This is a genomic window from Nonomuraea sp. NPDC048882 (assembly GCF_040649755.1).
GTDB classification, from domain to species: Bacteria; Actinomycetota; Actinomycetes; order Streptosporangiales; family Streptosporangiaceae; genus Nonomuraea; species Nonomuraea maheshkhaliensis.
This window is the reverse complement of the sequence record NZ_JBEZGB010000013.1, coordinates 347,717-401,339: the sequence shown is the minus strand read 5'-3', so window position 1 is coordinate 401,339 and position 53,623 is coordinate 347,717. Positions and strand designations below refer to the sequence as shown.

Sequence of the window (53,623 nt, the reverse complement as noted above, 5' to 3'; positions counted from 1 at the left end):
TCGGGAGGGAATGTGTCCAGAGTCCTGTGGAGCAAAATGGCGGAGGCTGATCTCATAGAAATCGGAGAAGCTCCCGTCATCAGCAGGATCCTGAAGGCAGCGGAAGGCGCCCTCGTTTTCCCTCCACGTAGAGATTCTCCTGACGAAGGGTACGTCAGGGGCCGCGAGGGAAGCCTTGCCTGGCGCCGCGCCATTCCTCTCACCGGAGCAGCAGATGATTGTGACGAGGCGGCGGCTAACCGCTATTTTGTCTATCGGGCACCCAGTGACCGTGAGTATCGCGAAGCGGATAGGCATGTCATCGCCTTGGTGGAGCGCGTGCTGCCTCTTTCCGAATTGGCTTCAGTCAGGGATTAGTCACGGCCAGTCTATGCCCAGTCGGCGTGCCAGATCTTCGGTCAGTCGCGCTTTGGTCTCCACTTTGCCTTCAGGGGAATGGCCGCCACGCGGAGTCTCGATACCCTCTCGCTCCAAAAGGCGCGCGATAAGTTCACCTTCAAGGCCTCGATTGAGCAGTGGAGATATAAGGGCAACAAAACGTCCATGACGGGTAATGATCGCAGGCTTGCCTGAGTCATTGATCTCTTGGATCACTTCAGCAGTCCTCTGGTTGAGATCTCGCATCTTGTAAATACGGACATCCCCTGGACCTGCTGGTGGCTTCTCAACGCTCATGGGCCATCCTTGCAAATCTGCGTACTACCTTTGTACTACATCTACCCCTTGGTATGCGACCCGACCCATCAATGCGGACAAGGAACTGGTCATGAGCAGCCTCGAGTCGGAACCCCTATCAGCGACAGCGAATGACGTGTCACACGCCTCTGACCTGCGGTCGGCTACGAAGTGGTTGGCGGGGGCAAGTGGCACGGTCGTAGCCGTCATACTCGGCAGCAGCATCCAATTACGCAACCTCACAGTCGTCACTGATGCCGGAGTCTGGGCTGTTGGGCTGACCGTGCTGGGGGTTTTGGTCGCCCTGGGTAGTGTTGGCTGGACTCTTTACAATGCAGCCGCCGTACTGGCAACTCCCCGCCGAAGCATCGATGAGCTTGCTGGGCTGGACCGCGCTGACAGCGGCAACTTCCCTTACCGCCGTCTTGAACCGCCAACGTCGCCGCTCATCACCTACATCGCGGTTGAACGCCGCATCGACTTGCTGGGGGTGTCAAGGGACGCCATCTGGCAACTGATCTCGGATCGCGCCTCGGCGCAGAAGGTTCTAGCCAAGCCGGGCACCCCTGACGATAAGGTGCGAATCGGGACGTACGAGTACAACATTAACGACTCTTCTGATCGGGACGCGTTAAGAAACCTCGTGCTCGACCTCGAAGTTCGCATCCAGCGCGTCATGGATGCTGCCGCTTCCTTCGAGACGCGACGGAGATATGAGCGTCTCGTTAGAGCTATGAGATGGTCTGGCGTCCCCTTCGTTTTCAGTGTATTGCTCCTCTTGGGGCTGCCGTCGCTGCAGCCCGCTCGTATAGCCGTAAAGAATCCAACAAGTGTTCGAGTGATCACTCCGCCCGCGAAGAACGATCCGTGCGCGGGGAGGCTATTGGATGGGGTCGCCGTTGGTGGGACATTGGATGCTCCGGTGGTAGTGCTGCCATCACAAGCCGGATGTCCAGCCAAGAAGCTCACCGACACTGAGGGACTTGTTGTCGTGCCGCAGGTCTCCAAATAGCAATACATGAGTACGGGTGGTGTGAGTTGTCGGCGATGCTCATACGGGTAGTCGGGCAGGGTTGGTCCACAGGTTGAATTCGTAGGGTCGGTCATGGGTTTGTCGGGCTATCGAGGGTGAGCCCGGTCTGGGTGAGACAGCCGGTGAGCAGGTGGGGCCGGTACTGGATCTTCTTCAGCTTGCGTTTGACGATGCGGACGAGCCCGGGCAGGTCGGTGACGGCGAAGTTGGCCAGGGCCCGGCGGAGCAGCGACCAGATGCCCTCGGCGGGATTGAGTTCAGGAGCGTAGGCGGGGAGCTGGACGATGCGTAACCAGTCGGCGTTCGCGGTGGCGAAGTCGGCGAGTTGGCCGGCCAGGTGCACATTCATTGTCCCAGCACCACACCAATGGCGCGCCCAGGTGCTGGTGGGTGGCCACGATCAGGTCCCGGTAGTCGATCCAGGAGAAGGTCTTGGGCTCGCTCTTGCGGGCGTGGTAGACGCGCAACTTGTAGAACAGGTGCGGCCGCTCGCCATCGCGGTAGCAGACGACGCCGGCCAGGTTGACCCGGCCCGAGCCTCTGCCGCGGATCGTCACTACCGGCCGGGCGCCGACCGGTGCCCAGGTGCGTCCTTTCGGCGGCCTCAGCCCTTGCCCGGCTTCGTCTTCGAAGCAGAGGTAGGTGCCCAGGTCCGCCGCGGTTGTTTTACCGCGGGCCACACCTCGGCCTTCCACAGCGCGATCGCCTCCTCGTCCCGCTCCAGGGCGCGCCGGGCCGGGACCTGCACCGACCAGCCGTGGCGATGGAGCAGCTTGCCCACGCCCTCGATGGTGTAGCCGATGTGGAACAGCCGCCCGATCAGCGTCTTTACCCGACCCAGCGTCCAGCACTGGTCTTCGGTGTAGCCCCAGGCCAGCGGCCCGCGCCGTAACTCGGCATCCAGTCGCGCCACTGCCGGGCCGACAGCTTCTCCCTCGACACCGGCCCTTTGGACCGCAGCGCTGATGTGCCACCCTCTCGCTATGCCTAACGCCAGCGGGTCACCGACCGCTCGTGTACCCGTAACCGCGCGGCGACCGTCCTGGTCGACTCGCCGGCCTCGAACCACTCGGCCGCCTGCAGCCGTACACGCTCCCGCCGTTCCTGTTCCGCGGGCGTGTACCCACCCCTTTGTCCGTACCGCATGTTCCGGTCGTACCGCGCGGATCGCGATCCGTTAGGAGGCTAGGACTCTACGCATTCAAACTGTGTAGAGGGTGTCTGAAAAGGGTCGGGCGAGTCATGCTGACAGGTGTCGGGGGGCGTGAGCCTGGAGGCGTGCGATGGTTCCTCGGCGTCCATACCCGACCGATTTGTCCGATGCTGAGTGGGAGCTGCTCGATCCGCTGATTCCCGATCCCAAGCCGGGCGGCCGGCCTGCCGTGCATGAGCGTCGGGAGATCGTGAATGCGCTGGCGTACTGGGTGCGGGCAGGGTGCGCCTGGCGGCTGTTGCCGCACGATCTGCCGCCGTGGCAGACGGTCTACCACTACTGGCGCATCTGGCGGATCGAGGGTCGATGGGAACAGATCCTGGCGCGATTACGCGAGCGGGACCGTGCCGGCGGCGGTCGTGACCCCACGCCCAGCGCGGGCATCATCGACAGTCAGAGTGTGCGGGCCACCGACCGCGGCGGCTTGCACGGCTATGACGGAGGTAAGAAGGTTCCGGGAGTGAAGCGGCACCTGCTGGTCGACACGCTCGGCACTGTGGTCACCGCCTGCGTCAGCCCGGCCAGCGTCAACGATCGCGACGGCGCCGTCGTGCTGCTGTCCCGTGCTCGCGGACTCTTGTGGCGGCTGAAGCATGTCTGGGTTGATCAGGGCTATCGCGGACACGATTTCATCGGTTGGCTCCTGGAGGAGTTCGGCGTCACCCTGCAGATCGTCGTGCGCCGTGATGGCGGATTCCGCTCCACCTGGGTCAAGGAAGGAACTCCGCCGCAGCAGATCCCGCGGTTCTCGCTCGTGCCCAGGCGTTGGGTGGTCGAGCGCACTTTCGCCTGGCTGGGTAAATATCGCCGCCTGGCCAAAGACTACGAGTACCTGACCACGACCCTCCGAGAACGTCATCTATCTCGCAATGAGCATGATCCTGCTACACCGCCACAGCGGGCGCTCGCTCTGACCCTTTTCAGACACCCTCTAGCGGGCCAGCCACCGTGTACGCCTACTACGCGGTCTGGCGCGACGAAGGGATACTCGCCCAACTCAACTACGACCTGACCGGACCGGCCCGCGTCAAGGCCGGCCGCGAGCCCGAGCCGACCGCCTCCGTGATCGACACCCAGAGCGTCAAGACCTCCACCAACGTACCCCTGACCAGCCAGGGAACGGATGCCGCCAAGAAGATCGTCGGCCGGAAGCGAGGCATCGTCACAGACGCGCTCGGCCTCCTGCTCGCCGTCACCGTCACCGCCGCGAGCCTCTCCGAAAACGCCATAGGAATACAACTGCTCAACACCGTCAAGGAAACCCACCCGACCATCACCAAGGCCTGGGTCGACACTGGATTCAAGAACGCTGCAGTCGAACACGGGGCCCGCCTCGGAATCGACGTGGAAGTCGTCAACAGAAACCCCGACGTCCGCGGCTTCCAAGTCGTTAAAAGACGCTGGGTAGTGGAACGCAGCCTCGGCTGGCTTATGTTAAGACGACGCCTGACACGCGATTACGAAACCCTTCCTGCCAGCTCCGAAGCCATGATCTACATCGCGTCGATTGACAACCTCACCAAGCGCATAACGGACGAGACCACTCCAACCTGGCGAGGCACCTACTAGGGCATAAGCCGCAATCTGCTCAAATCAAATGCCCTCTTAGACCATGCAGCGGGGGAGCGCCAGGTGCGCAGGGTAGTGGTCAAGACGTGCCCACTTCCTGGTTTACGGAACCGGCTTTCCTCAAGCGGTGGCGTTGCGTAGGTTGCTCGCATGCGGCGCAGAACGCTCGGTTACGAGGACGCAGTCCCACCAGCTCGGCCGTTGCGCCACGGGCCACACCCGCGGGGAAGACGGTCACGGCGGCGGGCCGAGGCTCCCCGCCCAGAGGATCGGGAATGAGGCCGATCAGTCCATACGGCTGCTGGAGCGGCTCGTCGGCAACAACCTCGCGTAACAGCTCCGCGACCTTCAGGCCGGGGACGCGCTCCAGCACTGAGCCGGGCCGGGTCTCGGCCAGCCAAGACCCGGCCAGGTCTGGTAGGTCCTCGCCCGGTGCGGAGCACACGATGACCACCGCCTCGTCGGACACTCCGCCCGCGGCCTGCACGATGCGCCGCCGTCCCGGCGGGGTTCCCAGTTCACGCCACGCCAGCATCAGCCCGGTGGCCGCCCGAGGTGTGCCCGTCTCGTCCCTGTGCACGTCGAACGTGGTGACCCCCGCCGCTCCGAGCTCGACGACGTTGAGATGGCGCGAACCCCGCAGAGCGCTCACGGCCGAGGCGAGGGCACTCCGCAACCGCGCCTCAGTTTCCCTCACACCGCTCCTCTCCACAGGCTCCCTATTTTCACCAGCAGAGCCTTCCGTCCACAGCTGATTCCCTCGATACCCACCGCTTTGATCTCTTCTTCCACATCGTCGAACTCGGGCAGACTCCGGCGGAAGCGCGGACGACGCCGACTTGATGGGCCTGATGAGTACCTCTCCACCATGCCCTGTCGACCTCACGCCTGGTGCCGCGGCCGGGGCGAGGCTGGCCACGCAGTCAACGACGGCAAGGGGGTCTTGGACGGGTTGCTCAGTCAGTTCGCTAGCGTATCCACGCTACTGGCCTACGTCCTTGCGAATCAGCGCCGGCTCGGGCGACCCTGTTATCGATCGCCGAGATCTATCAGGGGCCGGCCTGGCCGGGCTGTGTGTCGGTCCAGCCGGTGTCTCACGAATTCAGGATGGGCTTCGCCGACTTCGATGCTGTTTTCATCGAGAGCGTTGGCGATGTGGAACCGGCCGGTACCGAAGACGAACTCCACGGCGAGGGTGCCGCCCGCCAGATCATGACGTGATGATGCCCTCCACTCGAGCAGGGCGACCTCGCGGAGTTCCTGGCCAACGAACGGCTCGAGCCGCTCGTCGGTGCCAGACCACGTTGGTGTCTGCTGGACGTACTCCCAGCCGCTGATCGCGGCCGTCGTGTCGATGGTGTTCCTACCGATCGACAGCTCGTCGAACTTCCAGTGGCAGATCTCCGCCTGGACGCCGTTGAAGTCCAGGACGACGGGGCAGTCGGCGAACCAGTCCCCGTCCTCGGCGAAGCGTACGAGTGCGAACCCCGTCAGACGCCTGCCGGCAAGCGCGGCCAGAGCCGGTCCGTGTGCCTCGCGGACGGCTTCGAGTCCGACGAGGAAGGCCGGTTCGAAGCCACAGATCCCCATCACGATAGGTGATTGTCCAGGTTCATCGCGGAACCAGCTAGCCCATACTCTCCGCCAGACCGTAGGGCCCCTTGTTATCGGCATCCATAGGAGGATGATCCGGTTGACGTGCCCTCCAGCTGGCCCAGAGCTGAAGGGGCGAGTGAACCGGTCCGAGTTTCTTGGAGGCCCTGGTGTGCTCAGAGGAGAACCAGTGGGACCTGCTGGTCGAGCACGGAGACTGGCTCGCGTCCGCCTTCCACTGCCTCTGGGCCGAGAGCGACGACCAGGAGGAGCTGGCGCGGCTGCTCAAGGTGGATCCGGCCTCCCGCATGGAGTGCGACCTGCGCACGCTGATGGCCCGCTGGGACACGATCCCCCAGGGCGTCTGGATGGGCCCGCACGCGCCCGGCTGGACCCACCTGTTCGTCTTCGGCATGTACTCGTTCCACCCCGCCCTCCGGGATCTGGGCAAGCGGCGGGTCTTCGAGATGTACAACGCGGGAGAGGTGGGGGAAGGGCTTGAGCCGCTGTATCTGAACTACGACGGAGAGCGGCTCGGTGATGTCACCCCGCCTTACGAGGAAGGCGGGGACATGGAGCTTCCCGACTACCGGCCCTACACGGCGGGGCTGGAACTCGGAAGGAGGAGCGGCACCGCCCGCGAGGCGCACCTGATGTTCTGCGTGGCAGGGCGGATTACGGGGCGCTTCGCCGACCGGGAATGGTGGACGTCGCCCCGTACCTATTACCAGATCCCCATCCGGTCATAAGCGGGGGCGTGCTCAGGGGTGGAGCGTCAGGCCCTTCAGTGCCTTATCCACGCCGTTCCGTCCCCCGTGCACGGCGATCCCGACCAGTTCCATCTCGCCGCCGCCACGGCCCGCCCTGCCGTGGGCGCTGTCGGCCCTGGGCAAAGTCAGCTCCGGATGAGTCAGCTCGATTCGCCCCAGCTGGTCGCGGGTGATGTCGCTATCCTGCCGGTCAGCTGGGGTGACCATAACGGCCAGCAGCAGCCCACTGGGTTGCGTCCACGGGCGTGGTGTACGAGTTTGGCTTGCCGGCGGCATCGCCCGGTTGGCTGAGCCCTGGCCCTCCAGCGGGAAGGATCTGGCATGGTGGCTGCCCGATCGCGATAGTCCACGGCCAGGGTGTAGCCCAGGAGAGTAACGACGTCCTCGATGGCGATGACCGGTTGCCGTTCCGGGTTGTACGCACGTATTTGGCGCGATCGACGGGCTGCGTCGCCCGCGGGCAGAGGCAGTCGTAGCGGGTTGTTGCTGCGTGGATTACCCGAAATCAGGGGTTGACCTGGGGGAACGCCTGCAAGATCATCCCCCGTATGTCCCCTGATCATGGTCGTACGGCTGCGTACGGGCACTGTCCGCTGCCTATCGAGGGTGGCGAAACAAAAGACCTGCGGCTGTGAAACCGCAGGTCAGGGGCCTGAAATGCCGATCTAGGTGAGTGCCCCCGGCAGGATTCGAACCTGCGGCACCCGCTTTAGGAGAGCGGTGCTCTATCCCCTGAGCTACGGAGGCGGACTCTCGTAAGCCTAGCGAAAGTCTGGCACTGCACGCGACGTGCGGCCCCGATCAGTTTTGTGGGGTTGGTTATGGGTGCTCTGAGCTGCGGTAAAGCCATGGCAAGCGGTCGGTGGCGGGTTCGGGGGGCGTGGATACCGTCTGCTCGTGACCAGGAGGCGATGTACGCAGGCCCGTCGGCGGCCCGTTGTTCTGTTCGGGGCGTTGCTGGCGCCGGCGATTTTGGCGGGTGGGTTGCTGGCGGGGGAGATGCGGGGGCTTGGGTTGGCGGGGCCGCCGATGGTTGTGCCGAGTTGGGGGCGGGGGATGGCGTTGGAGCCGGTGTTGGTGCCTGCTCCGCCTCGGCCTGATCGGTGGTATGAGGGGGTTGTGCCTGCACCTGTGCGGGAGGAAGAGGTCTCGCCTCCTGTGGAGGAGGAGGCGCCGGAGGAGGAGGTTGTGGTGGCTTCCGAGCCGCAGGAGGAGGCTCTGCCTGAGGAGCCTGTGACGCCGGCTCCTGTGCGGACTCGGGACGGGTGCCCGGGGGAGTGGGTGGACACCTGGTTGTGGGAGTTGTGCCGGGATCGGGAGCAGGAGAGGGCGGGAGTAGGGGCAGGGGCAGGGGAGAGTTGGGTGCCGGGGATATGAGTGGCGGGGGAGGGCTGGGTGCTGGGGATGTGGGTTGCGCGGGAGGGTTGGGTGTGGGGGTTGTGAGGGTGCGGGAGGGGATGGTGCACGCCGTCATCGAGTGGGCTTCCCCGGTCGTGGTGACGTTGTGGGTTGCGAGGGAGGGGTGGGTGCACCTCCTTATCGAGGGTGCTCCCGCGCTCGTGCCGATGTTGTGGGCGCGGGTTGTGGGGCGTGCGGGGGAGTTGGGTGGAGGGGAGGTGAACCGCAGGGGGTTGGCTGGGCGTACTGATCGATAAGTGGTGCTGATCTTTGGAGGTGCGTGCGGGTTTGGGGTGGCGGTGTGTGGGCGGGACAGGGCGAGCTGAGCAAAGTGGGCTATTTGTCTCATAACAGCTCTTCCGAGTTCGGTCCGGACACTCCGGGGGCTGTAGTAACGTGCGTGCCTGACTTGGGTAACGAGAGTGCAAACGGAGGAGTCGAACGTGCCAGCCCCTCGATCAGCAGGTCTGATCGCGGTTGTCATGGCGGTGGCTTCTCTTCTCGTGCCCGGTGGGCAGGGGTCGGCTCAGGCTCAGGTGCACTCGAAGGCGTACGTGAAGGCGCGGGTTCAGCTGGATCGGCGGGATCCGTCCAATCTGACTGAGTTGCGGAGAGAGGCCGAGAAGTCGGCCAAGGAGCTGGAAGAGGCCACCAAGGCGCTGGAGAAGCGGCGGGCTGAGATCGCGGCATCCGAGCGGACGCTCAAGACCAAGCTCGCCTCCCTGCAGCAGCTGGAGCAGCGGGTGGCGGCGATGCGGCAGCCGGTGTCGCAGATGGCCGAGTTGCTCTATCAGCAGCCGCTCATGGGGGGCATCCTGCCGTTCCTGACGGGTGGCGCGGATGAGAAGACCTTGCGGGCGCTGTCGGACGCGAACCAGATGGTGGCCGTGCGGCAGCAGGCGGTTGAGCAGACCAGCACGTTGTACAAGGAGGCCGAGCGGCTGGCCGGTGAGGCGCAGGAACTGCGGGCCGGCAATCTGCTGGCCGAGGCGCAGCTGGCGGCCGAAGTGGACACGTTGCGGCAGCGGTCGGACAAGATCGTGAAGTCGCTGACCTCGGCGCTGGTGAAGCTCGGTATCAAGATCGACAAGGTGGGGCGGGCGGCGCTGGGGTGCAATCCGCTGCGGGCGGCCACGGCCGATCACTATCCCAACGGGTTGATCCCCCCGTCGATGCTCTGCCCCCTGCAGCAGAAGGGGCAGAGCCTCAGGGCCGACGCCACCATCGCGTTCGTCAGTCTGAACGAGGCCTACCGGCGCCGGTTCGGGAAGGCCATGTGTGTGACGGACGCCTACCGGAGCCTGGCCGAGCAGCAGTCGGTCTACTACCGGCGGCCCGGGTTCGCGGCGGTGCCGGGGCGGAGCAACCACGGGCTCGGGCTGGCGGTGGACCTGTGTGGCGGCGTGGAGCGGTCGGGGTCCGCGGAGTTCGTGTGGATGGAGAAGAACTCGAAGCGGTATGGGTGGTTCCATCCGTCGTGGGCCTACAGCAGCCCGTTCGAGCCGTGGCATTGGGAGTACGACCCCAAGATCGATTCGCTGGTCTGATCTTTCTACAGGCTTACTGGAGTGACTTCCTCGCTGCAGAAAGCGCAGCGGCCGGCCGCCTTGGGGATCTCCGAGAGGCACTCGGGGCAGTCGCGGGTCATCGCCTCGATCCTGGCCGCGGCGCGATCCTTGAAGTGGGTGTACGGCTTGACGACGAGGAAATAGAGCACCACGGCGACGATCAGGAACGAGACGACCGCGTTGATGAAGTTGCCGTACATGAAGTTGGACTGGCCGATGGTGACCTTGAGCGAGGAGAAGTCGGGCAGGCCGCCGAACGCCGAGATCAGCGGCGTGAGCAGGTCGGCCACGAACGACTGCACGATCGCGTTGAAGGCGGCACCGACGACCACCGCGACGGCCAAGTCGATGACATTGCCCTGGGTGAGGAACCTTCTGAATCCGTTCATGGGAAGTGATCGTAGTCGAGTCATTACCCAGGGTTAGGTTTGATGGTGATCGACAGGCGGGCGTGGGCCTGGGCGGTGGCCAGTTCGGCCGCCTGGGTGATGGTGGTGGCCAGGACGATCAGGCTGCCGTCGGACGAGGAGGAGGACGACGCCGCTTTGGGGATGGTGAGGACCTGGCTGTCAGGGGCGATCTGGCGTGCGGGTACGCCCTCCGCGTAGGAAGCCAGGAGGGTGATCGTGGAGCCGGGGGAGAGCAGGGCGGCCGCGGCGGGGTCGGAGATGCGTACCGGGGTGGCCACCAGGCCCGGTGGGAGGCGGTAAGAGGACAGCAGGCGGGCGTCGGTGAGGGGCTCGCCTCTGCGCATGGGGGCGGCCAGGGTCTGGGCCGACGATGGGGAGAGGGCGCGCACCGCCCCGGCGGGCGGCGGGACGAGTGCCGCCGGGTGGAAGTCGGCCGGATCGAGTGGGCCGGCGGCCAGGTCGCGCGAGGCCACCAGGACCGTAGGGGCAGAGGTGGCGGGGCGGGTGGCCAGGAAGGCGGCCAGCACGGACAGGGCGGCGAACGCCGCCGCGACGAGGCGGCGGCGACGGCCGTAGCGTGTCAGCCAGGATCGGATCACGGCAGCTCGAAGGGCAGCTTGAGGCCGTCGAGTGCCGAGCCGCAGGAGCAGGCGCGCTCTTCGGGGAGGGCCTGGACGGTCTCGGACACCAGGGTGCGCATGCGGGTGACGTTTCCGGCGAAGAACTCCAGCACCTCGTCATGGGTGACGCCCTGGCCGGCCTCGACCCCGGCGTCGTGGTCGGTCACGAGGGAGATCGAGGTGTAGCAGAGGGCCAGCTCGCGGGCCAGGATCGCCTCGGGGAAGCCGGTCATGCCCACGATCGACCAGCCGTTGGCCGCGTACCACTGCGACTCGGCGCGCGTGGAGAAGCGCGGGCCCTCGATGACGACCAGCGTGCCGCCGTCGACCGTCTGCCAGCCGCCCTCCTGGGCGCGCTTGACCGAGACGGCGCGGCCGGACGGGCAGTAGGGGTCGGCGAAGGAGATGTGGACCGCGCCGTCGGTGTCGTAATAGGTCTGTACGCGCCCAGAGGTGCGGTCGACGAGCTGATCGGGCACCACCAGGGCACCGGGGCCGTATTCGGCCTTCAGCGAACCCACGGCGCTGGGCGCGAGCACCTGGCGGACGCCGAGTGAGCGCAGCGCCCAGAGGTTGGCGCGATAGGGGATGCGGTGGGGCGGGAAACGGTGATCTCGCCCGTGTCTGGGGATGAACGCCACCGAACGCGAGCCGATGCGCCCGATTGTGACGACATCGCTCGGGGGGCCGTAGGGAGTGGAGAGCTGGAGCTCCTCGGCGTCGTCCAGCAGGGAGTAGAAGCCCGAACCGCCGATGACGCCGATGTCTGCGCGAGTGACCATGGCGCAGAGAGTAGCGGGAGCGGGGTGCGGCTAGAACGACCCGAACGCCGTTCTGTGGATAACGGGGTTCGGGTGTTGCGGCGCGCCGACATCAGCCGACATTGACCGGCGTTAGATGACATCAACCGGCATGTCGGCATTTGTCCGCCCACTGCGGCCGGTCTCCGCCCCGCTCTCGGGTAAGCAGGCCGTACGAGCGCCCGGGGCAGGCCCCAGGCCCTGAGAAGGTCAGCTGGAGGTCGTCGTGGAGGCGGCGGCCGGCGCGGGGGCGGTCGACGGCGTCGAGGAACTCGACTCCGACGACGACTTGCTCTCGCCGGACTTCGCGCCGGAAGAACCAGAAGAGGACGCGGCCGTGGACGACGAGCCCGACGACGAGCGGTTGTCGGTCCGGTAGAAGCCGGAACCCTTGAACACGATGCCGACGGCCGAGAACACCTTGCGCAGGTTGCCCTGGCAGCTCGGGCACACCGTCAACGCATCGTCGGTGAACTTCTGAACGACCTCGAGCTGCTCACCGCAGTCGTTGCAGGCGTACTGATAGGTCGGCACGCGCTCCTCCTTACAAGCTTTGGCACTCGAGCGATGCGACTGCTAATGGTAACCGATGGGGTCAAACAGCTATTCCAACCCCCGCTCGCCGTACCAGCCTGCCAGCTTTCCACCTCGGCTCACGGCCCGGAGCCGGCGCTCCGCCTCGTCGCGGCAGGCGGCGGTGGTGACGACCAGGAGCTGGTCGTCCACGCGCAGCCTGGTCGTGGTGCTGGGGACGAAGGATTTGCCGTCGCGTACGATGAGCGTCACCGCAGCTCCAGAGGGCAGGCGGAGCTCGTAGACCTCCACCCCGTGCAGGCGCGAGCCCGGAGGCACCCTGACCTGCAGCAGGTCGGCGTTGAGCTCCTCCAGCGGAGCGGACTCGACCGCGAGATCATGGGCCTCGCCGGGAGCGGCCACCCCGAGCAGCCGCGCGGCGTACGGCAGCGTCGGCCCCTGGAGCAGGGTGAACACGATGACGATCACGAAGACCTCGTTGAAGAGGCCTTTGGAGCCGACGACGCCGGCCGCCCACGGGATGGTCGCCAGGACGATCGGGACCGCGCCGCGCAGCCCGGCCCACGACAGGAACGCCTGGTCGCGCCAGCTCACCCAGCCCAGCCGCAGCACCCATGACAGGGCGGAGCTGACCAGCACCGACAGCGGGCGGGCCAGGAGCGCGAGTATGGTGCCGGTGATCAGGCCGGGGACGATCGCCGGCGCCATCTCGTTGACGTCGGCCAGCATGCCGAGCAGGACGAACATGCCGATCTGCGCCAGCCAGGCCGCGCCCTCCGCGAAACCTCTGGTGGCCGCCCGGTGCGGCAGGCGCGAGTTGCCCAGGATGAGCGCCGTCAGGTAGACGGCCAGGAAGCCGGAGCCGTGCAGCAGCACCGCGCCGCCGTACGAGACGAAGGTAAGCGCCAGCACGGCGATGGGAGAGAGGCCGGAGGCGGGCAGGGCGACGCGGCGCAGGGCGTAGGCGCCGGCGGGGCCGACGGCGAGGCCCACCGCGGCGCCGATGAGCAGCTCGATCCCGGTCTCCAGCAGGAACGTTCCCAGGGTGGCCGAGGAGTGTGAGGCCCCGCTGAGCAGCACCACGGCGATGACCGTGGGCGCGTCGTTGAGCCCGGACTCCGCCTCCAGCACCCCCGCGAGGCGCGGTGGCAGCGGCAGCCTGCGCAGCACGGAGAAGACAGCGGCGGCGTCGGTGGAGGCCAGGACGGCGCCGAGGATCAGCGCCGTCTTGCCGTCGATGCCGAGAATGCCCTGAACGACCAGCGCCACCACGACGACGCTGACGGCCACGCCCACGGTCGCCAGGATCATGGCAAGGGGGACGGAACGCCGTACGTGGGACCAGTTCGTCGTCAGGCCGCCCTCGGCCAGGATCACCGCCAGCGCCGTCATCCCGATCTGCTGGGCCAGCTGGGGGCTCTCGAAGGGGATGCCGAGCCCGGAAGGCCCCAGGACCAGCCCGAAGCCGAGGAACACCAGCAGGCTGGGCAGGCCGGTGCGATGGGCGATGCGGACGGAGGCGATCGCGGCGATGACGATCACGGCGCCAAGAAGGAGCCAGACGTCGAGCATCATCTGGCTCCTCTCGTACCGGCGGTCACATAAGACTAGTGAGTCCAGAAGGCGTCATCGCGTAGCGAACCCGCCGGTCATGGGGCTCGGACGGGACGGCGTCGATCAGCTCGCCGTCGTGCAGCAGGGCCACCGTGGGGACGTTGGGGCCGACCCTGGCCAGCGCCCGATCGTAGGAGCCGCCGCCGCGTCCGAGGCGCACGCCCGTGCGCCTGTCGACGGCCAGCGCGGGCACGATCACGAGGGCGGCGGTACGTACGGCGTCGACGCCTCTGCGGGTGTCGACCGGCTCCATGATTCCGTGGCGGCCGGGGGCGAGCGTGTCGGGCCCGTCGTAGACCGCCCAATTCAGGTCATTGTCCTTCTGGAGCACGGGCAGGATGACGGTGGCTCCATGTTTCCAGAGAGCGAACACGAGCCCGTGCGTCTCCGGCTCCGACCCCGCTGACCAGTAGCAGGCCACCAGACCGGCCATCTGCACCCACGGCTGTTCGAGCAGCGTTTCGCGGACCTTGATGGCGTTTGCCCGTAGCTGTTCGGGGGTGAGGGAGCCGCGCGCCGCGTTCAGCTCGCGGCGCAGGTTCATCTTGTCCACAGGTCCCTCCACTAGGGTCTACTCATGGCTGACTTCGACCCTGTGACGAAAGCCGTCGTGCCCGCCGCGGGTCTGGGCACCCGGTTCCTTCCGGCGACGAAGGCGACACCCAAGGAGATGTTGCCCATCGTCGACAAGCCCGCGATCCAGTATGTCGTCGAAGAGGCGGCCTCCGCCGGTCTCCTCGACGTCCTCATGGTCACCGGCAAGAACAAGCGCTCGATCGAAGACCACTTCGATCGGGCGTTCGAGCTGGAGGAGGCCCTTGAGGCCAAGGGCGACGAGCAGCGATTGTCGCAGGTCCGCGAGCCGGCCTCGCTGGCGACTCTGCACTACGTACGCCAGGGCGAGCCCAAGGGGCTCGGGCACGCGGTGCTCTGCGCCAAGCACCACGTCGGCGATCACCCCTTCGCCTGCCTGCTCGGCGACGACCTGATCGACCACCGCGACCACCTGCTGCGGCGCATGATCGAGGTGCGTGACACGTTCGGCGGCAGCGTGATCGCGCTGATGGAGGTGCCCAAGGAGCAGGTCTCGCTCTACGGCGTGGCCACCATCGAGGCCACCGCGGAAGAAGACGTCGTACGCGTGACCGACCTGGTCGAGAAGCCGCCGGCCGACGAGGCGCCGTCCAACTGGGCCATCATCGGGCGTTATGTGATCGATCCCGCGGTGTTCGAGGTGCTGGAGCAGACGCCGCCGGGGCGGGGCGGGGAGATCCAGCTCACCGACGCGCTGCGCACGCTCGCCTCGCGCGGCCGCGACGAGGGCGGGCCCGTGCACGGCGTGCTGTTCAGGGGGCGACGCTACGACACGGGCGACAAGCTCGACTATCTGCGCACTGTGGTGAAGTTCGCGGCGGACCGGGACGATCTGGCGCCGGATTTCGTGCCGTGGTTGCGGGAGTTCCTCGATGAAATCAGTTGACGCGCATCTGGCCGAGATCATGGCCACTGTACGTCCGCTGGCCCCGCTGGAGCTGGAGCTGGAGCAGGCTCTCGGCACGACGCTGGCCGAGGACGTCACCTCGCCGGTGCCGCTGCCGCCGTTCGACAACTCGGCCATGGACGGGTACGCGGTCAGGGCCGAGGATCTGTCGGAGGTCCCCGTTACGCTGCCGGTGATCGACGACGTGGCGGCCGGCTCGGTCGAGCTGCGCGCCGTCGGGCCCGGCCACACCGTGCGCATCATGACCGGCGCGCCCATGCCGGCCGGGGCCGACACCGTGGTGCCGGTCGAGTGGACGGACGGGGGCACGGTCTCCGTACGCATCGACCGCCGCGCCGAGGTGGGCAACGCGGTCCGGCGGGCCGGGGAGGACGTACAGGCCGGAGAGATCGTGCTCAAGGCGGGCACCCTGATCGGGCCCGCGCAGCTCGGGATCATCGCCGGCGTGGGGCGGCGGCGCGTGCTCGCGCGCCCGCGTCCGCGCGTCGTGGTCGTCTCCACCGGCGCCGAGCTGGTCGAGCCGGGCGGCACGCTCGCGCCCGGCCAGATCTGGGAGTCCAACAGCTACACCTTGGCGGCGGCGGTGCGCGAGGCGGGGGCCGACGGCTTCCGCGCCGGATCCGTCGGCGACGATCCCGCGGTGCTGCTCGACCGGCTCGACACGCATCTCGTGCGAGCCGATGCGATCGTCACCACCGGCGGGGTGTCGATGGGGGCCTACGAGCCGGTCAAGGAGGCCCTGTCGCCGCTGGGCACGGTCCGGTTCGAGAAGGTCGCGATGCAGCCGGGGATGCCACAGGGCTTCGGCGTGCTGGGGGAGGACGAAGTGCCGATCTTCGCGCTGCCCGGCAATCCGGTGTCCTCGTTCGTGTCGTTCATGCTGTTCGTACGTCCCGCGCTTGACCGGATGCGCGGGCTGCCCGGCGGCCTGCCGGAGACGGTCACCGCGACGGTCACCGGGCCGCTGCGGTCGCCGTCCGGCCGGCGCTCCTACCTGCGAGGCGTGCTGGCCTCGGACGGCACGGTGACGCCGGTGCACGGGCAGGGCTCCCATCAGCTCGCCGCCCTGGCCCTGGCCAACGCGCTGATCGTGGTGCCTGAGGATGTGACCGAGGTGGAGAGCGGGTCCGCCGTGGAGGTGGTCCGGCTGTGAGCCGAGTGGAGGGTGGCTGTGGGTGAGCTGACCCATATCGACGAGACCGGTGCCGCGCGCATGGTGGACGTGTCGGCCAAGGACGTCTCGGCCCGCACCGCCACGGCCACCGGCCGGGTGCTGCTGTCGGCCGAGACGGTCGCGCTGCTGCGTTCGGGCGAGGTGCCCAAGGGCGACGCGCTGGGGGTGGCCAGGATCGCGGGGATCATGGGGGCGAAACGTACGCCTGATCTGATCCCGCTCTGTCATCCGATCGCCCTGCACGGGGTGAAGGTCACGCTCGACGTCGAAGACTGGGGCGTGGCGATCACGTGCCGGGTGAAGACGGCCGACCGTACCGGGGTGGAGATGGAGGCGCTGACGGCCGTCTCGGTGGCGGCGCTGGCGCTGATCGACATGGTCAAGGCGGTCGATCCGGGCGCGGTGATCACCGATGTGCGGGTGGAGGAGAAGCTGGGCGGCAAGACCGGCCGGTGGACGCGGGAGCAGGGCTGATGCGCGCGCTGGTGATCACGGTGTCGAACCGGGCCTCCGCCGGGATTTATGCGGATAAATCCGGGCCGTTGCTGGCCGAGCTGCTGCGGCAGGAGGCCGGCTGCGAGGTCGAGGGGCCCGTGGTGGTGCCCGACGGTGAGGCGGTCGAGCGGGCGCTCAGGGAGGGGGTGGCGGGTGGGTACGAGGTCATCGTCACCACCGGGGGCACCGGGCTGACGCCGCTGGATCTGACGCCGGAGATGACCGCCAGGGTGATTTCTCGGGAAATTCCTGGCATCGCGGAGGCAATTCGGCTGGCAAATCGCGACAAGGTGCCTACGTCCGTATTGTCGCGAGGGCTGGCCGGGCAGGCGGGTGACACCTTGATCGTGAATTTGCCCGGATCGTCCGGTGGGGTACGGGATGGCGTCGCCGTACTCGCGCCCATCCTGCGGCACGCGGTCGATCAGATCCGGGGCGGCGACCACCCGCGCTGAGCCGGGTCGGTGATCGCGCCGGCGATCGGCGTCCTGAGGGTGAATCGCAGCTCCGCTCGCTGATCCGTGGCGCCATCGTGCCCGATCGGGGGATGATGAGGGGTGTGGATCGACTTCGTGGCTGGCCGGCGACCCTGAACGAAGGCCCCGTGGGCCTGCGGCCGCTGCGGCTGGGCGACGTACGCGTATGGCGTGAGACCAGGCTGCGCAACGCCGACTGGCTGCGGCCCTGGGAACCGAGCAACCCCGAGACCCCCCTGTTCCGGACCGGGCTCGGCCCGTACATCTCCATGGTCGGCACCCTGCGCCGCGAGGCCAGGCAAGGGCTGGCGCTGCCATGGGTGATGACCTACAACGGCCGCTTCGCCGGCCAGCTGACCGTGGGCGCCATCGTGTGGGGGTCTGCCCGTTCTGCCCAGGTCGGTTACTGGATCGACGGCGCCGTGGCGGGCAACGGGGTCACCCCGACCGCGCTCGCGATGGCCGTTGACCATTGCTTCTTCACCACCGGATTGCATCGGCTGGAAGCGAACATCCGTCCCGAGAATCAAGCCAGCCGTAGAGTGGTTGAGAAGCTCGGTTTCAGGGAAGAAGGCATTCGGCGTCGCCAACTCCACATCGACGGAGCCTGGCGCGATCACATCTGTTACGCGTTGACCGTCGAGGACGTACCTGGCGGGCTGCTCGTGCAGTGGCGTCGCGCGCGTGAGTCAGCGGCTCACGGGGGGTCCTCCGTCGAAGAGGTTTGACGATCTCGCGACACACCGCACCGAATGCTCGTCAATTAGTGACACGCGGTCTTACGGTGCGTGACGTGAGCACATTCAAGGCGCGACGAGCACATCCGCGTCTTTGTGCTGCCCGGAGGTGGCCGTGAGTCCTGTCCTCCTCTACATGGCCATCGTTGTTATGTGGCTCTGTGTCCTGATTCCCATGTGGCTGCGTCGGGACAAGACGAACCTCGCCGAACTGGCCGAGCTCGAAGAGTATTACACCGGCGAGCACCAACTGCCCGATCTTGACAATCTCGCCCCCGATTCCGAGGACTACGACGGGCCGACGCCCGCCGAGATCGAGAAGGTCGACGTCCGCCAGTTCCGCTTCCGGCGCCGTGCCATCATCGTCGCCCGCCGGCGCCGCCTGCTCTTCTTCACCGCCCTGCTCGTGCTGGCCTCCGTGGTGACGGCTTCGGTCGAGATGATGCCGTGGTGGGGCGTCGCGCCCTCCATCGTCGTCATGCTGACGTACATGGCGTTTCTCCGCATCGCCGTACAGGTCGACAGGGAACGCCGCGAACGCGCCCGCCAGGCGCGCGCTGAGCGCCTGCGACGGCAGCGCGAGCAGCAGCGGGTCGCCGCCGAGGCGGAGGCCGAGGTGATCGATCTCACGACGCTGAACGGGGACGTCCTGTTCGATCAGTACGCCGAACCGCCGCGGCGGGCGGTGGGGGACTGAAACGGTGGCGCGAGGACCCTCTGAAGTTTGCTAATCTGGTCGAGTCCTTGGGGATGTAGCGCAGTCCGGTAGCGCACTTCGTTCGCATCGAAGGGGTCAGGGGTTCGAATCCCCTCATCTCCACTCAGGTCAAAGGCCGTCTCTGTGATCGCAGAGGCGGCCTTTTGATCTTCATGCAGCAGCAATGTGCAGCAGTCGCCTTGCCCGTGATCTTCGGCGTTCCTCGCGTTCCTGGCGGACGAGATCGGCAATGTACTGGTCAGTCGCGTCAACGTAGCCCTGTCCGGCAAACTGCCACGTGGTGATCACCAGAGTGGAGGAGTCCACAGGTTGCCAGCGGTCTCCGCCGTGTTCTTGGGCTTGCTGGCGGCGAAAGGAGCACCTGACCTCGCGCAGTGCGCCGAGCGTGGTGGAGTAGCGGCGTGACTTGGTGGAGAAGTGGCCGCGATAGCCGAGCATGTGAGCCCACGAGCGTAGCCGCAGGCCCGTCAGCTTCGGATGAGCGTCGCTGTCGCCGAGCTGCCAGCAGGTATCGATCAGACGGCGTTGATGGTCCGTCAGCGCCAGGCCGTTGATGTCGGCGCGTTCCTTGATCCGCCGGTCCACGGTGCCCTCGGTGGTCGCGCCCTTGGTGGCGTACTTGGCGATGTAGCCCGCTACCTTCTCCTCGGTCATCTCCGTGCCGGTCAGTTCCTCGGCGACGATGGGCGCCACATCGATTTGACGGCCGAAAGCGATTCGGTGAGAGCCGCCCGCGGCTTCCTCCTCTGGTGAGGTGACGAAAGCGCCGGCCGCTGCGGCCCGGATCCCGGATGTCAGCAGTTGCACGGTGGCCCAGCTGGGAGGATCGACCAGCGCGCCGTCCGAGTCACGGCCGTCGAGCCGGATGACGGCATGGAAGTGCACCATGCCGCGCGCCTGGAACTCGGCGACCTTCGCGAACGACACACGCGCCTGGCGGTTGAACGCCGCCTCTGTCAGGCCCGCCAGGTGAGCCAGTTCGCGCCGCAACCGCAGGGTGAAGCGCTGCCACAGGCGGCCTGCTTCTGCGTTCCACAGCACGTGCCCGGCATAGTCGTAGCAGTCCGCACACAGCGGTTGCCCCACCAGCTCGTCACCGAGCTCGTGCCGATCTGTGCAGGACAGGCGGCGACCGTGCGGGCATGTGGGCGCGCTACGGCGGGGATGGCACGGCGAAGACTTGCGGTCGCGGCCTGCCGAAGGTCGATGAGCGTGTACCGGTCCGAAGCTCGGTGCGGTGAAGGTGGCCAGCACCCGGGGATGCTGTCGCACCGACCCGGGTACGCCCTTGTCCTCTCCGAGCAGGCCCGCGCGGATCAGGTGGAAGGTGTCGGCCCGGTAGGTCTCCGCGCACGACGGACACCGGGAAGCGCGCCGGTTGCCGCACGGCACCAGCATGACCGAGCCCGGCTCACGGCGTGTCGAATAGGCCAGCCGCACCCGCCCGTCCGCGAGCATGTGCCGGACATCACCACGGACCCGGATCGGCTGAGCACAGCCGCCCAACCGTGACAGGGCACGGTAACGGCCCGCCAGATCGATAGCCTCCGGGAGCGGCATCAGCGCCGCCTGAGCGCTCACCAGCTACGCCCCGCCGCTTGCGCGTTGATCACCACCGTCGGTTCCAGGTCGATGGCTAGTGCAACGACCGCGTTCGCGGCCCGCACCGCCTGCGCCGACCTGCCATCGCCCGGCTGAGGCTTCTCGGCCAGCGCCTGCACCACCTCGTTGCCACCCAGACGTTCCACACCTTGCGCCACCCAGCGCAGAACGCGCGTGACGGAAAGATCTTTCGCCTCGGCACCGCTCGGCATATCGGAGGCGTACAGCGCCACCGCGATCTCTTCCGGCAACAGATCTTCGATCACCTCGAACCCGCGAGGCCCGCGTCCGCCGCTCATCCCTGCCCCTTCATCGCGCAGCGCCCGCAACGAACCCGTATCGGCCGGCCCTTGCGGTCCCAGGCGTCGTAACCGCCCGCCCCCTTGCACCACTTGCAGGTCTTCTTCTTCTCGTGACGTCCGCCCATGGCGAATCAATCTCCCTCCTCAATCAGGTGACTGGAGAACCGGAGCGGCCGACCGCCGCCAAGCACAGCCGCTCCGAAGTTGGTCACTCGCCGCTGCATCCCTTGCGGCATCCTTGATTCGGCCCGGCATCGCAGAACGGGCAGGCGATGGCGAGCGCCTGCTCCAGCGCGTCCAGGAACACATCAGTGGGCAGCTCGTTGATCTCCTGCTCAGTCAGAATCCGCATCGTGTGCACCCCCGCCTCACCGCTCGATCCAACCGTTGTCGTCGCAGTTCCAGCCGTGCGGCTTGGGACGACACGGCTGTCCAGGAGTCGCGCCGCAGACTTCGCACGTCCGCTCACCGATGCACTCGTCTGCCAGGGCGTAGAACGCCCACATCGCGTCGATGACCACGCGCTTACGAGGAAAGAGCGCTTCTTCTTCTGCTGCCCGGACGGGCCTTTCCGCCTTCATGCCACGTCCCGTGCTGCGCGCTCGGCCCGGTACGCCAGATACTCGGCCCACTCAGGGTTGTACGCCAAGCCCCCCTGTGCTCCGCACAGCTTGCTCGCAGACGCCTTCCTCAGAACCACATAAGGCGTGGTGGGGAACTTGAAGGTACGCTGAACTTGCATCGCTGGAGACTCCAAACTCTCGATGCTGCTGGCCTCAGCGGGTGGCCGCCCGCTGGGGCCTTCCTTTTGTCGGCACCCCTTCCTGGCTGTGACGCTCGTCACTTCTCCCTTGGCTACCGACCACTTGCAGCTCTATAGTGTTCTAGAGCGGTAGAGTAGTCAAGGGGCTATTTTAAAGTGCTCTAGAACGGGGAGGTTGCGGACATGAGCGAGAACCCTACGGCGCTCCCGCCGTATCGCCGTATCGCTGCGGCGATCAAGGCTCGTATCGATCGAGGCGAGCTCCAACCAGGTGACGCCATTCCGTCTGTACGCGAGATCATGCGTACGGAAAACGTCTCGACCGCCACGGCTACCCGCGTCGCCGCCGTCTTGCGCAACGAGGGATACGCCGAGTCAGTCCCTGGCATTGGAACGATCGTCACGAGGCCCCGCCAACTAACGACAGGTCCTGATCGACTCACCATGCTTCGAGCCACAGGGGACGGTCTACGGCCAGGCGAACGTACAGAGATCCTTTCTGCTGAGCTGGCTCCGGCTCCAACCCACGTGGCTGACGCCCTCGGGCTTGCCGCAGATGATCCCGTTGTACGCCGCCAACGTGTCTACTATGACGACCTCGGAGTAGTCGCCCTATCCACATCCTGGCTACCTGGCTCCCTTGCAGACGCCGCGCCCGAGCTGTTGGAGACCGTCCCCCTCCCCAAAATGACCTTTGGCTTGATCGAGGAGCGAACAGGACGACGTGCCGTCCGCCGACGCGACATCGTTTCGATTCGAGCGGCTCCTGACGATGCCTCGACCGTCCTCGAAGTCACTCCTGGGACACCTGTGCTCTCCATGACAAACCAGTACTGGGACCAGCATGGAGAAAGCACCGAATATGCAACTGACTTCCTAGGTCAGGGGCGCGATCTACGCGCCGACTACGACATATAGACAACATCGCACTTGCCTGCGGGGAAGGATCCTTGGCGCTGCGTCCGTTACAACTTTGCTTACGTCTTCAAGCCGCCTACGGCGGGAGGACGCCGAGGGATGCGGAGCGGCAGGAGGAACAGCCTCAAGATCGTTAGCGAGCGGTGAAGATCCACGGGCGGTAGCCGCTCGTTCCACAGAGGCTCCACCAAAGACCGCAGGGAAGCCGTCAGGGCAGACAGCAGGACAGCACGGCAACCACCCACGGCCCCAGCCAGCTTGGAAACCCGAGAAGCCTCACAGAGCCAGGCGCCAGGCAGCCCAAGCCCCGCCCCTACCACTCCTGCCCTTGCCAACACACACACCACCGCGGGGAAGGACGCAACAGCGGTCCGGCCCCTGCGCGCTCGCTCGCGGCGGCCCGGCTCGTTCCGGCCGGCCACCGCGGCGGCGCGCGTGCCGACAAGCGGCACACCGTGAGCAGAGACGACGACTTGGGCAGCTTGCAGCATGACACCGCTCCGCGTCCTATCGATCTTCCGCCACACAGCAAGGGACCGCCAGGCGGCCACCGCACAGCCCCACACGTCAGCAACGACAAAGGGGCGGAGAACACTCGCGGGCTTACGCCCGAGGATGCGGAACCGCACGGTTAGACGGCCGGTTCCGGGGCTTACCGAATTGTTGCGGAGCCGGATCCATGGGGACCCCTCCAAGATCGCAAAAGGGGGGCGGGAGGGGGAGAACGCGGGCAGGGGCGCTGCCCCTCCCCAATTAGCTGACCATGGTAATGCCCCCCTTTTACGATCTTGCCCCATGGATCCAGCACCACCGCAACAATTCGTCAATCCCCTCTCGCGTGCGGTCCGCACGTGGTAGAGGTAATCCATGCTTCAGGACATCGCAAACCTAAGTCAGGTCTTAGGATTTCCCGTGTCACTTCTAACACTGTGGTTCATGATCTTCCCTGAACATGTCCAGCGAATCGCGCCCCTCCTGTCTGCACTTGCGAGGGGTCTCCACGAACTAGTGCTCATTACGGCTGGCTTCCTGGTCGAAGCCATATCGCCTAGATTCATTTGTTCAGGGATGCTCTGACACATCCCACCACAGAATATGCCGGGGAACGATCACCGTACTCGATTTCACTACTGTTCCCGTCTTAGCAACTCAGGCTACGATCGGCATCGAGCGGTAAGCCCTCTCCTAAAGCGGATTCCGGCTTGAGGTTTATGCAGCACCGAAGTGCAGCAACCCCACCGGCTGCACGTGGCCGATCGCGTCCTCCGCTGCCTGCTCAACTACTACGGTGACCTTCGTTGACGTCCATGCCTGTAGTTCGCATCGAAGGGGTCAGGGGTTCGAATCCCCTCATCTCCACCAGGAAGATGCAGGTGAGAAGGGTCTTTGGAGCAATCCGGAGGCCCTTTTCTCATGTCTGGAAGTCGATGGGAGCCAGTCGGGGAGCCATCTCACTTGGACTCTCTACCCGTGTCGGCTGTCGCCGAAGATGGTGTTCATCGTCTGGGCACCTTTGGTGATCACCGGCCGTAGCTGGTGCCGGTAGACCGCCTCTGTGACGCTGGTGCCCGCGTGCCCGACGAGATCGGCGATGGTCTCGATGGGAACGCCCTGGTCACTCATGATGGAGACGAACGAGTGACGCAGTTCGCGGGGACTCCAGGCGGTTCCGAGTTCCGCTCGTTTGGTGATCCTGCGAAACGCCCGTCGCATGTTCGAGGCGTCCAGCGGAGTGCCTATGTTCGTGCAGAACACCATGTTGTGATCTTGCCAAGCCTCGCCGGCCTTGAGCTTGAGCCGGGCACGCATCCCCTCCACCTGGCCGCGGACATCCTGCAGGCCCAGCGCCCGCACCACATCCCGCGCCGCCCCTCTGGGATGATCTTGAAGATCCGTTCCCGCCGAGCGAAGGGGCCCCTGCTTGAACACCGGACAGCCGCCGACCGACGACCTGCGCGAGCATACCGGCGACTGATAAGCAGCACGCAGTGGCTCAGCGTAGGCATGTGCTGGACGGTAATGGTCCCCGACGGCGGTCGAGCGTTCACCCTGGACCAGGTTGCCGCCCGGCTCGCCGGGAACACGCCCTACCAGGTGCACGAGCCGGCGTCGCTCGACGCCATCGGGCCACCCGAACGCGACGCCTACCCCATCCTTGTCGACCAGTGCAGCTCGACCACCGTTCTCTTCGAGTGGGACTACCTCGGGGCAAACCCCGCCGTGCTCCGGCGGCTCAGTGAGGGAGCACGCGTCCACAGCGCCTGGTGGAACGTCAACGCCAACAATCTGCTGAGCTTCGCGGCCCGAGGCGAGCACGTCCTGGCGATCAACGCGCGCTTTCCCGGGAGGCAGGAACACCATGCCGGCCTGGCACGATGGCCCGAGCTGCAGGTCATGGAGGACTTCTTCGCCGCGCCCGCGCCCGAAGACCCCGACGAGGAAGAGGACGAGGACGACCTCGATGACCGCGCCGACTACGACTGGAGGGCCGCCTGCCTGGCAGTCATCGACCGCAGCACCGGGGCGCGGCTGACCGGCGAGTGGCTGGAGCAGCCGCATCCCTACGTGACGGTCCGCATGCCGGACGCGACCCGCTGAGAGCGGGTCAGCGCCAGAGCTGCGTACGCGGGAAGCGACGTCGCCTGGAGCGGCTGTCCATCGCGCGTGAGAAGCTGACCGCACTGGAGGCGGCCGACGAGTCGGCGGAGGCAGGGCGCGACTTGCTGCTGCTCAGAGGGATTTGCGGAATGAGGAGTCATGGGCCGGAGCGCGCCTCGGGTGAAGCGCAGGAAGTCTCCGCAAGAGAAGAAGCGGCTGAGCTACACCAAAGATCGTCGCAACGACTACGGCGAGAATGACAAGAGCTCGCGCAAGAGCATCCGGCGCAACAAGCGGACGCCCCATCGGGCCAATCGCCATCGTGATCATCAGGTCCTCGAAGCTGCCCGAGGCGCCGCCGACGAGCAGTCGGGCGAAGCTGCCGAAGAGCGTCTGTACGCGAGGCGGCCGAAACGCTGGAAGAAGGTCCGCGATGCGCCTCTTGGCGAGATCTTGCTGGGGCGTATCGAGCGTCGGGTGAAGCGGGGCATCCATGATCCGGGAACTGGTCGGAAGCGCATCCGCCGTATTCGCCGGCGGCAGAAGGTTTGACGACTGCACGGTCAGAGGGACGGGAAGCGGCTTTCATCTGCCAGTCGACGGCTCAAGAGGCGACGCGGGCCGGTGCCCTCGTCTCCAAGACGATCGTCGGGGTTGCGCAGTACGCATCGATCGATGGAAAGGCATCCGCAGCCGACGCAGTCGGACAGCTTGTCGCGCAGGCGGGTGAGCTGCTCGATGCGGGTGTCGAGTTCGGCGCGCCATGAGGCGGATAGGCGGGTCCAGTCTTCCCTGGTCGGTGTGCGCTCCTCCGGAAGGCCTGCCAGCGCCTCGCCCACCATGCGCAGTGGAATGCCGACTCGCTGCGCCACCCGGATGAAGGCCACCCTGCGCAGGGTGTCGCGAGAGTAGCGTCGTTGGTTTCCCGCGGTTCTGCGGCTGCGGATCAGGCCCTTCTCTTCGTAGAAGTGCAAGGCGGTCACCGCCACGCCGGAACGGGCGGCGAGTTGCCCGACGGTGAGCTCCTTGGCGTCAAAAGGGGGTTTCGTCACGCCTCTCAGGCTAGAGCTTGACCTCGGCTATAGTCGAGGTTTCATGCTTGACGAGTGACAAGATCCCCTGCGGACACCGCCCCGCCCACCACTGGCCGTGCTGGGCGACGGGAATGGATCGGGCTTGCCGTTCTGTCCATTCCCGCTCTCCTGGCCTCCCTCGAGCTGACCGTGACTCACCTGGCGCTGCCGGCCATCGGCAGAGCGCTGGCAGCCGACAGCGCTGAGCTGCTGTGGATCGTGGATGTTTATGCCTTTCTGCTCGCCGGATCGCTGATCACCATGGGTACGCTGGGCGATCGGATCGGCCGCCGACGCCTTCTGCTGATCGGCGCGGCCGCGTACGGCGTCGCATCTGTGCTCGCGGCCTACGCTCCCAGCGCGGGCGCGCTCATCGCGGTCCGGGCGCTGCTCGGAATCTCTGGCGCTACGTTGATGCCGTCCGTGCTCTCCCTGACCGTCGCCATGTTCCGGGATCCGCGGCAACGCACCGTCGCCGTCGGGATCGTCATCGCCAGCGTGTCCGGAGGCACCGCGATCGGCCCTCTCGTGGGCGGGTGGTTGCTGGAGCGCTTCTGGTGGGGGTCGGTGTTCCTGCTCGGCGTGCCGGTGATGGCGCTGCTCCTGGCGCTGGGGCCGATCCTGCTGCCCGAGCGACGCGACGCGGGGGCAGGGCAGTTGGACCTGATCAGCGCCGCACTGTCACTGGCCGCGGTGTTGCCGGCGGTTTACGGTCTCAAGCAGATCGCCGCCGACGGCCCCGGCTGGTTGCCCGTGCTCTCCGTCACAGTCGGGCTGCTGTTCGCCGTCGTCTTCCTGCGCAGGCAGCGCGCGTTGCGCCACCCGTTGATCGACCTGCGGTTGTTCGCGAACCGGGCGTTCAGCACCGCCGTGGCCACGCTGGCGCTCGGCATCTTCGTCTTGTGGGGTTTCAACTACGCCTTCGCACAATATCTGCAGTTGGTACGCGGGCTCTCGCCGCTGGAGGCCGGTCTGTGGACGGCGCCTTCGGCTGTCGGGGTAATCGTCGGATCGATGCTGGCCTCCAGAATCGTGCGCTGGATAGCCGCGGGAACGGTCATCGCGGCCGGACTGGCCCTGGCTGCCGCCGGCTTCGTCGTGGTCGCTCAGGCGGGCATGACCGCCGGGACAAGTGCCCTGGCTCTCCTGGTCACCGGAGCCATCATCGTGTCCGCTGGGCTCGGTCCGATGATGGCGCTGGCTACCGATCTGGTCGTCGGTACCGCACCCCCCGAACAGGCCGGCGCCGCCTCGGCGATCTCCTCGACCGCGCCTCAACTCGGCGGTGCACTCGGCATCGCGGTCCTTGGCAGCGCCATCGCCGCGGCGTACCGAAGCGAAATGAGCCGCGCTGTCGTGGCGGGCCTCCCCGCAGAAGCCGTGTCCGCCGCGAGGGAGAGCCTGGGTGGCGCTGTGACGGCGAGTCACGTTCTTCCCGACCTGCCCGGGGCCGTGCTGCTCAGCGCAGCCCGTGAAGCGTTCACCACAGGATTTCAGCTGAGCGCCGTAGTCAGCGCTGCGACCATGGCAGGCCTGGCCGTCGCGGTCGCGGTCATGCTCAGGCGCGAACGAGTCGGCGCCAAGCCGACCGCCCGACGTTGATTCGGACATTCACCAGCACCCGCGCGAAGGCACAATCCCTCATGAATCCAGAACGTCTCAGACTTGCGGTGATCATCGGCAGTGTCCGAGAGGGCCGGTTCGGTCCCGTCGTGGCCAGGTGGTTCGTCGCGCAAGCGGAGCGCCGTCATCGCCTGCAGGTGGACGTCATCGACCTGGCCACGACACCCTTGCCGTACGCCCAACAGAGCCGACCCGTACCCGACGGGGTGTACGACTCGCCACTGGTTCGCTCATTTGCCGCCCGGATCCGTATCGCAGATGCTTTTGTCATCGTCACCCCGGAGTACAACCACGGCTATCCAGGTCCGCTTAAACTGGCGATTGACTCTGTCTGTCCAGAGTGGCACGCGAAACCGGTTGGATTCGTCGCCTATGGCGGTATTTCCGGTGGTCTACGCGCGGTTGAGCAGCTCCGGCCTGTCTTCGCCGAACTCCAGGCAGTGACCATCAGGAACACCGTCAGCTTTCACCGGGTGCACGGTCAGTTCGACACGGACGGAAACCCCAAAGACCCCGATACGGTCAACACCGCGGCCGCGGCGCTGCTTGACCAGCTGACCTGGTGGGCCGCAGCTCTGCGCAATGCCCGGGGTCACCTGCACCTGTGAGAAATGGGGTAGCCAGGTTCCGAGGCTGGGCTGATCGGGGTTTCCGAATCAGGTTCGTCCCGGATTGAGAGCCACGGAGCAGGTGCCCCGGAATGCGCGGGTGGTGTCAGGGCGCTGGTGGAGTCGTCCTGCGGTCTCTAGTGGACTCCATCACGACGGACACCCGTTCACGAGTGGCTGAGGTGATTGCGTCCTTCCCAGGGTCGACCGGCCTGCTTCCCATTCCCAGCGGCGCCGCTTGAGGGCCGCCGTCAACAGTTGAGCGCGACGGTGGTCCGGGGTCGGCCCGAGGCGGGGTCCAAGGCAATGGGGAACGTTCGTCCGTCGGTCACCCGGATCTCAACGGAACTCGGCCCCGTCCACTTGACCGAGTCGAAGCCGTCGTCGGTGTCGTCGTCGTTGAAGCAACCGAGTTCCCACTCCCTGCTGAGCAACCCGTCGTCTCTGCGGAGGCTGAGCCGCATCACCGTGTCCGGCCCGAAACCCGCCGGCGACTCCTGGAGCCGGATCCTGTACGGGGCGGGCCCGTCGACGAAACCGGTCTCCTCGATAGCGGTGAACGAAAGGGCGACCAACGCCACGAACAGCGCGCCACTCGCGCCCAGCCCGGCGATGACGGCGATCAGGACGCGTAGCCATCTCCACCGCAGCCCGAGGGCGGCGCATGCCATCAGGAGGCAGGCCAGCGCACCGAACGCGAACGGATGGTTCAGATGTTCCCTCAAGAGCACCAGGTCGGAGTCGTGGAAGAACGCCAGAACTGCGAGGCCGCCCGCGCAGAGCGAGGCGGCCGCCAGGACGAGTGAGCGAGGAGGCATGGCGGATCCCATCGGAGAGGTGCCACCGAGATCATGGCAGGACCGCGGTGCCGTAACCCCCGTGCATGGAATCGCGGCGAAACCCGCACAAGAGGCTGGGAGATCATGGCCACCGGTTCAGCCAACGGGCCCTCGGGCTGCAAGGCTTTGTCCGGTTTGGTCGAGAGGCGTTCCAACACCTACGCGGGCTGCAGGCCGGCGACAAGGGTGAAAGAGAACCCTGAGACGCCGAGGCTGCTTCGGAACTCCTCCCACCAGAGGTAGTCCAGCGTTGTCGCATGCGTCATGGACGGCCTCGCTCCTGTGGTCGATGATGCGGACGCCCACACTGGTGGCGAGCACCGACGCGATCGCCGAGCGGCTAGTTCCAGGCGCCAGGCACCTGGTAGGGCACCTTGCCTTCGAGTTGCTTCTGGTCGAGTACCTCGCTCTTCAGGGGCAGCGCGACGGTGACCTGCCGTCCCCAAGCGGAGTAGCGGGTGTCCGCCTCGACGCGGAGCACGGATCCCTTCCAGTGGTGCAGGATGCCCTTGGCCGTAACGCGTTCCACCAGTCCAGCCGTGCTCAGACGAAGGGTGTAGGAGATGGTGCTGACGGGCTTGCTCCAGGAATAGCCGCGAAAGCGCGAGGCGAAGGGACCGGATACCTTGACCAGTTTGTCGGCCTTGATCGTGCCCTTCACCACCCCGCCCCGCCAGGACGTGCGGTGCGCGAGCAGCGCTTTGAGCGTGGCGGGCTCCAGGACCTCCAGCAACGGATTGCTGGCAGACAGATCGGTGTGGGAGTAGCGAATCCAGTTCGTGCCCTTCGGCAGTACGTCGGCGAAGCGGGGGCTTGAGACGTAGTCGTCGTAGCCTGACGAGATCACTCGCAGGGGCGTCTCTTCCATGGCGGCGTCCTCCGCCATGCCGAGTTTCTTCAGTCCGGCCTGAGCGGTCTTGCTTGCAGGTGCTGGGACGTATCGGAGGCGATCTCGCCTTGCGGCCCGAACCCCACCATGCCATCCAGATTCAAGGTGTAGTACACGCCGCGACCGTGATCCACCTTTGTCTTGGACACGACGTTCACGCCCTTGCCGCGGATCAACGCCGCTAGGAGCGCCGTTACCGGGTTGGCCTCGGGGGCTGCCTGCGCAGGGGTGGCGACGAGCTGTGCCAGACCCGCGATCAGGATTGCCCCCACGGGGGTCCGCTTCATCACGATCCCCTGGAAATAGGTCGGAGGGACGCAACAATCTTGTGCATAAGAGATCAACTGTCAAGCCAAACCGCGATCATGGACGAACGGAACGCGGCTCGCTTCCGACCTCTCCACGGCGGCCTTCAAACGCCTGCCGGCCTCGCTATCGGCGCTGTGTCGGACGATCTCTGGCTGGGAGCGCTTCGAGCCGATGAAGGGTGTCGTCGGCTTCGGTGACGGCAAAGTGGTGGCGACCGGCCTCTGGGACCACCAACTGGAGGAGGCAGGTGTTCGCCTTGTTTGCATCGGCGAACGCCTTTCTGCGCGGGATGAACACGCCGACTGGGAAATCGATTGGCGGCTGTGGATCGGCAAGGACGGCCTCGTACGCCGGGCCTGATCCAAGTGGCGTGAGCCGCTACCAGATGAGGTGAAACACCGCGGCGCGGGTCAGGAATGGATGGGTCTCGGGCCTGATGCCGCCCCCGTATGACGCCCTTATGACTGCTTTATGACGGCTGTTGAGGAGGCTGATCTCCACAACGCGCGATCAAACGCAGGAGGGTGATGCAAATGACGGGGGAAATCCGCAAACCGCTGGCTGTATTCGTGCTGGCCGCGCTCACCAGCGTCGGCCTGGCCGGGGCAGCTCAGCCCGCCAACGCCGACGTCTCGTATTCGAGGGGCCGCGTCCAGACATGCAGCTCCCGTTCCCGTGTGAGCAGAAGTGGCGCTTGAACACTTGGGGCCATGCCCCGGCGCTGGACATGGTGCGGGAACCGCAGAGACTGACGAAGGGGTCGAAACTCCTGGCACCTGCCGCCGGGACGGTGATCATGTCGCGGAAGTACGAATACGCCGGCAACGTCATCAAGATAAATCACGGTGGTGGCTGGTACACCGTCTACCTCCACCTGGATTCTCGCAGCGTCCAGGTCGGCGCTCGGGTCACACAGGGCAGTGTTCTGGGATTCGTGGGGAACACGGGGAAGAAGAAAAACGGCGAAAAATACACCCCTCATCTTCACTTCGAGACCTGGTACGACAAGAACGGCGACGGGCGGACCGGCTGGGGAGGGCCGGGGAAGGAACGGGTCCCCTCCGTGTTCAACGGCGTACCTTATCCAGGGCCGGAATACTTCAACGTCGTCAGCCGCAACTGCGGTTACGGGGAGATGGGCCCGCGCTGATCCGTTCAGCGGCCGACCCCAGGGCCGTTCTTGAAGGCCGATCGACCGAGGCGACGCGCCGGGACGGTGCCCGAGGATGTCGCGGCAGGCGATCAGACCCAACTGGCGCGAGTCCTGTGAGCGGGACATGTTGTCCTCGGCCACCGCGACATGCCCGGCCGGCACATGTGACACGTCCGGCAGGGCCGGGACGAGCCAGATCCGGCAGCGGGTCGTCGGCGATCGCGACGACCCGCTTGATCCGGTGCGGCACCTGCTCGTCCGCCACCCAGAAAACGATCACGTCGCCACGACGAGGGCCACGACGAGGGCCACGACGAGGGCCACGGCGCAGCCGCCGCGCCAACAGGCGCTGGTCGTCCCGTAGGGTGGGCGACAGGCTGTCGCCCCGCACGGTCACCCTGATCCACCCGATCATCGCACCCTCTCATCCTGGTATCCGCCGGCCTGGAGGTGGAACAACCGGGCGTACTCTCCGCCCGCGTCCATCAGCTCGTCGTGACTGCTCTGCTCGGCGATCCGGCCGTCGACCAGCGTGACGATCAGTTCCGCGCCGCGCAGCGCGGACTTCCGGTGGGAGATCAGCAGCCGGGTACGGCCCTCCGCGTGCCGGCGCAGGGTGGTGTGCACGCGGTGCTCACCCTCGGTGTCCAGCCCCGGGGCCGGCTCGTCGAGCACGATCAACTCGGCGTCGGTACGCATCAGGCAGCGGGCCAGGGCCACCCGCCACCCCGATCCGGGCGCGCAGCGCCGCGAGGTCCAGCTCGCGGAGGTCCACGCCGCTCCAGGTGATCGTGCCGCGCTGCGGGTCGTAGAATCCGCGCCACATCCGGCCGGGGCAGATCGCGATGATCGAGATCATGGAGAATCCGGTCACGCCCACGGTGGAGCGTCCCGGGGTGGCCTGGGCGTTCAGCGGGCGGCTGACGACCGGGCCGGTCGCGCCGTGCGAGGTCGTGGCGGACCAGTCGGCGGGTGAGATCGGCGACGCCACACCGCCGCCCGGCAGCTAGTTCAGCAGCCGCGGGGCGGGTGAGCGGGAAGGCCAGGGTGATGTCGTGAGCTTGCGTTCGAGCGCGCTCGAACGCATAGCGTCCCCGCCATGACGACACAGACCTGGATCATCACCGGCGCGTCCCGCGGGTTCGGACGCGCGCTGGCGCAGGCGGCGCTCGCGGCGGGCGACCGCGTGGTGGCTGCGGTACGCCAGCCCGAGAGCGTCGCCGATCTGGAGGCGGCCTACCCGGACGACTGCCTGATCGCGACGTTCGACGCCAGGGACGTCGCCGCGGCCCCGGATCTCGTACGTGACACCCTCGACCGCTTCGGTCAGCTCGACGTGCTGGTCAACAACGCGGGCCGGGCCGTGGTCGGAGCGGTCGAGGAGGTCGGCGACGCGCAGTTGCGCGACCTGATGGAGTTGCACCTGTTCGGCCCCGCCGCGCTCGTCAGGGCGGCGCTGCCCGCGATGCGTGCGCGGGGCACCGGGACGATCGTGCAGATGAGCAGCCAGGGAGGGCGGACGTCGTTCCCCGGCGTGTCGGCGTACTCCGCGTCGAAGTTCGCCCTCGAAGGCTGGTCCGAGGCCCTGGCCGGGGAGGTCGCGCCGTTCGGGATCCGGGTGCTGCTCGTCGAGCCCAGCCGGTTCAGGACGGGCTTCAACGGGGGCGACGTGCTCGAGTTCGCCGAGCCGTCCGCGACCTACCGCGACCTGCTCGCCGGCGTCCGTGCGGACATGGCCGGGACCGACGGCCGCCAGGAAGGCGACCCGGCGCGGGCAGCCGAGATCATCGTCTCGCTCGCGCACGGCGACGAGGTGCCGCTGCGGCTGCCGCTCGGGCGCGAGGCGGTCGAGCGCATCTCGCGTGCCTACCGGCGCGGCCTGGACGAGGTCGAGCGGTGGGCCGAGACTGCTCGCGGTGCCGACTTCGAGGGGGTCTCCGCATCGGTACGGCCCGTCTAGGCTCGGGGTCATGGCCACCGACGAGCTGATGACCAGGGCGCTCGACGCGCTCGGGGACGACGGTCCGCTGTCGGCGGAGGCGATCCACCGCCTCGCCGACCTGGCCGATCTGCCCGAGACGATGACGATCGCCGACGTCGCCGCCCTCCTCGGCATCTCGCCCCACACGCTGCGCTACTACGAGCGGGCCGGGCTGGTCGAGGTGGCCCGCGACGGTCAGGGTCATCGCGTGTACGACGCCGAGACGGTTCGGCGCCTGGTGTTCCTCACCCGGATGCGGCTGTCCGGCATGCCGATGCGCGATCTGCAGCACTACATCTCGCTCGTCGACGCCGGCGGGCACACGGTGCCGGAGCGGCTCGACGTGCTGGTCGAACATCGCGACACCATCCGGCGCCGGATCCGTGAGCTGACGCTTTCCCTCACGGCGGTCGAATACAAGATCGCCACGTACGGGGGCTCGACCGGGCCGGACGTCCAGGACCTCGGCACCACCGACCGTACTGCGCTGCCGGACGAGCCGGTGCGACGGGCCCTTCCGGCGGAGTGAAGGACACCCGGCCTGCGGGAAACGATCTTCACGGCCTGTCCACGTGATGGTTGCGTCTGAAACGTGCCAGTGTCTGCTACTTCATCCCTGCTTGGCTGGGTGCCCGTACGTCACGCGCACCTGCCCGAACGGGAATCATGTCCACCACCACGCTCGCCCGCCCCCGCCCGCCCCTCGTCGGCCGGCTCGCGGTCGCCTCGCTCATGCTGGGCATCTTCGCCATCGTCACCAGCGAGATCCTGCCCATCGGCCTGCTGCCCGCCATCGGCGCCGACTTCGGCATCTCCGACGGCACCACGGGGCTGACCATGACCCTGCCCGGCATCGTCGCCGCGGTCGCCGCGCCCACCGTCACCCTGACCACCGCGCGCCTGGACCGCCGCGTGATGCTGTGCGTCCTCATGGCGGTGCTCGCCGTGGCCGATGTGCTGGCCGCGGTGGCGACCTCTTATGGGGTCATGCTGATCTCCAGGGTGCTCGTCGGCCTGACCATCGGCGGCTTCTGGTCGATCGGGGCCGGGCTGGCCGGCCGTCTGGTGCCGCCGCACGCCGTCGGCACCGCCACCGCTGTGATCTTCTCCGCCGTGCCGCTGGGCTCCGTGCTCGGCGTGCCGGCCGGCACCTTCATCGGCGAACTCGCCGGCTGGCGAACCGCCTTCCTGGTGCTGGCCGTGCTGGCCCTGCTCGTCCTGGCCGCCCTGCTCGTGCTGCTGCCGCCGCTGCCCGCCCACCAGGTCACCAGCCCTCGCGTGCTGCTCGGCCTGCTGCGTACGCGAGGCGCCGCCATCGCCCTGCCGGCCACCTTCCTCGTCGTGCTGGCCCACTTCGGCACCTACACCTACGTCACGCCCTTCCTCCAGGACGTCACCGGTCTGCGGCCAGCGGCCGTCGGCGCCGTTCTGCTGGCGTACGGGATCGCCGGGGTCGCCGGCAACTTCCTGGCCGGCAAGGCCACCGCCACCCGCCTACGAGCCGCCTTCGCGACCTGCGGCTGCCTGGTCGCGGCCACCACGCTGCTGCTGCCCTCGGCCGGCGGCACAGTCGTCGGAGCCGTGGTGCTGCTCGTGGTCTGGGGTCTGGCCTACGGGGGTGTGCCCGTGTGCTCGCAGGCATCGTTCATCACCGCCGCCCCTCACGCGCCCGAAGCCGCCACCGTCGTCTTCACCTCCTCCTTCCAGGCGACCTTCGCGCTCGGCGCTTTCCTCGGCGGACGCGTCGTCGACGCCTTCTCGGTCTCCACCGTCATGATCTGCGGCGGCCTGACCGCTCTGCTCATGGCGGTATCGCTGTGGGTGCTCGGCACATCCCGCTGAGCGGACGCCGTCGACGTTTAACCGGTGGAGCGGTGCGATCCGGCTCTGGCACGATGATCGCCGGGAGGTGGCCGGGGTGGAGGTCGGCAGCACGCCCAAGCGGGTGCACATCATGGGCATGGCCGGCGCCGGCAAGACGACGCTCGCCGAGCGGGTCGGTGCCCGGCTGGGGGTCGAGCACATCGACCTCGACTCCCTGCCGCTGCCCTTCCTCGACGGTGACCCCGACGTCGCCGCCGCCTGGCGGGCCGCCGCTGCCGAGATCGCGGCCGGGCCGGCCTGGGTCACGGCGAGCGCGCTCTGCGGCTGGACCGATCCCCTCCTGGAAGCGGCCGATGTCATCGTGTGGCTGGACGCTCCGCCGCCGATCGCCGTCTGGCGCATCGTACGCCGCCACGCCGTACGTTCCGCGCACGGCACCAACCCGCACAAGGGCCTGTGGCTGCTGGCCCGGTTCCTGCGGGACGTCATGCGCTATCCCGGCGGGCCGATCGCGACCGACGAGCAGCTCGACGCCGGTCGCGGCAACTCCGGCGCCACGACCCGCGACCGGCTCACGCCGTACCCGGACAAGGTCGTGCGCTGCCGCGGCAACCGCGACCTCGACCGTCTCCTGTCAGCCCTCGGCTCCTAGTCGTCCTCGTCCTCGTCGTCCCAGTCCTCGTCGTCCCACTGGTCGGCGGGTGGCAGCGGGTTGTCGTCGTCGATGAGCGCGTCGTCCACCGAGCGCCGCCAGGCGCGGCTCACGGCCGGATCGGCCCATCGGGCCTCGGTGATCCTCGGGACGGGAACGGTGAACCGCTGGTGGCCGGCCATCCAGGAGTTGCAGAAGAACCGGCATCGCCCTGGGCACGTACGAGCTGCGCCGCCAGCGCGAGCAGGGCGACCAGGCCCGCTTCGTCGCCGACTGAGGCGATCACGCATCGATCCAGGGGAAGCCGTCGGGGTCGGCCGCGGATCGGACCTGCACCACCGCGTTGTCGTGTCCACGCACGTCCTTGAGGAACGGGAATTCCTCGGGGGTCACCCGGATCTTCGCCACCGGTTCGGCCGGCGCCAGTTTGGCCACCTGGCGCTGGCGAGCCCCTCGGATCGGCGGCTGATGCTCGAACCCGTCGGCGGACAGGAGGTAAATCGTTCCTTCCTGCCATGGGTGGAGGTCGAGCACGGGCCGGCTGATGGAGAAGTAGTAATAGGTCTCGCCGACGATGTCGCTGCAAGAATTGACCATCGACAGCGGGTGATCGCGGTTGAGAATCGCGTAGAACATCGGCCAGATGCCGTCCGAGGCGGCATAGACGGCGGTGCGATCACCGAAGGCGTCGCTGTCGTAGGACCGGCGTGGCTCGAAACGCTCGATCGAGGGATCGTTCGACCCGTGCAGCACGTATTCGGCCTGCTCGGCCACGTAACAAAGAAACTGCCACTTCGGCACGGCCAAGGTATAGGGAATCGGCTGGTCGGGTCCTTGGGCGACCGCATCAGCGAGTAAGGAGGCGAAGTCGGCCAGGGTCTCGTCGTCCAGGCTGCAGGACGGCCGGGGCAGCCAATGGGCAGGAAGATCCACGACCTCAACCTACCGACCGCGCCGCCTGGGCGCGGATCGGCTGCCAGGTGGTCATCCGAGGGGCGATCGGCCATGGCCGTCCACGAGGCGCTTGCTTTCGGATCAGAGGATCAAGCCATGTGGCACAGTGAGCGAGATGGAAGTGCGAGATCGGGCTGAGCCGATCTGGACCTGCTGGAATCACTGGATCGCGGTTCCGACCGGTGACCAGGCCGGCGTCATGGAGATTCTTGGCTTGTCGTCGTCGAGGCCGCTCACCTTCGCTGAGGCCCAGGAGGTGATCGACGCCGATGGCCATGCCGGACCGGGCCATCCTGACCGTCTGTCGCGGGTTTTCGTCACTCCTGAGGTGGACGGCTGGATCCTGGTGATCGGCGCCTGGTGTGATCCTTGCGGTGAACGTCGCGAGGAGGTGCTCAGATCGTGCCGGACGCTCAGCGCCCGTTATGGAGGGGCGCAGGCCTACTACTTCGGTGCGCAAGGAGACGGCTCGGCCTGGCTGGTGGCCGAACATGGGCGCGTTGTTCGCCGGTACGCGGCGACCGGCGAGCCGGATGACGAATCACTCGCTCATGGCCACCCGCTGCGTTATGAACAGAAACGCCTTCTCGAATTGGGGTTGCCGGTCGACGGAGACCTGCGGACGGCGAGCGCCGAACAACTCGACGAGTGGACGGTGGCGGCTTTTGACCTGGCCCCGGAAATCGCCGCAGCTTGTGGTGTCAGTCCATTCACTCTGACTCGCGACATGAGGGTGCGGGGCACCGGCGTGCTCGCGATGACGCCTTGATGGCATAGGCCGCCCGGCGGGACGGGCTCGTGGGTGTGGCGCCATTTTTTGATGATCGACTAGGGTGGGGCGTTCGCTTTTCATGCCCTCCGAACCCCCAGGAAGCGCTTCGTGTTACGTCGCCATCGTTCGGCCCTGCCTGCCCTGATTCTCGTCGGCCTGTACGGCGCCGCGCTGACGGTCACCGTCGTCGTCGCCCTTGTCTCTGGACAACTCGGCCCGTTGTGGTGGCTGACGTTGTACACGCCCGTGGCCGAAGGCGCGGTGGTGTCCCCGCTGAGCGTGCTCGTCCTGGTTCTGGCCGGGCTGTCCTGGGCGTGGGCGATCTGGCAGGTCGTACGCGGGCCGTTGGCGGGGTCGCCGCCGCAGCAGGACCGGGACGTGATGCGGCTGCGGGTGGCGCTCTACGTCGCGGTGGTTACGACATCGCTGCTTCACCTCGCCGGGTCGTTCGCCTGGGAAGTCGTGACGGTGGTCTACTCCGTGGCGATGTGGGTGGTGGTGCTGCGGTTCATGCCGGTGCTGGGCGGCGAGCAGCAGTTCACGCGGGGCGCGGGGGTGCTGGGGTATGGCGGTTTCGCCGTCATCGGCGTGTTCGACCTCGTCGGCTGGTCCGGCCTGGGCGCGGCGGAGTCGGTCTGTGCCTTGGCCGGCCTGGCTTGGACGGCGCTGGTCCTGCGGGACCAATGGGGCGACGACCGCTGGGGGAGGGCGACCTTCGGGTACGGTCTCGCTTCCGTGGTGGCGCCGATCCCGCTGACGGTGGCCGCGATGCCGTTCTCGCAGGAGACAGGCGTCGCCGACGCTGTTGGTGTGGTCTCGAGTGTGCTGCTCCTGGTCTGGCTGGCGCGCTCCGCCCACGATCTGGCTGTCCCGCGCCGTCAACCGCCCGCCGAGCAGGCTGAGGTCGTTTCCGGGGAACAAGCGACGTGACGCCGCCTCGGGGGCCTCAGGCGGGTACGCGCTCCTGGTCGGTGTCGCCGGGGCAAGGACGGCTGCCGGCGGTCGTGCGGTCGGCCGTCTCGATGTAGTGGGCGAGGGCGTCCCGGGACTGGGCGAGCCGGCTCATCTGCTCGTCCAGCCGCCGCAGCCGTGAGCGCATCGCGGTCAGCAGCTCGGGGCATCCGAGCAGGTCCGGGGCCTCTCCGGTCGCGCAGGGCAGCAGGTACGCGATGTCCTCGGAGGACAGACCGGCCCCGAGCAGGTGCCGGATCTGCTTCACCCGCAACACCGCGCCCTCGTCGTACTCGCGATAACCGTTCGCACCTCGCTCCGCGTCCAGCAGGCCCTGGGCCTCGTAATAGCGCAACTGATGGGCGTTCACGCCCGTCCGGCGGCTCAGCTCCCCGATCAGCATCGAACCCTCGCTTGACCTTCACACCGGTATCAACGTTGACGATGCTGCCATGAACAGCAGAACCGATACACCCGTGACAGTCATCGGACTCGGACTGATGGGCCGCGCGCTCGCGAGCGCGTTCCTGCGGGCCGGGCATCCCACGACCGTGTGGAACCGTACGCCGGCCAAGGCCGGCCCGTTGCTGGCCGAGGGCGCGCGACCGGCGGCGACGGTGGGCGAGGCGCTCAGGGCGAGCCCCCTGACGATCATCTGCGTCACCGACTACCAGGCCGTGTACGAACTGTTCGGCGCGACTGACATCGAGCTGGACGGCAGGACGTTGATCAACCTGACCTCGGGCGACTCGGCGCAGGCCAGGGACGCCGCCCGATGGGCCGAGCGGCGCGGCGCCCGTTACCTGGACGGCGCCGTCATGGCCGTCCCGCCGGCGATCGGGACCGCCGAGGCGGTGATCCTGCACAGCGGGCCGCAATCGGACTTCGAGGCGCACGAATCGACGCTGGACGCGCTCGGCACGGTCACCTACCTGGGCGCGGACCATGGGCTGGCGTCCCTGTACGACGTGGCCGGCCTCGCCATGATGTGGAGCGTGCTGAACGGCTGGCTCCAGGGCACGGCCCTGCTCGGGACGGCCGGGGTCGACGCCGTGACGTTCGCGCCGTTCGCGCGGCAGCTCGCCGTCGTCGTGGCCGAATGGCTGCCCGGGTACGCCGAGCAGGTCGACAAGGGCTCCTTCCCGGCCGAGGTGTCGGCGCTTGAGACCGACGTACGAGCGATGGACCACCTGATCGAGGAGAGCGAGGCGGTGGGGGTCAACGCCGAGCTGCCGAAGTTGTTCAAGGCGATGGCCGGCCGCTCGATGGCCTCCGGGCACGGTGGGGAGCAGTATCCCGTGCTGATCGAGGAATTCCGTACGCCGCGCGACTGACCGGGCATGTGCGGAGTCTCACCGTGCGGTGCGGAACTTCGGGATGGTGCGGTCCGTCCATGTGGTATGAGGGATGAGGCGAAGAAGGACCGGTTCCGGCGGCTGCCGGAGCGGCCGGACCCGGCCGAGTGGCGGGCCGGGGTGGATGAGGAGCCGTTGCCGCAGGCCATCGCCGAGCCGATGGAGGTGGGCGACACCGGGCTGCGCTGGGTGGCGCCCGAGATGGAGGCGGCGCGGCAGCTCAGCGACGCGATCGTCCGGCGCCGCGAAGCCCGGAAGTAAGCCGCGAAGCCCGTAAGTAAGAAGCCCAAAGCAAGCGGCTCGTAGCTGGTGAAGCCCTCAGCCTTGCCGGCGCCGGCAAGTCAGGGCCGTGGTCTCGTGTCGCATGCGCACGTGACCGCCCAGCGACTCGATCGTCTCGCGCACCACCCCGAGCAGCCCCGCGAGCCGGTCGGGTCCGAGCCGGAGGTGGTCGCTCGACGTCGCGACGAGCCCGGTCCACTGGTCGGCGGTCAGGACACGTTCCTGGCGGTAGACCTTCTCCTCGATCGGGGTGAACGCGTCGCGGCCCGACGCCGGGATGCGTTCGGATCGTCCGGGGGTTCCGGGCGGTGCCGGTCGTACTGCTCGGCCACCGAGCCGAAGGAGGTGGCGCGTGCGCGGTCCAGATGGAGATCGTCCATGATCCGACTTTACAAAGGCCCCTCCGTGTCAGTTTGACAGGGCTTGAACCTCAAGCGGCTTGAGATCCGATAGTGACGGTATGGACGACAACGAGCTGTACTCGATCGGGGATGTGGCGCGCCGCACCGGGCTGAACGTCAGCGCCATCCGGTACTACTCCGACCTCGACATCGTCGCGCCCACCCGCGTCACCGACGCCGGCCACCGCCTGTACGACGTCCGCGCCATCGCGCGGCTGGAGCTCATCCGCACCCTCAGGGAGCTGGACGCCGGCCTGGACGGCATCCGCCGGCTGCTCGACGGTGAGACGTCGCTGCACGATCTCCTCACGGCGCACCTGGAGATCGTCGAACGCCAGGAACGCGGCCTGCGGGCCCGGCGGGCCGTGCTGCGGACCCTGGTCAAGCAGGGCGGCACCGCCGATCAGGCGGCCCTGATGCGCAAGCTCGTCTCGATGCCCGACGAGGAGCGCGAGCGGCTGATCGACGACTTCTGGAACGACGTCGGCGAGGGACTCGACGTGCCCGCCGGCTTCGTGGACCGGCTGCGGACGATGCGGCCGTGCCTGCCGGAGGACCCGACGCTCACCCAGCTCGAAGCCTGGATCGAGCTGGCCGACCTGGTCCAGGGCGCGGAGTTCAGGAACAAGGTCCGCTCCTACCTCCAGGACACCTACTCCACCTCCCCGGGACGGGACCTGGCCGCCACCCCTGTACAGGACTTCATCTACGAGACGGGGACGGCGATCATGGAGGAGATCATGGCGGAGGTCCGTTCCGGGCTGCCGCCGGAGTCGCCACGGGCGCGGGACCTGGTCGTCCGCATGGCGACCGCGGCCGCCGAGGCCGTCGGCACGCGGTCCACGCCCGAGTCGCGCGAACGCATGGCCGCCGGGTTCCTCATGGCCGAGCGGTTCGAACGGGAGCGGCCCGAGGAGTCGCCCCGGTACGACTCCACCCATGGCCGGTACGTGTCCCTGGTGGCCGTGATCAACGACACCCCGCCCCACACGGGCGATGAGTTCGCCTCGCTCGCGACGTGGCTGGCGGCGGCCCTTCACGCTTCCGCCCAGCCGGGCCCGGCTCGATAGAGTCCGGCAGATGCTGCTCCTGGTCCGCCATGCCATGCCCGCCTACGGTCCGGCCGTGCCGCCGCACGAATGGACGCTCAGCGCCGAGGGGTGGCAGGCGGCCCGCCGGCTGATCGCGCGGCTGCCCGCAGGCGCCCGGCTCGTCTCCAGCGGCGAGGTGAAGGCCTGGCAGACCCTGGGCGGCGACGGCGCGGTCACCCGTGATCGGCGGTTCGACGAGGTCACCCGCGTGGAGCCGTGGGAGGGCGACTATCGCGAGCTGCGGCGCGCGTACGTGGACGGCGCGGACCACCCGGGCTGGGAGCCGCGCGCCGAGGTCGCCGAGCGCTTCGACGCCGGCATCACCGAGCAGCTCGCCCTCGCCGGCGGGCGCCCGCTCGTGGTGGCGACGCACGGCATGGCGATGACCGTCTGGATGACCGCGCGGCTGGGTCTGGACGGCTCCGGTGACTTCTGGGCGGACCTCCGCTTTCCCGACGCGCATCGTGTCGATCTGGTGGCGGGCGCCGTCGAGCGCGTCAGCGGGGGATAGGCGTCAGGCGATCTCGACGTAGTCCAGCTCGGCGGCGTACGGGCCCTCGTCGTGCTGGAAGCGCAGTGTGTTCCAGCCCTGGTCGAGCTGCACCTTGGCCGTCGCGTTCCCCCAGGTGTCCCAGGTGCGGTCCCGATAGTGCACGATGCGCTTGGCCGCGCCGTTCACCGTCAGGTACTGGCGCGCGTCGCCGTCGCCGGCGCGATAACGCACGTCCACCGTGTACGTGCCGGCTTTGGGGACCTGCACCTTGATGTCGACCCAGCTGTCCGGATAGTTCAGGTGGCCCATCGAGGCGTTGCCCGAGGCGCCCTCGATGTTGAACAGGGGCATGGCGTTGAAGTGGGCGCCGTCCTCGGCCTCGTAGCGGACCGGCGCGTTTCGTACGACGGCCAGGGTAGTCAGGACGATCAGGGCCACCACGGCCGCCGGCACGGTCGCGACCAGCAGGATCGTACGGCGGCGCGGGCCAGGCGTCATCGTGCCGGGCTCCGGTGTCTCCGCGCCGGTGGATGCGACGTCGCCGGTGGATGCGATGTCGCCGCCGGCCGGCCGGCCGCGTAGTTGCACGCGCAGCCCCAGCATCGAGACGACCAGCCCCACCGCGCCCGTGAACATGCCGATCACGCTGGCCCGCTGGTTCAGCCCTTCCAGCACGTCGCCCGGCAGCCGGAGCGGATCGACGAGGAACCAGGTGAGCAGCGAGACCACCAGCACCACGATCGCGGCGACCCGCACGACCCGCCACACCAGCGAACCGGGTGCCCGCTCCCGCCTTTCCGCCGCCTTCGCCATAGTTCCAGAGTGGCCTCTCGATCACTCCGGCGAGCGCGGGTAGGCAGATTATTACCGTTCGTGGAGAACGGCGGCGGCCGGGGTCATTCCTCGGCCGGCTCCGCCCAGGCCCGCTCGATCTCCGGCACCAGTTCGTGGCCGGCGTCGGTGACCACGACGCGCATCTGACGGCGATCGGCGGGGACCGTCCCGGTGCCGATGATCTACCCTGCTGTCATGCAGCACCTCTGTGACTGACCCAGCAGCAGCTCCGCGAACCCGCGGGGCACGCCACTTCTCCCCGGTCGCCACCCGGGTTCCGACACCACTGCTGGAGTCATCGAGTGCTGCCTTCCTGCCGCCCATCCTCCGTGTCCCTGCGCCACAACGCCGATTTCCTGCGGCTCTTCTGCGCCTGCGCGTTCAGCCTGACCGGCGACTGGTTCGCCTTCGTCGCCCTGAGCGGCTTCGTCTACCATCACACCGGCTCGGCGGGATGGACGGCGCTGCTGTTCGCGATCAACTCCCTGCCAGGGGTGCTGCTGTTTCCGCTGATCGGCCCGATGACCGACCGCTTCGACCGGCGTCGTCTGCGTGTCGCGTGCGACCTGGGCGCGGTGGTCCCGGTCGTCGGCCTGCTGGTCGCCTTCCACGCCGGTTCTGTGGCGGTGGCCCTGGGGTGCCTGGCCATGCTGTCCGTGCTCGCCGCGGTGTCCGGCCCCATCCCCGAGGCCGCGCTGCCGAACCTGGTCGCCGGCCGGGACCTGCCCCTCGCCCAGACGCTGATCGGCAGCCTGTACTCGGCCGGCCTGCTGGTGGGAGCCGGGCTCGGGGGCGTGGTCACCGCGGCCTGGGGGACCTCGGCCACCCTGCTCGTCGACGGCGCCTCGTTCGTCGTCTCCGCGCTGCTCGTGGCCCGGATCGAGCGGCCGCTCTCCAGCGCCGTGGCGACGGGCCGGCTGCGGGTACGGGCCGACGCCGCCGAGCTCTGGCGGTTCCTGCGTACCACTCCGGTGGCGTCGGCCCTGCTCGGGCTGACCGCCGGGCTGCGGCTCAGCTACGGGATGGTCGGGCTCCTGCCCCTCTTCGCCCTCGACCGCTTCCACGCCGGCGACGCCGGAACCGGCGCCCTGTACCTCGCCCAGGGGCTCGGCGCGGTGCTCGGCCCCTTCGCGGGCCGGCTGCTCGCGGGCCACTCGCACCGCAGGCGGCTGTACGTGGCCGGGGCGGCCCTGGCCGTCTTCGGCCTCGGCTATCTGCTCCTCGCCCACAGCACCGGCCTCGGCCAGGGGATGGCCGCGGCCGTGCTGGGCCACGTCGGGGTGGGCGCGTGCGCGATCCTCGCACTCAACGGCCTGCAACTGACGACGCCCGATCACCTGCGCGGGCGCGTCATGGTGCTCGTCTTCAGCCTGTCGGCCGGGCTTCAGGGCGTGTCGACGCTCGCGGTCGCCCCCATGGCCGCGACCGTCGGGACCGCCGGCACGACGCTGCTCCTCGGAGCCTTCGCCGTCGCGTACGCGATCGGCTGGTCGGTCGTCGTGTCGATGACCGGCCCGCCGAGGGGCGCGCCGGCCGGCTGACGGGTGCTGACGGGCCTCCCCACGGGCAGGGCGGGCCTTCCTACGGGCAGGCGCGCGAGAGCACCTGCCAGGGCGAGCAGTTGTCGGCCGAGGACGAGCAGCACAGCCGCCTGCTCCAGCCTGCCGCGCGGCACTGGTACTGGTACCCGCACACGGCCGCCGCCTTCACCTCGGGAAGTACCAGCGCCAATGCCCGGTCGATGAGCGTTCTCACGTTCTGCCTCCTCGTGATCCCTGCACGTTTCCGCGATTGTCGGAACGGGCGCTGGCGGGCTGTTAGCGCGGCGATAGCGCGGCCCGAAGGGGCGGAGGTCAGGCGGCCCGGCGGCTCATGATCAGATCGGCGGGAACGCGTACGGGCGCGCACAGGGTCTGGCCGTGCTCGTCGAACAACTCGGAGACGGGCACCCACTGGTCGTCGAGGAGGAACTCCGGCCAGGCGAGGATCACCTGCCGGGGGATCAGCGCGCGCAGCCGGGGGAAGCGCGGATGCCAGAAACGGCCGTCGAGCAGCAGCCCTCTGACCCGCGTGGGGATCCCGTGGCCACGGGCCAGGCCCTCCAGCAGGGCCAGTCTCTGGCTGCAGGACCCCTGGCCCAGCCGCAGGGTCGTGGAGATGCGACGCCGCTCGTTCATCGCGTAGACCGGGCGGACGCGGGCGGCGACGAGCCGGTGGGCCGCGATCAGGAACGCCCGCCCGTCGAGGTCCCGGGCTTCGTCCAGCAGCTTCAGCACGCGGGGATGCCGCCAGTCGAGGATGGGAGTGGCCGCTGTACCGCCCGCGGCCGTGCGGCGGCTTCCCGGTTTCACCCGGCGATCATAACGGGATGGACCCCTGCGGGGCAGGCATCCATCCCGGTGCGGGCTACTCGAAGGCCAGGCTCTGCCAGGTCTTCACCTCGTCCGCGGACAGCGCCCTGGCGAGGATGGCGGCGCGGTCCACGGCGCCGGTCAGGCGCTGGCCGCCGTTCTGGTCGGCGGCGAAGCGCAGGGGGCGGGCGGTGCAGCCGGTGATGCCGTCGGTGCTGGTCTGGGCGGTGGCCTTGGGTTCGCCGTCCACGTACGCGGTGATCGTCCCGGTACGGTCGAGCGTGACCACCACGTCGATCCAGCGGCCGGTGGGCACGGTGGCGTTCAGGCCGGTGTTGGCCCCGGCGCCGATGAAGCGCAGCGTGTTGCCGGGAGTGATGTCGATGAGCACACCGTCGGTCCCGGGGTCACCGGACACCTGGGAGTCGAACAGGCGGCGATAGCCGGAGCCGCCGATCTTGACCTGGGCCGCGAACGTGGCCTCCCGGACCAGGCCGAGAGTGGTCGCGCCGGTCGTCAGGTACGTGTCGCCGTCGAGGATCAGGCCGCTGCCGGTGGGCGCGGTGGTGTCGTAGGCGGGGATGCCGGTGACGGTGGCGTCGCGGCCGTGGCCGGAGGTGTCGGCGACGGTGCCGCCCTCCTTCGGGTCCCAGGCGACCAGGAGGGAGCCGGGTTCGGGCGGCGCGCAGGGGTCGAGGCCGAGTGCGGCGGTCGCCGAGGCCCGCCACGATCCGGTGACCGAGGCGCTGAGCACGGCGCTGCGGGAGCCGTCCGCAGGACCGGGGGTGACGGTGAAGACGGCGGTGCGCGTGCGGCCGGGGGACGTGGCGGGCAGGTGGCGGGTGGCCGGCTCGACGGTCCAGCCGGTGGGCGCGGTGAGGGCGACGTCGGCGGCCGGCACGGCGCGCCGGCGGGTGGCCGTCACCGTGACCCGCGCCTCGAACGGCGTGCCGGGGATGGCCGTGGCGGGCGCCTCCATGGCGACCGCGGCCTCGTTCTGGATCGTGTACGCCTGGCCGGCGCGGGCGTTCCAGGTGAGGGTGTCGCCGTCGCGGCGCGCGCCGACCTCGTGGCCGCGCTCGTCGAGGACCCGGTAGCGGCCGGCGATGAACGGCGACCTGACCGTGAGCGGGCCGCTCCCGCCGGGCCGCACGGTGACGGTGTCGGGCGCGCCGCCCTTCCAGGTGGCGTCCACGGTGACGTTCCCACGGGCACGAAGCCCGGTCACGGAGCCGTTCTTCCAGGTGGAGGGCAGGGCGGGCAGGACGTGGACGACGTCGTGCTGACTCTGCACGAGCATCTCGGCGATCCCCGAGGTGGCCCCGAAATTGCCGTCGATCTGGAACGGCGGATGGGTGTCCCAGAGGTTGTCCAGGGTGGAGCTCTTGAGCTGCTCGGCGAGCATCGTGTGGGCGTGGTCGCCGTCCAGCAGCCGCGCCCAGAAGTTGATCTTCCACGCCTTGGACCAGCCGGTGCCGCCGTCGCCGCGCGCGGTCAGCGTGACCTTGGCCGCCTCGGCCTCCGGCGTGCCCGCTTTGATCTGGTTGGCGGGGTGCAGGGCGTACAGGTGGGAGACGTGCCGGTGGGTGTCGGACCTTGCGTCCCAGTCGCTCTTCCACTCCTGGAGCTGGTCCCAGGAGCCGACGCGCAGGCCGGGGTCGAGCTTGGCCAGGGCCGCGCTCACCTCGGCGCGGAAGCTCGCGTCCACGTTCAGCTTCTCGGCCGCGGCCAGGGCGTTGCCGAGCACCTCGCGGACGATCTGCTGCGACATCGACGCGCCGGCGGAGAAGTCGCCGTGCTCGGGGGAGTAGCTGGGCGAGGCGACCAGCTTGCCGTCACGCGGATCGGTGTGCAGGAAGTCGAGCCAGAACTCCGCCGCGCCTTTGATCACCGGGTACGCGGTGTCGCGCAGGTAGCCGGTGTCGCCGGTGAAGCGGTAGCTGTCGTACAGGTGCTGGGTGGTCCAGGCGGCGGCCTCGGGGAACCAGAAGGCGGTGGCCCAGTCGTGCATGCCGGTGAACCCGAACGGGTTGGTCTCGTTGTTGACCACCCAGCCGCGGGCGCCGTACATGTCCTGCGCGGTCTTGCGGCCGGGGGCGACCATGGCGGAGATGTAGCGGTCGTACGGCTTGGTCGTCTCGTGCAGGTTGGTCTGCTCGGCGAGCCAGTAGTTCATCTGCAGGTTGATGTTGACGTGGTAGTCGGCTCCCCAGGGCGGACTGGTGGAGTGGTTCCAGACGCCTTGGAGGTTGGCCGGCAGCAGGTCGTTCTCGCGGGAGGAGGAGATGAGCAGGTAGCGGCCGTAGGCGAAGAACAGCTCCTCCAGCGCCCGGTCGTCGCCGGCGGCGCCGCCGGTGTAGTCCTTGCGCAGCCGGTCGGTGGGGACGGCGGGCGTCGTGCCGCCGAGGTCCAGTTTCACCCGGTCGAACAGCTTGCGGTAGTCGGCGGTGTGCGCCCGGCGCAGCTGGTCGTAGCTCCTGGACGCGGCGGCGTCCACGGCCGCGGTGACCTTGGCGTGCGGGTCCGCGCCCCGGTAGGCCGGGTAGTCGCCGGCGTAGTCGGTGCCGGCCGACAGCACGAAGACGGCGCTGTCGGCGCCGGTGACGGTGATCGCGTCCCCCGAGTCGGTACGGGTGCCGCCCTGCGCGATCACCTGCACCTGCGCCTCGAACCGCATCTTGTTGTCGCCGAGCTGCCCGCGGATGGTGAGCCGCCCGCCGGCCGCGGTGACCGTCTTGTCGTCGCGCGGCGAGCTGTGCCGCAGCGTGAAAGACACCTTGCCGCGCCGGTCGGCCGACAGCCGGCCGACGATCACATTGCCCGGGTTGCTGGCGAAGTATTCACGCGAGTAGCGGACCCCGCCCGAGGTGTAGCCGACCCGGGCCACGGCCTCGCGCAGGCTCAGCTCGCGCCGGTAGGCGGAGGGGTCGGCGGGCGCGTCGGCGAGATCCAGATGCAGGTCGCCGAACGTCTGGTACGCCCCGAAGCCCGTCTTGGGCTGGCCCAGCTTGGCCGCCACGTCCTCGGGGCTCATCCGGCCGTCGCGGTCTATCTGGCGCTGAACGTCGGCGATCGCGCCGGGACGCGGCGACTTCCAGTTGCCGAAGTCGTAGCCGGGTGAGCCGGGGCCGCCGGTCCATAACGTCTTCTCGTTGAACTGGATCCGCTCGGACGCGACCCCGCCGAAGATCATCGCCCCTAGGGGGCCGTTGCCGATGGGCAGTGCCTGGGTCTCCCAGTCGGTGGCGGGCTTGTCGTACCAGAGCGTCAAGTCATCGGGTGTCTTGCGGTCTTCGCTGACCGCTTGGGCGGAGGCGGGCAGTCCGGTGGCGAGCAGGAGTGCGGCGAGCAAGGCCGAGTTGAGGCGGCGTCGTGGGGGGTGGGCCACGGATCCCTCCGATCACATGGAAGCCTTGACCTTAGGAGATAGCATCGAAACCTGCCCTTAACAAGAGTTGACATCCGATGTATGCGTCGGGGGTGTCGCCGTGCTCACGAAGGCCTGCGGGCGGAGTGGGAGATCCGATGACTGCCGGTCAGCCGTCCACGAGGAGTGGGTGCGCGCTGGGACGCGGCACCGGGCCGTCCATCTCGGTCTCCTTCACGTTGATTTGCGGATAATCCGTTCCGGAACCACTTGGGTAGGCTGAAGAGCATGACCGCGATGGCCCCCGCCCGTACCGAGACCGATCTGTCGTTCCTGCTCGACCACACCAGCCACGTGCTGCGCACGCGCATGGCCGCGGCGCTCGCCGAGATCGGCCTGACCGCGCGCATGCACTGCGTGCTGGTCCACGCGCTGGAGGAGGAGCGTACCCAGATCCAGCTCGCCGAGCTGGGCGACATGGACAAGACCACGATGGTGGTGACCGTGGACGCGCTGGAGAAGGCCGGTTACGCCGTACGCCGGCCCTCCAGCGTCGATCGGCGCGCCCGGATCATCGCGGTCACCGACAAGGGCGCGGAAGTCGCCGCGCGCAGTCAGGAGGTCGTGGACGGCGTGCACCGCGACGCGCTCGCGTCCCTGCCGGACGACGAGCGCGAGGTGCTGGTCCGGGCGCTGAACCGGCTGGTCGGCGGCCACCTCGCCACGCCGGTGGAGAGCCCGCAGGTGGCCCGCAGGGCGCGCGAGCGGCAGCGGTAGCTCCAGCGGCGGGCCAAAAATAGATCCGAAAAATATCGTCTGTAACGGAACTATCTGTTACGGTCTCTCCTGTCGACGCCGCCGCGCCGGCGTGCCACACCTTGATCGGGAGAGACCGTGCCGTATTCGCCTGACTCGCGCTGGACCGCACTGGGCGTGCTGTCCGCCACCGGATTGATGACCATCCTCGACGGCAGCATCGTGACCGTCGCGCTGCCCACGATCCAGCGGGACCTGGGCTTCACACCCGCAGGGCTGAGCTGGATGGTCAACGCCTATCTGATCGCCTTCGGCGGGTTGCTGCTGCTGTCGGGCCGGTTGGGGGACCTGATCGGCCGGCGGAAGCTGTTCATGGCCGGGAACGTGATCTTCACGGCCGCGTCGTTGCTGGCCGGCGTGGCCGGTGGCCCGGGAATGCTGATCACGGCCAGATTCCTGCAAGGCGTGGGCAGCGCGATGGCCTCGGCGGTCGTGCTGGGTATCCTCGTGACGCTGTTCACCGAGTCACGGGAGCGGGCTAAGGCCATCGCGATCTTCAGCTCCACCGGGGCCGCCGGCGCCTCCCTGGGCCAGGTCCTGGGCGGCGTGCTCACCGACGCCTTCGACTGGCCGTGGATCTTCTTCATCAACGTGCCGATCGGCGTGCTGACCATCGCGCTGGCCGTCCGCGCACTGCCCGCCGACCGCGGGATCGGCCTGTCGGCCGGCGCCGACGTCGCAGGGGCCGTGCTGATCACCTCCGGGCTGATGCTGGGCATCTACACCGTGGTCAAGGTGGAGGAGTACGGCTGGCTCGCCGCCCACACCCTCGGCCTGGGCGCGGTGTCGCTGGCCCTGATCGTCGCGTTCGTGGTGCGGCAGGCCACCGCGAGGACCCCGCTCATGCCGCTGCGCGTCCTGCGCTCGCGCAACGTGGTCGGCGCCAACGTCGCCCAGATGTTGTCCCTGTCGGGCATGTTCGCCTTCCAGGTGCTCTTCGTGCTCTTCATCCAGCAGGTCCTCGGCTACGGCGCCCTGGACAGCGGGCTGGCCATGCTGCCGGCCGCGGTCGGCATCGGGGCGATCTCGCTGTTCGCCTCCGCCCGGCTCAGCGCCCGGTTCGGGGTGAAGGTCGTGCTGCTCGGCGGCCTGGCGATGCTCACGGCCGCCATGCTGCTGCTGACGCGGATCCCCACGGACGCCGGGTACGTCACCCACCTGCTGCCGGTGATGCTGCTGATCTGGGGCGGCGGGCTGGTGCTGCCGGCGCTGGCCACGCTGGGCATGTCCGGGGCGCGGGAGAGCGACGCCGGGCTGGCCTCGGGGTTGTTCAACACCACCCAGCAGGTGGGCATGGCGATCGGCGTGGCGGTGCTGAGCACGATGGCGGCCGGGCGTACCGAGGGGCTGCTGGCCGCCGGGCAGGATCGGGCGTCGGCGCTGGCGGGTGGGTTCCAGCTCGCGTTCGGCATCTCGGCCGGGCTGCTGCTCACGGCCTTCGTGGTGGCCGCGGTCGTCCTGCGCGGGCCGTCGCGCCGGACCGGCGGCGCGGTGGCCGCGGACGGCACGGCTTCTGCGCCGGTGGCGGAGGACGCGGCGGCCTCCTGAGCCGGGGGTGCGGAAGGCGCGGTGGCCAGGGGCCGCCGCGCCTTCCGTCGTTCCCGAGGTCAGCGTACGTAGATGTCGGGCCTGGCCGGCGTGGGCATGCGGTCGCCGATGAAGAAGCCGGTGTGCGGCGGCTGGTTGTAGGCGGTGTTCTGCCAGGCCACCGAGACGCGGTAGAGCGGGTCGTGCATGAGGGTGTGGATGCGCCGGTCCGTCGGGATGGGCGTGGAGTAGACGCGCAGCGCGCGGTTGTCGGAGGTGGGCCAGACGACCTCCTCGCGCCAGTCGCCGAACAGGTCGGCCGAGAGCGACGGCGTCGCCTTGGTGCCGTTGTTGGAGTGCACGCCGGAGGCGGTCAGCAGGCGGGTGTCGGAGTCGGTGCCGTACTTGTCGATCCTGGTCTGGTCCAGCAGCTCCCTGACGGGGTCGCCGTCCCACCAGGCCAGGAAGTTGACCGAGGACGGCTTGCGGCCGGCGGTGTTGCCGGTGACGCTGCGCAGGTTGCCGTCGGCGGCCGACCAGAACTCGCCGGCGACCCGGACGGTGGAGATGTCCCCGGCCACGCCGCGGCCGTTGTCGGAGCCCGAGGCGGTGGACCAGAGGATCGAGCCGTTGCCCGGGTCGATGTAGAGCGAGCCCGGCTGGGAGGTGGACTCGCTGACCTTGAAGTACTCCAGCCCGGCCCTGGCGGGGTCGAAGTCGCCGAGGTGCTGGGCGTCGCCGTGGCCGGTGCGGGTGCTCCACATGCCGGCGCCGTTGTCGTTCACGGCCATCGCGCCGTAGACGATCTCGTCGCGGCCGTCGCGGTCGATGTCGCCGACCGACAGGCTGTGGCTGCCCTGCCCGGCGTACTGGGAGCCGGACGCGTTGCTGTCGAACGTCCACCGCTTGGTCAGCGAGCCGTTGCGGAAGTCCCAGGCGGCGATGACGCTGCGGGTGTAGTAGCCGCGGGCCATGATGAGCGAGGGGCGCTCGCCGTCCAGGTACGCCGTCCCGGCCAGGAAGCGGTCCACCCGGTTGCCGTAGTTGTCGCCCCAGGAGGAGACGGTGCCGCGCGGCGGGTCGTAGGCGACCGTCGACAGCGCGGCGCCGGTCTGGCCGCTGAACATGGTCAGATATTCGGGGCCGCTGAGGACGTACCCGCTGGAGTTGCGGTGGTCGGCGCTCGAACTGCCGATCACGGTGCCGCGGCCGTCCCTGGTGCCGTCGGCGGTCTTCATCGCCACCTCGGCCCGGCCGTCGCCGTCGTAGTCGTACACCTGGAACTGGGTGTAGTGGGCGCCGGCCCGGATGTTGCGGCCCAGGTCGATGCGCCACAGGCGAGTGCCGTCGAGGCGGTAGGCGTCCACGAACACGTTGCCGGTGTAGCCGGACTGGGAGTTGTCCTTGGCGTTGGACGGGTCCCATTTCAGGACGAGTTCGTACGTGCCGTCGCCGTCCAGATCGCCCACGCTCGCGTCGTTCGCGCTGTAGGTGTAGCCGACACCGTCCGGGGTGGTGCCGCCGGACGGGGGCTGGATCGGGACGTCCAGGTAGGCGCCGCCGGTGAAGCGGAGCGAGGCGGGGGAGGCGGGCTGCTCGGCGCCGCCGGTCACCGCCCTGACCGCGTACGAGGAGTCGGCGGCGGCGCCGTCGTCCAGGTAGTTGGTCGAGGTGGCCAGCCCGGAGGCGATCCTGGTCGAGCCCCGGTAGAGGTTGAAGGTGACGCCGTCGGGGTCGGTGCCGAGCAGCCGCCACGAGACGAGGTTGCCGGATCCGGAGCGGACGCTGATCAGCCCCCGGTCCAGGTCCTCCATCTGTTTGGTCGGCGGTGCCGCTTGGACGGGGACCGCGGTCGCGGCCAGGGCCAGAACGGCCGCCGCGGCGGCCAGGTGCAGGCGCATGATGGACTCCTTCGCGGATGGTAAGCGCTTTCCCGGCGGGCAAAAAAAAGAAAGTTTCACGGGGTGCGGGGGCGGGGTGATAGCGCTAACAGCGCGGATGGGAGGGACAGAGCTGCGGGAACGTGCACAGGAGCTCCTCGCCGGTGGTGAGCGCGGGTGCGCGTATTAAAGCCAGCAGCCACGTGATCCGCAAGCGCCCCGGAGCAGGGGATCGCGGTGAATCCGTGAGCGTGCCGAAGCGAACGATCGTTGTGATCCGCGGGCGTCTTCGTCCGGCCCGCCAATGCCGGGCCCGTTGTTGGGTGGCCGGCCACAAGAATTCCCGGCTCGGGTGGGTGTTGGGTGGTGGGCATGGCCGATCTCATCCTGCGTGGCGGAACGGTGTACGACGGTCTCGGCTCTCCGGCCGTCGTGAGCGATGTCGCCATCACCGGCGACCGGGTGGTGGAGGTGGGCCGCGACCTCGGGGACGCGCGCCGGGTGATCGACGCGACCG

At 68.2% G+C, this 53,623-nt stretch carries 64 protein-coding genes, 2 tRNA genes and 2 pseudogenes (1 of these 68 only partly in view); 35 read left to right on the top strand and 33 right to left on the bottom strand.

The features are described from left to right. Window positions 1–12: 12 nt before the first annotated feature. Complete coding sequence (locus AB0C27_RS39675) at window positions 13–357, top strand: hypothetical protein (RefSeq protein WP_326634809.1); 345 nt, start codon at window positions 13–15, stop codon at window positions 355–357. On the opposite strand, the gene AB0C27_RS39670 is transcribed toward AB0C27_RS39675, so the two are convergent. Beyond that, window positions 358–675 carry a hypothetical protein gene (locus AB0C27_RS39670; RefSeq protein ID WP_326634810.1) on the bottom strand — a complete coding sequence of 106 codons (318 nt, stop codon included), beginning with the start codon at window positions 673–675 and terminating at the stop codon, window positions 358–360. 91 nt (window positions 676–766) lie between these two features. On the opposite strand from AB0C27_RS39670, the gene AB0C27_RS39665 reads away from it, so the two are divergent. Then, on the top strand, window positions 767–1,687 hold the full coding sequence (locus AB0C27_RS39665; RefSeq protein ID WP_357855505.1) for a hypothetical protein: 921 nt from the start codon (window positions 767–769) through the stop codon (window positions 1,685–1,687). 91 nt (window positions 1,688–1,778) lie between these two features. Here AB0C27_RS39665 and AB0C27_RS39660 read toward each other — a convergent pair whose 3' ends face one another. The 3 genes from AB0C27_RS39660 to AB0C27_RS39650 form a co-directional block, all read right to left on the bottom strand. Further along, the gene (locus tag AB0C27_RS39660; RefSeq protein ID WP_357855502.1) at window positions 1,779–2,057 is read right to left on the bottom strand and encodes a transposase; all 279 of its coding nucleotides are present in this window, start codon (window positions 2,055–2,057) and stop codon (window positions 1,779–1,781) included. Between the two features lie 255 nt (window positions 2,058–2,312). Beyond that, entirely contained in the window at window positions 2,313–2,621 is a 309-nt protein-coding gene (locus AB0C27_RS39655; protein WP_357855500.1) for a winged helix-turn-helix domain-containing protein, read from the bottom strand. Window positions 2,622–2,695: 74 nt separating this feature from the next. Next, window positions 2,696–2,854 (bottom strand): helix-turn-helix domain-containing protein, encoded by a 159-nt coding sequence (locus AB0C27_RS39650; RefSeq protein ID WP_357855497.1) that lies wholly within the window; start codon window positions 2,852–2,854, stop codon window positions 2,696–2,698. Window positions 2,855–2,991: 137 nt separating this feature from the next. On the opposite strand from AB0C27_RS39650, the gene AB0C27_RS39645 reads away from it, so the two are divergent. Further along, a protein-coding gene (locus AB0C27_RS39645) for an IS5 family transposase (protein ID WP_357855494.1) occupies window positions 2,992–3,835 on the top strand; the annotation gives its coding sequence in 2 pieces (ribosomal slippage) (window positions 2,992–3,765 and window positions 3,767–3,835; 843 coding nt in all). A gap of 31 nt (window positions 3,836–3,866) precedes the next feature. Next, window positions 3,867–4,490, top strand: a pseudogene (locus tag AB0C27_RS39640) (transposase); the annotation flags it as partial. A 79-nt stretch (window positions 4,491–4,569) separates the two neighbouring features. Here AB0C27_RS39640 and AB0C27_RS39635 read toward each other — a convergent pair. Continuing rightward, window positions 4,570–5,187: a hypothetical protein gene (locus AB0C27_RS39635; protein WP_357855491.1), complete on the bottom strand. Its 618-nt coding sequence runs from the start codon at window positions 5,185–5,187 to the stop codon at window positions 4,570–4,572. Window positions 5,188–5,519: 332 nt separating this feature from the next. After that, the gene (locus AB0C27_RS39630) at window positions 5,520–6,083 is read right to left on the bottom strand and encodes a hypothetical protein (protein ID WP_357855488.1); all 564 of its coding nucleotides are present in this window, start codon (window positions 6,081–6,083) and stop codon (window positions 5,520–5,522) included. 170 nt (window positions 6,084–6,253) lie between these two features. Here AB0C27_RS39630 and AB0C27_RS39625 point away from each other — a divergent pair, with 170 nt between their 5' ends. Further along, window positions 6,254–6,832, top strand: coding sequence for a hypothetical protein (locus AB0C27_RS39625; protein WP_357855485.1), 579 nt, complete (start codon window positions 6,254–6,256; stop codon window positions 6,830–6,832). A gap of 12 nt (window positions 6,833–6,844) precedes the next feature. On the opposite strand, the gene AB0C27_RS39620 is transcribed toward AB0C27_RS39625, so the two are convergent. Together AB0C27_RS39620 and AB0C27_RS39615 are read right to left on the bottom strand one after the other, a co-directional pair. Beyond that, window positions 6,845–7,060 carry a hypothetical protein gene (locus AB0C27_RS39620; RefSeq protein ID WP_357855482.1) on the bottom strand — a complete coding sequence of 72 codons (216 nt, stop codon included), beginning with the start codon at window positions 7,058–7,060 and terminating at the stop codon, window positions 6,845–6,847. A 467-nt stretch (window positions 7,061–7,527) separates the two neighbouring features. Then, window positions 7,528–7,600 (bottom strand) — tRNA-Arg (locus tag AB0C27_RS39615). A gap of 1,256 nt (window positions 7,601–8,856) precedes the next feature. Here AB0C27_RS39615 and AB0C27_RS39610 point away from each other — a divergent pair. Further along, window positions 8,857–9,798, top strand: coding sequence for a D-alanyl-D-alanine carboxypeptidase family protein (locus AB0C27_RS39610; RefSeq protein ID WP_357855479.1), 942 nt, complete (start codon window positions 8,857–8,859; stop codon window positions 9,796–9,798). A 5-nt stretch (window positions 9,799–9,803) separates the two neighbouring features. Here AB0C27_RS39610 and mscL read toward each other — a convergent pair whose 3' ends face one another. The 6 genes from mscL to AB0C27_RS39580 form a co-directional block, all read right to left on the bottom strand. After that, complete coding sequence (mscL, locus tag AB0C27_RS39605) at window positions 9,804–10,208, bottom strand: large conductance mechanosensitive channel protein MscL (RefSeq protein WP_357855476.1); 405 nt, start codon at window positions 10,206–10,208, stop codon at window positions 9,804–9,806. 23 nt (window positions 10,209–10,231) lie between these two features. Further along, a complete protein-coding gene (locus tag AB0C27_RS39600) occupies window positions 10,232–10,828 on the bottom strand; it encodes a flagellar biosynthesis protein FlgA (RefSeq protein ID WP_357855473.1) in 597 nt (198 codons plus the stop codon). Beyond that, window positions 10,825–11,631 (bottom strand): S-methyl-5'-thioadenosine phosphorylase, encoded by an 807-nt coding sequence (locus AB0C27_RS39595; protein WP_357855470.1) that lies wholly within the window; start codon window positions 11,629–11,631, stop codon window positions 10,825–10,827. The genes AB0C27_RS39600 and AB0C27_RS39595 overlap by 4 nt, the downstream gene beginning before the upstream one ends. A gap of 228 nt (window positions 11,632–11,859) precedes the next feature. After that, a complete protein-coding gene (locus tag AB0C27_RS39590; RefSeq protein ID WP_357855467.1) occupies window positions 11,860–12,183 on the bottom strand; it encodes an FmdB family zinc ribbon protein in 324 nt (107 codons plus the stop codon). A gap of 69 nt (window positions 12,184–12,252) precedes the next feature. Beyond that, window positions 12,253–13,758, bottom strand: coding sequence for a potassium/proton antiporter (locus AB0C27_RS39585; protein WP_357855464.1), 1,506 nt, complete (start codon window positions 13,756–13,758; stop codon window positions 12,253–12,255). A 22-nt stretch (window positions 13,759–13,780) separates the two neighbouring features. Beyond that, window positions 13,781–14,341 (bottom strand): 5-formyltetrahydrofolate cyclo-ligase, encoded by a 561-nt coding sequence (locus AB0C27_RS39580; RefSeq protein WP_357855555.1) that lies wholly within the window; start codon window positions 14,339–14,341, stop codon window positions 13,781–13,783. Window positions 14,342–14,374: 33 nt separating this feature from the next. On the opposite strand from AB0C27_RS39580, the gene galU reads away from it, so the two are divergent. The 7 genes from galU to AB0C27_RS39545 all read left to right on the top strand — a co-directional run bounded on the left by galU (window position 14,375) and on the right by AB0C27_RS39545 (window position 19,000). Beyond that, the gene (gene galU / locus AB0C27_RS39575) at window positions 14,375–15,277 is read left to right on the top strand and encodes a UTP--glucose-1-phosphate uridylyltransferase GalU (RefSeq protein WP_357855461.1); all 903 of its coding nucleotides are present in this window, start codon (window positions 14,375–14,377) and stop codon (window positions 15,275–15,277) included. Further along, window positions 15,264–16,451 (top strand): gephyrin-like molybdotransferase Glp, encoded by a 1,188-nt coding sequence (gene glp, locus AB0C27_RS39570; protein ID WP_357855458.1) that lies wholly within the window; start codon window positions 15,264–15,266, stop codon window positions 16,449–16,451. Before galU ends, glp begins: the two co-directional genes overlap by 14 nt. A gap of 18 nt (window positions 16,452–16,469) precedes the next feature. Continuing rightward, window positions 16,470–16,946 carry a cyclic pyranopterin monophosphate synthase MoaC gene (gene moaC / locus AB0C27_RS39565; RefSeq protein WP_346111086.1) on the top strand — a complete coding sequence of 159 codons (477 nt, stop codon included), beginning with the start codon at window positions 16,470–16,472 and terminating at the stop codon, window positions 16,944–16,946. After that, complete coding sequence (locus AB0C27_RS39560) at window positions 16,946–17,422, top strand: MogA/MoaB family molybdenum cofactor biosynthesis protein (RefSeq protein WP_357855455.1); 477 nt, start codon at window positions 16,946–16,948, stop codon at window positions 17,420–17,422. The genes moaC and AB0C27_RS39560 overlap by 1 nt, the downstream gene beginning before the upstream one ends. Before the next feature lie 95 nt (window positions 17,423–17,517). After that, window positions 17,518–18,171 (top strand): GNAT family protein, encoded by a 654-nt coding sequence (locus AB0C27_RS39555; RefSeq protein WP_181307538.1) that lies wholly within the window; start codon window positions 17,518–17,520, stop codon window positions 18,169–18,171. Between the two features lie 184 nt (window positions 18,172–18,355). After that, window positions 18,356–18,877, top strand: coding sequence for a hypothetical protein (locus AB0C27_RS39550; protein ID WP_357855452.1), 522 nt, complete (start codon window positions 18,356–18,358; stop codon window positions 18,875–18,877). Between the two features lie 49 nt (window positions 18,878–18,926). Further along, window positions 18,927–19,000, top strand: a tRNA-Ala gene (locus AB0C27_RS39545). A gap of 48 nt (window positions 19,001–19,048) precedes the next feature. Here the strand turns inward: AB0C27_RS39545 and AB0C27_RS39540 are convergent. From AB0C27_RS39540 to AB0C27_RS39525, 4 genes are all read right to left on the bottom strand, one after another. Further along, window positions 19,049–20,479: a replication initiator gene (locus AB0C27_RS39540; RefSeq protein ID WP_357855449.1), complete on the bottom strand. Its 1,431-nt coding sequence runs from the start codon at window positions 20,477–20,479 to the stop codon at window positions 19,049–19,051. Then, complete coding sequence (locus tag AB0C27_RS39535) at window positions 20,476–20,799, bottom strand: hypothetical protein (protein ID WP_357855446.1); 324 nt, start codon at window positions 20,797–20,799, stop codon at window positions 20,476–20,478. Before AB0C27_RS39535 ends, AB0C27_RS39540 begins: the two co-directional genes overlap by 4 nt. After that, window positions 20,796–20,927 carry a hypothetical protein gene (locus tag AB0C27_RS39530; protein ID WP_357855443.1) on the bottom strand — a complete coding sequence of 44 codons (132 nt, stop codon included), beginning with the start codon at window positions 20,925–20,927 and terminating at the stop codon, window positions 20,796–20,798. The genes AB0C27_RS39535 and AB0C27_RS39530 overlap by 4 nt, the downstream gene beginning before the upstream one ends. A gap of 83 nt (window positions 20,928–21,010) precedes the next feature. Further along, the gene (locus AB0C27_RS39525; protein ID WP_357855440.1) at window positions 21,011–21,154 is read right to left on the bottom strand and encodes a hypothetical protein; all 144 of its coding nucleotides are present in this window, start codon (window positions 21,152–21,154) and stop codon (window positions 21,011–21,013) included. Between the two features lie 594 nt (window positions 21,155–21,748). On the opposite strand from AB0C27_RS39525, the gene AB0C27_RS39520 reads away from it, so the two are divergent. Continuing rightward, a complete protein-coding gene (locus tag AB0C27_RS39520) occupies window positions 21,749–22,483 on the top strand; it encodes a GntR family transcriptional regulator (protein ID WP_357855437.1) in 735 nt (244 codons plus the stop codon). A 1,464-nt stretch (window positions 22,484–23,947) separates the two neighbouring features. On the opposite strand, the gene AB0C27_RS39515 is transcribed toward AB0C27_RS39520, so the two are convergent. Beyond that, on the bottom strand, window positions 23,948–24,340 hold the full coding sequence (locus tag AB0C27_RS39515) for a tyrosine-type recombinase/integrase (RefSeq protein ID WP_357855434.1): 393 nt from the start codon (window positions 24,338–24,340) through the stop codon (window positions 23,948–23,950). Between the two features lie 147 nt (window positions 24,341–24,487). Between AB0C27_RS39515 and AB0C27_RS39510 the strand changes: the two genes are divergently transcribed. Both AB0C27_RS39510 and AB0C27_RS39505 read left to right on the top strand, forming a co-directional pair. Next, a complete protein-coding gene (locus tag AB0C27_RS39510; RefSeq protein ID WP_357855431.1) occupies window positions 24,488–25,081 on the top strand; it encodes a DUF6461 domain-containing protein in 594 nt (197 codons plus the stop codon). A 180-nt stretch (window positions 25,082–25,261) separates the two neighbouring features. Then, window positions 25,262–25,633 (top strand): hypothetical protein, encoded by a 372-nt coding sequence (locus AB0C27_RS39505; protein ID WP_357855428.1) that lies wholly within the window; start codon window positions 25,262–25,264, stop codon window positions 25,631–25,633. Window positions 25,634–25,644: 11 nt separating this feature from the next. Here AB0C27_RS39505 and soxR read toward each other — a convergent pair whose 3' ends face one another. Then, window positions 25,645–26,133, bottom strand: coding sequence for a redox-sensitive transcriptional activator SoxR (soxR, locus tag AB0C27_RS39500; protein ID WP_357855425.1), 489 nt, complete (start codon window positions 26,131–26,133; stop codon window positions 25,645–25,647). A gap of 54 nt (window positions 26,134–26,187) precedes the next feature. Here soxR and AB0C27_RS39495 point away from each other — a divergent pair, with 54 nt between their 5' ends. Then, entirely contained in the window at window positions 26,188–27,756 is a 1,569-nt protein-coding gene (locus AB0C27_RS39495) for an MFS transporter (protein ID WP_357855422.1), read from the top strand. A 68-nt stretch (window positions 27,757–27,824) separates the two neighbouring features. Next, complete coding sequence (locus AB0C27_RS39490; RefSeq protein ID WP_357855419.1) at window positions 27,825–28,385, top strand: NAD(P)H-dependent oxidoreductase; 561 nt, start codon at window positions 27,825–27,827, stop codon at window positions 28,383–28,385. A gap of 251 nt (window positions 28,386–28,636) precedes the next feature. Here the strand turns inward: AB0C27_RS39490 and AB0C27_RS39485 are convergent, their stop codons facing one another. The 3 genes from AB0C27_RS39485 to AB0C27_RS39475 all read right to left on the bottom strand — a co-directional run bounded on the left by AB0C27_RS39485 (window position 28,637) and on the right by AB0C27_RS39475 (window position 30,400). Then, complete coding sequence (locus AB0C27_RS39485) at window positions 28,637–29,203, bottom strand: hypothetical protein (RefSeq protein ID WP_357855416.1); 567 nt, start codon at window positions 29,201–29,203, stop codon at window positions 28,637–28,639. A gap of 361 nt (window positions 29,204–29,564) precedes the next feature. After that, the gene (locus AB0C27_RS39480) at window positions 29,565–30,092 is read right to left on the bottom strand and encodes a hypothetical protein (protein ID WP_357855413.1); all 528 of its coding nucleotides are present in this window, start codon (window positions 30,090–30,092) and stop codon (window positions 29,565–29,567) included. Window positions 30,093–30,121: 29 nt separating this feature from the next. Beyond that, complete coding sequence (locus AB0C27_RS39475; RefSeq protein WP_357855410.1) at window positions 30,122–30,400, bottom strand: hypothetical protein; 279 nt, start codon at window positions 30,398–30,400, stop codon at window positions 30,122–30,124. A 193-nt stretch (window positions 30,401–30,593) separates the two neighbouring features. Between AB0C27_RS39475 and AB0C27_RS39470 the strand changes: the two genes are divergently transcribed. Beyond that, complete coding sequence (locus tag AB0C27_RS39470; protein WP_357855407.1) at window positions 30,594–30,782, top strand: hypothetical protein; 189 nt, start codon at window positions 30,594–30,596, stop codon at window positions 30,780–30,782. Window positions 30,783–31,116: 334 nt separating this feature from the next. After that, on the top strand, window positions 31,117–31,572 hold the full coding sequence (locus AB0C27_RS39465) for a M23 family metallopeptidase (protein WP_357855404.1): 456 nt from the start codon (window positions 31,117–31,119) through the stop codon (window positions 31,570–31,572). A gap of 274 nt (window positions 31,573–31,846) precedes the next feature. Here AB0C27_RS39465 and AB0C27_RS39460 read toward each other — a convergent pair. Next, a pseudogene (locus tag AB0C27_RS39460) lies at window positions 31,847–31,990 on the bottom strand (hypothetical protein); the annotation flags it as partial. Further along, window positions 31,987–32,295, bottom strand: coding sequence for a hypothetical protein (locus AB0C27_RS39455; protein ID WP_357855401.1), 309 nt, complete (start codon window positions 32,293–32,295; stop codon window positions 31,987–31,989). The gene AB0C27_RS39455 and the pseudogene AB0C27_RS39460, both read right to left, overlap by 4 nt. 137 nt (window positions 32,296–32,432) lie before the next feature. Between AB0C27_RS39455 and AB0C27_RS39450 the strand changes: the two genes are divergently transcribed. From AB0C27_RS39450 to AB0C27_RS39430, 5 genes are all read left to right on the top strand, one after another. Then, complete coding sequence (locus AB0C27_RS39450) at window positions 32,433–32,585, top strand: hypothetical protein (RefSeq protein ID WP_357855398.1); 153 nt, start codon at window positions 32,433–32,435, stop codon at window positions 32,583–32,585. Between the two features lie 89 nt (window positions 32,586–32,674). Beyond that, window positions 32,675–33,535 (top strand): SDR family NAD(P)-dependent oxidoreductase, encoded by an 861-nt coding sequence (locus AB0C27_RS39445; protein WP_357855395.1) that lies wholly within the window; start codon window positions 32,675–32,677, stop codon window positions 33,533–33,535. Between the two features lie 10 nt (window positions 33,536–33,545). Continuing rightward, window positions 33,546–34,085 carry a MerR family transcriptional regulator gene (locus AB0C27_RS39440; RefSeq protein ID WP_357855392.1) on the top strand — a complete coding sequence of 180 codons (540 nt, stop codon included), beginning with the start codon at window positions 33,546–33,548 and terminating at the stop codon, window positions 34,083–34,085. 137 nt (window positions 34,086–34,222) lie between these two features. Further along, window positions 34,223–35,398: an MFS transporter gene (locus AB0C27_RS39435; RefSeq protein ID WP_357855389.1), complete on the top strand. Its 1,176-nt coding sequence runs from the start codon at window positions 34,223–34,225 to the stop codon at window positions 35,396–35,398. Window positions 35,399–35,474: 76 nt separating this feature from the next. After that, window positions 35,475–36,032 (top strand): hypothetical protein, encoded by a 558-nt coding sequence (locus AB0C27_RS39430; RefSeq protein WP_357855386.1) that lies wholly within the window; start codon window positions 35,475–35,477, stop codon window positions 36,030–36,032. On the opposite strand, the gene AB0C27_RS39425 is transcribed toward AB0C27_RS39430, so the two are convergent. Continuing rightward, entirely contained in the window at window positions 36,029–36,214 is a 186-nt protein-coding gene (locus AB0C27_RS39425) for a hypothetical protein (RefSeq protein ID WP_357855383.1), read from the bottom strand. The two genes, AB0C27_RS39430 and AB0C27_RS39425, sit on opposite strands and share 4 nt — an antisense overlap. Window positions 36,215–36,314: 100 nt before the next feature. Beyond that, window positions 36,315–36,965, bottom strand: coding sequence for a hypothetical protein (locus tag AB0C27_RS39420; RefSeq protein ID WP_357855380.1), 651 nt, complete (start codon window positions 36,963–36,965; stop codon window positions 36,315–36,317). A 127-nt stretch (window positions 36,966–37,092) separates the two neighbouring features. On the opposite strand from AB0C27_RS39420, the gene AB0C27_RS39415 reads away from it, so the two are divergent. Continuing rightward, window positions 37,093–37,755 (top strand): hypothetical protein, encoded by a 663-nt coding sequence (locus tag AB0C27_RS39415; RefSeq protein WP_357855377.1) that lies wholly within the window; start codon window positions 37,093–37,095, stop codon window positions 37,753–37,755. Between the two features lie 111 nt (window positions 37,756–37,866). Next, window positions 37,867–38,688: a hypothetical protein gene (locus tag AB0C27_RS39410; protein WP_357855374.1), complete on the top strand. Its 822-nt coding sequence runs from the start codon at window positions 37,867–37,869 to the stop codon at window positions 38,686–38,688. Between the two features lie 16 nt (window positions 38,689–38,704). On the opposite strand, the gene AB0C27_RS39405 is transcribed toward AB0C27_RS39410, so the two are convergent. Next, complete coding sequence (locus AB0C27_RS39405; RefSeq protein WP_357855371.1) at window positions 38,705–39,112, bottom strand: MerR family transcriptional regulator; 408 nt, start codon at window positions 39,110–39,112, stop codon at window positions 38,705–38,707. A gap of 73 nt (window positions 39,113–39,185) precedes the next feature. Here AB0C27_RS39405 and AB0C27_RS39400 point away from each other — a divergent pair, with 73 nt between their 5' ends. The 4 genes from AB0C27_RS39400 to AB0C27_RS39385 all read left to right on the top strand — a co-directional run bounded on the left by AB0C27_RS39400 (window position 39,186) and on the right by AB0C27_RS39385 (window position 42,349). Continuing rightward, on the top strand, window positions 39,186–40,043 hold the full coding sequence (locus AB0C27_RS39400; RefSeq protein WP_357855368.1) for an NAD(P)-binding domain-containing protein: 858 nt from the start codon (window positions 39,186–39,188) through the stop codon (window positions 40,041–40,043). A 66-nt stretch (window positions 40,044–40,109) separates the two neighbouring features. Beyond that, on the top strand, window positions 40,110–40,325 hold the full coding sequence (locus AB0C27_RS39395) for a hypothetical protein (RefSeq protein WP_357855365.1): 216 nt from the start codon (window positions 40,110–40,112) through the stop codon (window positions 40,323–40,325). 481 nt (window positions 40,326–40,806) lie between these two features. Beyond that, on the top strand, window positions 40,807–41,817 hold the full coding sequence (locus AB0C27_RS39390) for a MerR family transcriptional regulator (RefSeq protein WP_357855362.1): 1,011 nt from the start codon (window positions 40,807–40,809) through the stop codon (window positions 41,815–41,817). A 10-nt stretch (window positions 41,818–41,827) separates the two neighbouring features. Beyond that, a complete protein-coding gene (locus tag AB0C27_RS39385) occupies window positions 41,828–42,349 on the top strand; it encodes a histidine phosphatase family protein (protein WP_357855359.1) in 522 nt (173 codons plus the stop codon). Between the two features lie 3 nt (window positions 42,350–42,352). Here the strand turns inward: AB0C27_RS39385 and AB0C27_RS39380 are convergent, their stop codons facing one another. Continuing rightward, on the bottom strand, window positions 42,353–43,144 hold the full coding sequence (locus tag AB0C27_RS39380) for a CBM35 domain-containing protein (RefSeq protein WP_357855356.1): 792 nt from the start codon (window positions 43,142–43,144) through the stop codon (window positions 42,353–42,355). A gap of 350 nt (window positions 43,145–43,494) precedes the next feature. On the opposite strand from AB0C27_RS39380, the gene AB0C27_RS39375 reads away from it, so the two are divergent. Continuing rightward, window positions 43,495–44,706 carry an MFS transporter gene (locus AB0C27_RS39375; protein WP_357855353.1) on the top strand — a complete coding sequence of 404 codons (1,212 nt, stop codon included), beginning with the start codon at window positions 43,495–43,497 and terminating at the stop codon, window positions 44,704–44,706. A gap of 40 nt (window positions 44,707–44,746) precedes the next feature. On the opposite strand, the gene AB0C27_RS39370 is transcribed toward AB0C27_RS39375, so the two are convergent. From AB0C27_RS39370 to AB0C27_RS39360, 3 genes are all read right to left on the bottom strand, one after another. Beyond that, on the bottom strand, window positions 44,747–44,920 hold the full coding sequence (locus AB0C27_RS39370) for a hypothetical protein (protein ID WP_357855350.1): 174 nt from the start codon (window positions 44,918–44,920) through the stop codon (window positions 44,747–44,749). A 98-nt stretch (window positions 44,921–45,018) separates the two neighbouring features. Next, window positions 45,019–45,516, bottom strand: a complete 498-nt coding sequence (locus AB0C27_RS39365; protein WP_357855347.1) for a transglutaminase domain-containing protein — start codon at window positions 45,514–45,516, stop codon at window positions 45,019–45,021. Window positions 45,517–45,571: 55 nt separating this feature from the next. Beyond that, on the bottom strand, window positions 45,572–48,904 hold the full coding sequence (locus AB0C27_RS39360; RefSeq protein ID WP_357855344.1) for a glycoside hydrolase N-terminal domain-containing protein: 3,333 nt from the start codon (window positions 48,902–48,904) through the stop codon (window positions 45,572–45,574). A 267-nt stretch (window positions 48,905–49,171) separates the two neighbouring features. On the opposite strand from AB0C27_RS39360, the gene AB0C27_RS39355 reads away from it, so the two are divergent. Together AB0C27_RS39355 and AB0C27_RS39350 are read left to right on the top strand one after the other, a co-directional pair. Further along, complete coding sequence (locus tag AB0C27_RS39355; protein ID WP_357855341.1) at window positions 49,172–49,660, top strand: MarR family winged helix-turn-helix transcriptional regulator; 489 nt, start codon at window positions 49,172–49,174, stop codon at window positions 49,658–49,660. Window positions 49,661–49,777: 117 nt separating this feature from the next. Then, window positions 49,778–51,247 (top strand): MFS transporter, encoded by a 1,470-nt coding sequence (locus AB0C27_RS39350; protein ID WP_357855338.1) that lies wholly within the window; start codon window positions 49,778–49,780, stop codon window positions 51,245–51,247. A gap of 59 nt (window positions 51,248–51,306) precedes the next feature. On the opposite strand, the gene AB0C27_RS39345 is transcribed toward AB0C27_RS39350, so the two are convergent. Beyond that, on the bottom strand, window positions 51,307–53,127 hold the full coding sequence (locus AB0C27_RS39345) for a rhamnogalacturonan lyase (RefSeq protein ID WP_357855336.1): 1,821 nt from the start codon (window positions 53,125–53,127) through the stop codon (window positions 51,307–51,309). Window positions 53,128–53,478: 351 nt separating this feature from the next. On the opposite strand from AB0C27_RS39345, the gene AB0C27_RS39340 reads away from it, so the two are divergent. Beyond that, window positions 53,479–53,623: the 5' portion of an amidohydrolase family protein gene (locus AB0C27_RS39340; protein WP_357855333.1), read on the top strand. It continues 1,403 nt past the right edge of the window; 145 of the gene's 1,548 nt are visible here — the first part of the coding sequence; its start codon is at window positions 53,479–53,481; its stop codon lies off the right edge, out of view.

What these genes read in the sequence shown, in the direction of transcription:
- AB0C27_RS39435 (WP_357855389.1), top strand. Translation starts at nt 34,223, where the DNA reads ATGTCCACCACCACGCTCGCCCGCCCCCGCCCGCCCCTCGTCGGCCGG.
- AB0C27_RS39355 (WP_357855341.1), top strand. Translation starts at nt 49,172, where the DNA reads ATGACCGCGATGGCCCCCGCCCGTACCGAGACCGATCTGTCGTTCCTG.
- AB0C27_RS39670 (WP_326634810.1), bottom strand. Translation starts at nt 675, where the DNA reads ATGAGCGTTGAGAAGCCACCAGCAGGTCCAGGGGATGTCCGTATTTAC.
- AB0C27_RS39620 (WP_357855482.1), bottom strand. Translation starts at nt 7,060, where the DNA reads ATGGTCACCCCAGCTGACCGGCAGGATAGCGACATCACCCGCGACCAG.
- AB0C27_RS39390 (WP_357855362.1), top strand. Translation starts at nt 40,807, where the DNA reads ATGGACGACAACGAGCTGTACTCGATCGGGGATGTGGCGCGCCGCACC.
- AB0C27_RS39440 (WP_357855392.1), top strand. Translation starts at nt 33,546, where the DNA reads ATGGCCACCGACGAGCTGATGACCAGGGCGCTCGACGCGCTCGGGGAC.
- AB0C27_RS39530 (WP_357855443.1), bottom strand. Translation starts at nt 20,927, where the DNA reads ATGGGCGGACGTCACGAGAAGAAGAAGACCTGCAAGTGGTGCAAGGGG.
- AB0C27_RS39475 (WP_357855410.1), bottom strand. Translation starts at nt 30,400, where the DNA reads ATGAAGCGGACCCCCGTGGGGGCAATCCTGATCGCGGGTCTGGCACAG.
- AB0C27_RS39650 (WP_357855497.1), bottom strand. Translation starts at nt 2,854, where the DNA reads ATGCGGTACGGACAAAGGGGTGGGTACACGCCCGCGGAACAGGAACGG.
- AB0C27_RS39470 (WP_357855407.1), top strand. Translation starts at nt 30,594, where the DNA reads ATGAAGGGTGTCGTCGGCTTCGGTGACGGCAAAGTGGTGGCGACCGGC.
- AB0C27_RS39385 (WP_357855359.1), top strand. Translation starts at nt 41,828, where the DNA reads ATGCTGCTCCTGGTCCGCCATGCCATGCCCGCCTACGGTCCGGCCGTG.
- AB0C27_RS39510 (WP_357855431.1), top strand. Translation starts at nt 24,488, where the DNA reads ATGTGCTGGACGGTAATGGTCCCCGACGGCGGTCGAGCGTTCACCCTG.
- AB0C27_RS39555 (WP_181307538.1), top strand. Translation starts at nt 17,518, where the DNA reads ATGAGGGGTGTGGATCGACTTCGTGGCTGGCCGGCGACCCTGAACGAA.
- AB0C27_RS39485 (WP_357855416.1), bottom strand. Translation starts at nt 29,203, where the DNA reads ATGCCTCCTCGCTCACTCGTCCTGGCGGCCGCCTCGCTCTGCGCGGGC.
- AB0C27_RS39585 (WP_357855464.1), bottom strand. Translation starts at nt 13,758, where the DNA reads ATGATGCTCGACGTCTGGCTCCTTCTTGGCGCCGTGATCGTCATCGCC.
- galU (WP_357855461.1), top strand. Translation starts at nt 14,375, where the DNA reads ATGGCTGACTTCGACCCTGTGACGAAAGCCGTCGTGCCCGCCGCGGGT.
- AB0C27_RS39425 (WP_357855383.1), bottom strand. Translation starts at nt 36,214, where the DNA reads ATGGCCGGCCACCAGCGGTTCACCGTTCCCGTCCCGAGGATCACCGAG.
- AB0C27_RS39665 (WP_357855505.1), top strand. Translation starts at nt 767, where the DNA reads ATGAGCAGCCTCGAGTCGGAACCCCTATCAGCGACAGCGAATGACGTG.
- AB0C27_RS39380 (WP_357855356.1), bottom strand. Translation starts at nt 43,144, where the DNA reads ATGGCGAAGGCGGCGGAAAGGCGGGAGCGGGCACCCGGTTCGCTGGTG.
- AB0C27_RS39520 (WP_357855437.1), top strand. Translation starts at nt 21,749, where the DNA reads ATGAGCGAGAACCCTACGGCGCTCCCGCCGTATCGCCGTATCGCTGCG.
- AB0C27_RS39595 (WP_357855470.1), bottom strand. Translation starts at nt 11,631, where the DNA reads ATGGTCACTCGCGCAGACATCGGCGTCATCGGCGGTTCGGGCTTCTAC.
- AB0C27_RS39525 (WP_357855440.1), bottom strand. Translation starts at nt 21,154, where the DNA reads ATGCGGATTCTGACTGAGCAGGAGATCAACGAGCTGCCCACTGATGTG.
- AB0C27_RS39405 (WP_357855371.1), bottom strand. Translation starts at nt 39,112, where the DNA reads ATGCTGATCGGGGAGCTGAGCCGCCGGACGGGCGTGAACGCCCATCAG.
- AB0C27_RS39450 (WP_357855398.1), top strand. Translation starts at nt 32,433, where the DNA reads ATGGAGAATCCGGTCACGCCCACGGTGGAGCGTCCCGGGGTGGCCTGG.
- AB0C27_RS39345 (WP_357855336.1), bottom strand. Translation starts at nt 53,127, where the DNA reads ATGCGCCTGCACCTGGCCGCCGCGGCGGCCGTTCTGGCCCTGGCCGCG.
- AB0C27_RS39480 (WP_357855413.1), bottom strand. Translation starts at nt 30,092, where the DNA reads ATGGAAGAGACGCCCCTGCGAGTGATCTCGTCAGGCTACGACGACTAC.
- AB0C27_RS39535 (WP_357855446.1), bottom strand. Translation starts at nt 20,799, where the DNA reads ATGAGCGGCGGACGCGGGCCTCGCGGGTTCGAGGTGATCGAAGATCTG.
- AB0C27_RS39560 (WP_357855455.1), top strand. Translation starts at nt 16,946, where the DNA reads ATGCGCGCGCTGGTGATCACGGTGTCGAACCGGGCCTCCGCCGGGATT.
- AB0C27_RS39395 (WP_357855365.1), top strand. Translation starts at nt 40,110, where the DNA reads ATGAGGGATGAGGCGAAGAAGGACCGGTTCCGGCGGCTGCCGGAGCGG.
- mscL (WP_357855476.1), bottom strand. Translation starts at nt 10,208, where the DNA reads ATGAACGGATTCAGAAGGTTCCTCACCCAGGGCAATGTCATCGACTTG.
- glp (WP_357855458.1), top strand. Translation starts at nt 15,264, where the DNA reads ATGAAATCAGTTGACGCGCATCTGGCCGAGATCATGGCCACTGTACGT.
- AB0C27_RS39550 (WP_357855452.1), top strand. Translation starts at nt 18,356, where the DNA reads ATGTGGCTGCGTCGGGACAAGACGAACCTCGCCGAACTGGCCGAGCTC.
- AB0C27_RS39660 (WP_357855502.1), bottom strand. Translation starts at nt 2,057, where the DNA reads ATGAATGTGCACCTGGCCGGCCAACTCGCCGACTTCGCCACCGCGAAC.
- AB0C27_RS39445 (WP_357855395.1), top strand. Translation starts at nt 32,675, where the DNA reads ATGACGACACAGACCTGGATCATCACCGGCGCGTCCCGCGGGTTCGGA.
- AB0C27_RS39580 (WP_357855555.1), bottom strand. Translation starts at nt 14,341, where the DNA reads ATGAACCTGCGCCGCGAGCTGAACGCGGCGCGCGGCTCCCTCACCCCC.